The organism is Xanthomonas populi, from assembly GCF_002940065.1.
GTDB classification, from domain to species: domain Bacteria; phylum Pseudomonadota; class Gammaproteobacteria; order Xanthomonadales; family Xanthomonadaceae; genus Xanthomonas; species Xanthomonas populi.
The window spans coordinates 1-55,111 of record NZ_MDEJ01000002.1; the positions used below are offsets into that span (position 1 = coordinate 1).

The 55,111-nt window shown below is 64.0% G+C and carries 51 protein-coding genes, 1 other RNA gene and 3 pseudogenes (1 of these 55 cut by a window edge); 32 read left to right on the forward strand and 23 right to left on the reverse strand.

Features of this window, described 5'->3' with window-relative positions; translation table 11 throughout:
• Positions 1–72: 72 nt before the first annotated feature.
• Positions 73–1,155, forward strand: a pseudogene (locus XpopCFBP1817_RS00455) (ATP-binding protein); the annotation flags it as partial.
• 242 nt (positions 1,156–1,397) lie between these two features.
• On the opposite strand, the gene XpopCFBP1817_RS00465 reads toward XpopCFBP1817_RS00455, so the two are convergent.
• From XpopCFBP1817_RS00465 to XpopCFBP1817_RS00535, 15 genes and pseudogenes are all read right to left on the reverse strand, one after another.
• A non-coding RNA gene (locus XpopCFBP1817_RS00465) (sX9 sRNA) lies at positions 1,398–1,472 on the reverse strand.
• Positions 1,460–2,173, reverse strand: a pseudogene (locus tag XpopCFBP1817_RS00470) (tetratricopeptide repeat protein); the annotation flags it as partial. The gene XpopCFBP1817_RS00465 and the pseudogene XpopCFBP1817_RS00470, both read right to left, overlap by 13 nt.
• Positions 2,173–2,655 carry a cytochrome c-type biogenesis protein gene (locus XpopCFBP1817_RS00475; RefSeq protein ID WP_128415511.1) on the reverse strand — a complete coding sequence of 161 codons (483 nt, stop codon included), beginning with the start codon at positions 2,653–2,655 and terminating at the stop codon, positions 2,173–2,175. The pseudogene XpopCFBP1817_RS00470 and the gene XpopCFBP1817_RS00475, both read right to left, overlap by 1 nt.
• Complete coding sequence (locus XpopCFBP1817_RS00480; RefSeq protein WP_128415512.1) at positions 2,655–3,197, reverse strand: DsbE family thiol:disulfide interchange protein; 543 nt, start codon at positions 3,195–3,197, stop codon at positions 2,655–2,657. The genes XpopCFBP1817_RS00475 and XpopCFBP1817_RS00480 overlap by 1 nt, the downstream gene beginning before the upstream one ends.
• Positions 3,194–5,182 carry a heme lyase CcmF/NrfE family subunit gene (locus tag XpopCFBP1817_RS00485; protein WP_128415513.1) on the reverse strand — a complete coding sequence of 663 codons (1,989 nt, stop codon included), beginning with the start codon at positions 5,180–5,182 and terminating at the stop codon, positions 3,194–3,196. Before XpopCFBP1817_RS00485 ends, XpopCFBP1817_RS00480 begins: the two co-directional genes overlap by 4 nt.
• A 63-nt stretch (positions 5,183–5,245) precedes the next feature.
• The gene (gene ccmE / locus XpopCFBP1817_RS00490; protein WP_128415514.1) at positions 5,246–5,716 is read right to left on the reverse strand and encodes a cytochrome c maturation protein CcmE; all 471 of its coding nucleotides are present in this window, start codon (positions 5,714–5,716) and stop codon (positions 5,246–5,248) included.
• Positions 5,713–5,919 (reverse strand): heme exporter protein CcmD, encoded by a 207-nt coding sequence (ccmD, locus tag XpopCFBP1817_RS00495; RefSeq protein ID WP_128415515.1) that lies wholly within the window; start codon positions 5,917–5,919, stop codon positions 5,713–5,715. Before ccmD ends, ccmE begins: the two co-directional genes overlap by 4 nt.
• Positions 5,916–6,674 (reverse strand): heme ABC transporter permease CcmC, encoded by a 759-nt coding sequence (gene ccmC / locus XpopCFBP1817_RS00500; protein WP_128415516.1) that lies wholly within the window; start codon positions 6,672–6,674, stop codon positions 5,916–5,918. Before ccmC ends, ccmD begins: the two co-directional genes overlap by 4 nt.
• Positions 6,675–6,684: 10 nt before the next feature.
• Positions 6,685–7,935, reverse strand: a complete 1,251-nt coding sequence (locus tag XpopCFBP1817_RS00505; protein ID WP_425479031.1) for a S8 family serine peptidase — start codon at positions 7,933–7,935, stop codon at positions 6,685–6,687.
• Positions 7,936–8,009: 74 nt separating this feature from the next.
• Positions 8,010–8,669: a zf-HC2 domain-containing protein gene (locus tag XpopCFBP1817_RS00510; protein ID WP_128415518.1), complete on the reverse strand. Its 660-nt coding sequence runs from the start codon at positions 8,667–8,669 to the stop codon at positions 8,010–8,012.
• The gene (locus XpopCFBP1817_RS00515; protein ID WP_208619521.1) at positions 8,666–9,259 is read right to left on the reverse strand and encodes a sigma-70 family RNA polymerase sigma factor; all 594 of its coding nucleotides are present in this window, start codon (positions 9,257–9,259) and stop codon (positions 8,666–8,668) included. The genes XpopCFBP1817_RS00510 and XpopCFBP1817_RS00515 overlap by 4 nt, the downstream gene beginning before the upstream one ends.
• 51 nt (positions 9,260–9,310) lie before the next feature.
• Positions 9,311–10,021: a TorF family putative porin gene (locus XpopCFBP1817_RS00520; protein WP_128415519.1), complete on the reverse strand. Its 711-nt coding sequence runs from the start codon at positions 10,019–10,021 to the stop codon at positions 9,311–9,313.
• Positions 10,022–10,360: 339 nt separating this feature from the next.
• Positions 10,361–10,750, reverse strand: a complete 390-nt coding sequence (locus XpopCFBP1817_RS00525) for a c-type cytochrome (RefSeq protein WP_167393767.1) — start codon at positions 10,748–10,750, stop codon at positions 10,361–10,363.
• 23 nt (positions 10,751–10,773) lie between these two features.
• Entirely contained in the window at positions 10,774–12,126 is a 1,353-nt protein-coding gene (locus XpopCFBP1817_RS00530; protein ID WP_128415520.1) for a cytochrome C, read from the reverse strand.
• 71 nt (positions 12,127–12,197) lie between these two features.
• Positions 12,198–12,812 carry a cytochrome b gene (locus XpopCFBP1817_RS00535; RefSeq protein WP_128415521.1) on the reverse strand — a complete coding sequence of 205 codons (615 nt, stop codon included), beginning with the start codon at positions 12,810–12,812 and terminating at the stop codon, positions 12,198–12,200.
• Positions 12,813–13,121: 309 nt separating this feature from the next.
• Here XpopCFBP1817_RS00535 and XpopCFBP1817_RS00540 point away from each other — a divergent pair, with 309 nt between their 5' ends.
• From XpopCFBP1817_RS00540 to XpopCFBP1817_RS00605, 14 genes are all read left to right on the forward strand, one after another.
• Complete coding sequence (locus XpopCFBP1817_RS00540; protein ID WP_128415522.1) at positions 13,122–13,559, forward strand: sugar 3,4-ketoisomerase; 438 nt, start codon at positions 13,122–13,124, stop codon at positions 13,557–13,559.
• Entirely contained in the window at positions 13,556–14,227 is a 672-nt protein-coding gene (locus XpopCFBP1817_RS00545) for an acetyltransferase (RefSeq protein WP_128415523.1), read from the forward strand. Before XpopCFBP1817_RS00540 ends, XpopCFBP1817_RS00545 begins: the two co-directional genes overlap by 4 nt.
• Positions 14,228–14,231: 4 nt before the next feature.
• Entirely contained in the window at positions 14,232–15,185 is a 954-nt protein-coding gene (locus XpopCFBP1817_RS00550; RefSeq protein ID WP_128415524.1) for a glycoside hydrolase family protein, read from the forward strand.
• Positions 15,172–16,104: a GNAT family N-acetyltransferase gene (locus tag XpopCFBP1817_RS00555; RefSeq protein ID WP_128415525.1), complete on the forward strand. Its 933-nt coding sequence runs from the start codon at positions 15,172–15,174 to the stop codon at positions 16,102–16,104. The genes XpopCFBP1817_RS00550 and XpopCFBP1817_RS00555 overlap by 14 nt, the downstream gene beginning before the upstream one ends.
• Positions 16,104–17,216: a DegT/DnrJ/EryC1/StrS family aminotransferase gene (locus XpopCFBP1817_RS00560; protein WP_128415526.1), complete on the forward strand. Its 1,113-nt coding sequence runs from the start codon at positions 16,104–16,106 to the stop codon at positions 17,214–17,216. Before XpopCFBP1817_RS00555 ends, XpopCFBP1817_RS00560 begins: the two co-directional genes overlap by 1 nt.
• Entirely contained in the window at positions 17,213–18,466 is a 1,254-nt protein-coding gene (locus XpopCFBP1817_RS00565) for an O-antigen translocase (protein ID WP_128415527.1), read from the forward strand. The genes XpopCFBP1817_RS00560 and XpopCFBP1817_RS00565 overlap by 4 nt, the downstream gene beginning before the upstream one ends.
• Entirely contained in the window at positions 18,463–19,413 is a 951-nt protein-coding gene (locus XpopCFBP1817_RS00570; RefSeq protein ID WP_128415528.1) for a glycosyltransferase, read from the forward strand. The genes XpopCFBP1817_RS00565 and XpopCFBP1817_RS00570 overlap by 4 nt, the downstream gene beginning before the upstream one ends.
• Positions 19,410–20,543 carry a hypothetical protein gene (locus XpopCFBP1817_RS00575; protein ID WP_128415529.1) on the forward strand — a complete coding sequence of 378 codons (1,134 nt, stop codon included), beginning with the start codon at positions 19,410–19,412 and terminating at the stop codon, positions 20,541–20,543. The genes XpopCFBP1817_RS00570 and XpopCFBP1817_RS00575 overlap by 4 nt, the downstream gene beginning before the upstream one ends.
• Before the next feature lie 45 nt (positions 20,544–20,588).
• Entirely contained in the window at positions 20,589–21,440 is an 852-nt protein-coding gene (locus XpopCFBP1817_RS00580) for a Wzz/FepE/Etk N-terminal domain-containing protein (RefSeq protein ID WP_128415530.1), read from the forward strand.
• Positions 21,441–21,597: 157 nt separating this feature from the next.
• A complete protein-coding gene (locus XpopCFBP1817_RS00585; protein ID WP_128415531.1) occupies positions 21,598–22,440 on the forward strand; it encodes a class I SAM-dependent methyltransferase in 843 nt (280 codons plus the stop codon).
• Between the two features lie 12 nt (positions 22,441–22,452).
• Positions 22,453–23,673, forward strand: a complete 1,221-nt coding sequence (locus XpopCFBP1817_RS00590; protein ID WP_128415532.1) for an amidohydrolase family protein — start codon at positions 22,453–22,455, stop codon at positions 23,671–23,673.
• The gene (locus XpopCFBP1817_RS00595) at positions 23,670–24,368 is read left to right on the forward strand and encodes a class I SAM-dependent methyltransferase (RefSeq protein WP_128415533.1); all 699 of its coding nucleotides are present in this window, start codon (positions 23,670–23,672) and stop codon (positions 24,366–24,368) included. Before XpopCFBP1817_RS00590 ends, XpopCFBP1817_RS00595 begins: the two co-directional genes overlap by 4 nt.
• A gap of 136 nt (positions 24,369–24,504) precedes the next feature.
• Positions 24,505–25,635 (forward strand): glycosyltransferase family 4 protein, encoded by a 1,131-nt coding sequence (locus tag XpopCFBP1817_RS00600; RefSeq protein WP_128415534.1) that lies wholly within the window; start codon positions 24,505–24,507, stop codon positions 25,633–25,635.
• Complete coding sequence (locus XpopCFBP1817_RS00605; protein WP_128415535.1) at positions 25,632–26,744, forward strand: glycosyltransferase family 4 protein; 1,113 nt, start codon at positions 25,632–25,634, stop codon at positions 26,742–26,744. The genes XpopCFBP1817_RS00600 and XpopCFBP1817_RS00605 overlap by 4 nt, the downstream gene beginning before the upstream one ends.
• A 152-nt stretch (positions 26,745–26,896) precedes the next feature.
• On the opposite strand, the gene XpopCFBP1817_RS00610 is transcribed toward XpopCFBP1817_RS00605, so the two are convergent.
• A complete protein-coding gene (locus tag XpopCFBP1817_RS00610) occupies positions 26,897–28,111 on the reverse strand; it encodes a nucleotidyltransferase family protein (RefSeq protein ID WP_128415536.1) in 1,215 nt (404 codons plus the stop codon).
• Positions 28,112–28,168: 57 nt separating this feature from the next.
• On the reverse strand, positions 28,169–29,722 hold the full coding sequence (locus XpopCFBP1817_RS00615; protein WP_128415537.1) for a B12-binding domain-containing radical SAM protein: 1,554 nt from the start codon (positions 29,720–29,722) through the stop codon (positions 28,169–28,171).
• 145 nt (positions 29,723–29,867) lie between these two features.
• Here XpopCFBP1817_RS00615 and XpopCFBP1817_RS00620 point away from each other — a divergent pair, with 145 nt between their 5' ends.
• Complete coding sequence (locus tag XpopCFBP1817_RS00620; protein WP_128415574.1) at positions 29,868–30,929, forward strand: phosphoenolpyruvate carboxykinase (ATP); 1,062 nt, start codon at positions 29,868–29,870, stop codon at positions 30,927–30,929.
• A gap of 84 nt (positions 30,930–31,013) precedes the next feature.
• Positions 31,014–32,738 carry an ATP-binding cassette domain-containing protein gene (locus XpopCFBP1817_RS00625; RefSeq protein WP_128415538.1) on the forward strand — a complete coding sequence of 575 codons (1,725 nt, stop codon included), beginning with the start codon at positions 31,014–31,016 and terminating at the stop codon, positions 32,736–32,738.
• A 32-nt stretch (positions 32,739–32,770) separates the two neighbouring features.
• On the opposite strand, the pseudogene XpopCFBP1817_RS00630 reads toward XpopCFBP1817_RS00625, so the two are convergent.
• A pseudogene (locus XpopCFBP1817_RS00630) lies at positions 32,771–34,193 on the reverse strand (MFS transporter).
• Positions 34,194–34,647: 454 nt separating this feature from the next.
• On the opposite strand from XpopCFBP1817_RS00630, the gene XpopCFBP1817_RS00635 reads away from it, so the two are divergent.
• Positions 34,648–35,649, forward strand: a complete 1,002-nt coding sequence (locus tag XpopCFBP1817_RS00635; protein ID WP_128415539.1) for an LLM class flavin-dependent oxidoreductase — start codon at positions 34,648–34,650, stop codon at positions 35,647–35,649.
• 60 nt (positions 35,650–35,709) lie between these two features.
• Positions 35,710–36,210: a pyridoxamine 5'-phosphate oxidase family protein gene (locus XpopCFBP1817_RS00640; RefSeq protein ID WP_128415540.1), complete on the forward strand. Its 501-nt coding sequence runs from the start codon at positions 35,710–35,712 to the stop codon at positions 36,208–36,210.
• 33 nt (positions 36,211–36,243) lie between these two features.
• On the opposite strand, the gene XpopCFBP1817_RS00645 is transcribed toward XpopCFBP1817_RS00640, so the two are convergent.
• Positions 36,244–36,915 (reverse strand): exopolysaccharide biosynthesis protein, encoded by a 672-nt coding sequence (locus XpopCFBP1817_RS00645; protein ID WP_167393768.1) that lies wholly within the window; start codon positions 36,913–36,915, stop codon positions 36,244–36,246.
• Positions 36,899–38,230, reverse strand: coding sequence for a hemolysin family protein (locus tag XpopCFBP1817_RS00650; protein ID WP_128415541.1), 1,332 nt, complete (start codon positions 38,228–38,230; stop codon positions 36,899–36,901). Before XpopCFBP1817_RS00650 ends, XpopCFBP1817_RS00645 begins: the two co-directional genes overlap by 17 nt.
• Positions 38,231–38,504: 274 nt before the next feature.
• Between XpopCFBP1817_RS00650 and XpopCFBP1817_RS00660 the strand changes: the two genes are divergently transcribed.
• The 3 genes from XpopCFBP1817_RS00660 to XpopCFBP1817_RS00670 all read left to right on the forward strand — a co-directional run bounded on the left by XpopCFBP1817_RS00660 (position 38,505) and on the right by XpopCFBP1817_RS00670 (position 41,141).
• Positions 38,505–39,131 carry a DUF47 domain-containing protein gene (locus tag XpopCFBP1817_RS00660; RefSeq protein ID WP_128415542.1) on the forward strand — a complete coding sequence of 209 codons (627 nt, stop codon included), beginning with the start codon at positions 38,505–38,507 and terminating at the stop codon, positions 39,129–39,131.
• Between the two features lie 9 nt (positions 39,132–39,140).
• Positions 39,141–40,256, forward strand: coding sequence for an inorganic phosphate transporter (locus XpopCFBP1817_RS00665; RefSeq protein WP_128415543.1), 1,116 nt, complete (start codon positions 39,141–39,143; stop codon positions 40,254–40,256).
• Positions 40,257–40,379: 123 nt separating this feature from the next.
• Entirely contained in the window at positions 40,380–41,141 is a 762-nt protein-coding gene (locus tag XpopCFBP1817_RS00670; RefSeq protein ID WP_128415544.1) for a YdcF family protein, read from the forward strand.
• Positions 41,142–41,372: 231 nt separating this feature from the next.
• Here the strand turns inward: XpopCFBP1817_RS00670 and XpopCFBP1817_RS00675 are convergent, their stop codons facing one another.
• Positions 41,373–42,887 (reverse strand): S10 family peptidase, encoded by a 1,515-nt coding sequence (locus XpopCFBP1817_RS00675; RefSeq protein ID WP_128415545.1) that lies wholly within the window; start codon positions 42,885–42,887, stop codon positions 41,373–41,375.
• Positions 42,888–43,186: 299 nt separating this feature from the next.
• On the reverse strand, positions 43,187–45,076 hold the full coding sequence (gene parE, locus XpopCFBP1817_RS00680) for a DNA topoisomerase IV subunit B (protein ID WP_128415546.1): 1,890 nt from the start codon (positions 45,074–45,076) through the stop codon (positions 43,187–43,189).
• Between the two features lie 162 nt (positions 45,077–45,238).
• On the opposite strand from parE, the gene XpopCFBP1817_RS00685 reads away from it, so the two are divergent.
• The 8 genes from XpopCFBP1817_RS00685 (at position 45,239) to truD (ending at position 52,931) form a co-directional block, all read left to right on the forward strand.
• Complete coding sequence (locus XpopCFBP1817_RS00685; RefSeq protein WP_167393769.1) at positions 45,239–45,481, forward strand: hypothetical protein; 243 nt, start codon at positions 45,239–45,241, stop codon at positions 45,479–45,481.
• 175 nt (positions 45,482–45,656) lie between these two features.
• On the forward strand, positions 45,657–47,321 hold the full coding sequence (gene pyrG / locus XpopCFBP1817_RS00690; protein WP_128415547.1) for a CTP synthase: 1,665 nt from the start codon (positions 45,657–45,659) through the stop codon (positions 47,319–47,321).
• Between the two features lie 157 nt (positions 47,322–47,478).
• Positions 47,479–48,309 (forward strand): 3-deoxy-8-phosphooctulonate synthase, encoded by an 831-nt coding sequence (kdsA, locus tag XpopCFBP1817_RS00695; protein ID WP_128415548.1) that lies wholly within the window; start codon positions 47,479–47,481, stop codon positions 48,307–48,309.
• Positions 48,310–48,514: 205 nt separating this feature from the next.
• The gene (gene eno / locus XpopCFBP1817_RS00705; protein ID WP_128415550.1) at positions 48,515–49,807 is read left to right on the forward strand and encodes a phosphopyruvate hydratase; all 1,293 of its coding nucleotides are present in this window, start codon (positions 48,515–48,517) and stop codon (positions 49,805–49,807) included.
• Positions 49,808–49,810: 3 nt separating this feature from the next.
• Positions 49,811–50,167 carry a cell division protein FtsB gene (ftsB, locus tag XpopCFBP1817_RS00710; protein ID WP_128415551.1) on the forward strand — a complete coding sequence of 119 codons (357 nt, stop codon included), beginning with the start codon at positions 49,811–49,813 and terminating at the stop codon, positions 50,165–50,167.
• The gene (gene ispD / locus XpopCFBP1817_RS00715) at positions 50,164–50,937 is read left to right on the forward strand and encodes a 2-C-methyl-D-erythritol 4-phosphate cytidylyltransferase (RefSeq protein ID WP_128415552.1); all 774 of its coding nucleotides are present in this window, start codon (positions 50,164–50,166) and stop codon (positions 50,935–50,937) included. The genes ftsB and ispD overlap by 4 nt, the downstream gene beginning before the upstream one ends.
• Positions 50,938–51,083: 146 nt before the next feature.
• Positions 51,084–51,575 carry a 2-C-methyl-D-erythritol 2,4-cyclodiphosphate synthase gene (gene ispF / locus XpopCFBP1817_RS00720; RefSeq protein WP_128415553.1) on the forward strand — a complete coding sequence of 164 codons (492 nt, stop codon included), beginning with the start codon at positions 51,084–51,086 and terminating at the stop codon, positions 51,573–51,575.
• 252 nt (positions 51,576–51,827) lie between these two features.
• Positions 51,828–52,931: a tRNA pseudouridine(13) synthase TruD gene (truD, locus tag XpopCFBP1817_RS00725; protein ID WP_128415554.1), complete on the forward strand. Its 1,104-nt coding sequence runs from the start codon at positions 51,828–51,830 to the stop codon at positions 52,929–52,931.
• Positions 52,932–53,162: 231 nt separating this feature from the next.
• Here truD and XpopCFBP1817_RS00730 read toward each other — a convergent pair whose 3' ends face one another.
• Positions 53,163–53,702, reverse strand: coding sequence for a Smr/MutS family protein (locus XpopCFBP1817_RS00730; protein WP_167393770.1), 540 nt, complete (start codon positions 53,700–53,702; stop codon positions 53,163–53,165).
• 99 nt (positions 53,703–53,801) lie between these two features.
• Between XpopCFBP1817_RS00730 and surE the strand changes: the two genes are divergently transcribed.
• Both surE and XpopCFBP1817_RS00740 read left to right on the forward strand, forming a co-directional pair.
• Entirely contained in the window at positions 53,802–54,581 is a 780-nt protein-coding gene (gene surE / locus XpopCFBP1817_RS00735) for a 5'/3'-nucleotidase SurE (RefSeq protein WP_128415556.1), read from the forward strand.
• Positions 54,578–55,111 carry the 5' portion of a protein-L-isoaspartate(D-aspartate) O-methyltransferase gene (locus XpopCFBP1817_RS00740; protein WP_128415557.1) on the forward strand. It continues 147 nt past the right edge of the window, so 534 of the gene's 681 nt are visible here — the first part of the coding sequence; its start codon is at positions 54,578–54,580; its stop codon lies off the right edge, out of view. The genes surE and XpopCFBP1817_RS00740 overlap by 4 nt, the downstream gene beginning before the upstream one ends.

Here is a 55,111-nt window from a genome sequence, read left to right on the forward strand (position 1 = left end):
GCGATTACGCACACTGCCCGAACACGTCTACAACCAGATGGTCATGGGCTGAAAAACGTGGGGATACCTCAGATGCTGACTGGCATTTTGTCGGCGCTGGATCTGGCGCGCTTGCGCATCGATCAAGGACGCACCGAAGGGCTGGGCCGCTTTCTGGATGTGGCCTCGGCCTCGGCGTTGCGGGCCGCCTCGCTGACCCAGCGACTACTGGCCTTCTCGCGCCGGCAATCGCTTGAAGCGCGCCATCTGCATCTGAACGATCTGGTGGTGTCGCTGCAGGAGTTGCTGGCGCGCACGCTGGGCGAATCGGTGCGCCTGGAAACCGATCTGCACGCCAACATGCCGCAGGCCTACGTGGACGAAAACCAGTTGGAGAGCGCGCTGCTCAATCTGGCGATCAACGCACGTGATGCCATGCCCGGTGGTGGTCAGTTGCGGATCGCCACGCGCCCTCTGCTGGTCGATGCGCAGCCGCTCGAGCTTGGCCGTGGCGTGAGCCTGGCGCCCGGCAATTATGCGGTGGTATCGGTCACCGACAGCGGCACCGGCATGCCGATGGATGTGTTGGAGCGCGTGTTCGAACCGTTCTACACCACCAAGCCGATCGGCCAGGGCACCGGCTTGGGCATGTCGATGATCTACGGCTTCATGCAGCAGTCCAACGGGCAGGTGTGGGTGGAGTCGGCGTTGGGCGTGGGCACCACGGTCAGCCTGTACCTGCCCGCGGGCGTGCATCTGCAGCCCGCGACGCTGCCGCCGCTGGCCGGTGCGGTGGTCACGGGAAGCGGCCAGCAGGTGCTGGTGGTGGAAGACGACGAACAGGTGCGGTTGCTGGTGACCGAGCTGCTCAACGAATTGGGCTACGAGGCCGATGTGGTGGCCGATGCGGACGCTGCGCTATCGATTCTGGCCTCACGCCGGCGTATCGATCTGCTGGTGACCGACGTTGGTCTGCCCGGGCTCAACGGGCGCCAGCTGGCGGAAATTGCGCGTCAGTCACGGCGCGATCTGCCGGTGATCTTCATGACCGGCTACGCAGAAACCGCACGTGATCGCGGTGAATTTCTGGGTGAAGGCATGAGCATGATCGCCAAGCCTTTTACGCTGGGCGAATTCAGCGGCAAGTTGCACGAGGTGCTGGGGCCTTCGGCTTGATGGCGTTGCACGCTTGACGTTACGTGTACTTGGTCGGTCGAGGGCGCGAGATGCCCTCACCGTTTGCGGGACACGCCGTAAACCCGTCCCTGGGGGCTCGGTGGCGGCATCCATGCCGCCACACGGTCCCGCAATCGGCGAGGACATCGCACCAGAAAGTTTGCGGGTTGCTTTGTTGAAAACCATGCACACCTACCATCTTGACTGGTCCTTGCCCGCCCACCGTCGCGGGACCTTAGAGCGGCTAACAAAACGTAGCGAGCAGTCGTCAGGTGGGTGCGGACGGCGCGCAGGAACCGGCCTAGCGAGCAGCGCGTTTGGCTTGCCGTGCGCTGGCCAACGATTCGGCCACGGCGATTTTTTCGGCGACTGCTTTCTGCATCGCAGAGCCGGTGTCCAGCAAGCTGTGCAGATGGCGCCAGTGTTCGGTGGCGGCGCTGTAGTCCTGCTGCTGGAAGTCGCTGATGCCGAGCAGCCACAGGGCGCGTTGATGATCCGGCTCGCGTGCGATCACCTGTTGCAGGCGCGCGCGCGATGCGGCGTCGATGGCGAAATCGCTGCGAGTGCCCATGTCTGCCGCGATCCAGCCGACGATGGCAGCGCTGTTGTCGGGTGCTATCTTGAGTGCTTGCGCATACGCGTCGCGTGCGTCGGCCGAACGGTTTTCCTGCTCGTGCGTTTTGGCCTGCTGCAGCCAGGCGTCCAGCGTCTGCAGCTGTGCCTGCTCGGCCGGACTGATGGCGGGTGTCTGTGCTTGCGTGCTGCCGGCAGCAGGCGCATCTGGTGTCGTCTGCGCTGCCTGTTGCGCTGGCGTGGCGTACACGTGCGTTGCAATGGCGTCGGGCGTGCCGACCACGCGATACAGGCCGGCAGTGGCGATCGGCAAGCCGATCACCAGCACAATCGGCAACGCATAGCGTGTGCTCCGATGGTGCGTTGGCCGGCGCAGCAGCGGCACCAGCAACAACAGCAGCGCGATCACCACCAACGCCGCGCTTATGAAATAGAAACCGGTCATCACCACTCTTCCTCAGCTTGCGGCGCCACCGGTGTGCCGGCACGCGCACGTTTGCGCACGGTGTGGATCACCACGCCTGCACCGGTGCCCAGCATCAACAGCGGGCCGAACCATAGCAGCCAGGTGCCGCGTTTGACCGGCGGGTCGTACAGTACGAAATCCGAATAGCGCTCGACCATGTACTGTTTGATCTGCGCGTCGCTGTTGCCGGCCTGAATCTGCGCGAACACCTGATGGCGCAGATCGCGCGCGAGCTCGGCATTGGAGTCTGCCAGATTCTCGTTCTGGCACACCAGGCAGCGCAGTTGTGCGGTCAGACGCTGGTAACGCGCTTCTTCGCTGCGGTTCTTGAACGGCAGCGGGTCCACCGCCTGGGCCGCCAGCGGTGGTGCAAGCAGCACGCCGAGCAGCAGCACCAGCAGCAAGCGCAGTTGCCGGCCTGGCATGCGCCAGTGCCAGCGCCATGAGGGGCGAGCCGGCATCACCGCGCGCCCTTGGGCAGCGCGGCGATGGCAGGCAGCAGTGCATCGTTGATGACATCGGGTGTGAGCACGCCGATGTGCTTGTAGCGGATCACGCCTTGGGCATCGATCAGAAACGTTTCCGGCGCGCCGTAGACGCCGAAATCGATCGCGGTCTGGCCGGCCTCGTCTGCGATCACTACGGCATACGGGTTGCCGTATTGTGCGAGCCACGCCGTGGCATCGGCGGGTGCATCTTTATAGTTATAGCCGATCAGCGGCACGCCGAGCCGGTTGGCCTGCGCCATCAATACCGGATGTTCGTGCACGCATTCGGCGCACCAGCTGCCGAACACGTTGAGCACATACGGCTTGCCCAGCAGCTGGTCGCGGCTGACGTGTTGATCGGGCTGATCCAGTCGCGGCAAGGAGAACGCCGGTGCCGGTTTGCCGATCAGGGGCGAGGGCACATCGCGCGGGTTGTGCTGCATCGTCCAGTAGATGCCGAAGCCGAACAGCGCCGCCAGCAACAGGAAAGCCAACAAGGGCAGCAGACGGTTCATGCGTGCGATTCCTGCACAGTGACGATGGCCTCGTGTGCCGGCGAGATGGCTGCTTTGCCAGCGACGACCGGCGCACGAAAACGGCGTGCGCAGGCGCTGACAAAACCGCCCAGCATCATCAGCAGGCCGCCGGCCCAGATCCAGCGAATGAAGGGTTTGTAGTACAGCCGCAGGGTCCAGTCGTCTTCGATGTGCTGGTCGTCCAGCGGCTCGCCGAGTGCGACATACAGATCGCGGGTGATGCCGGGGTCGATCGCCGATTCGGTCTGAATGCGCTCGCTGCTGTACAGGCGTTTTTGCGGATGCAGCAGCGCGACCACCTGGCCATCGCGGCTGACCTGCACGCTGCCTTGTTCGGCCTTCCAGTTCGGCCCATCGATCAATTGCACGCCATCGAAGCGGAATACGTAACCGGCGATCTGCGCGCTTTGTCCCGGCGCCAGGCGCACATCGCGTTCGACCGACAGGCTTTCGGACACCAGCACGCCGGCAACGAACACCGCCACGCCCGCATGCGCGAGCAGCATGCCGGCCATTTCAGCCGGAAAACGGCGCCCGTGCGGCATTTCGCGCCAACGCTTGTGCATGTACAGCGCGGTGCCGGCTGCCACCCACGCAGCGACGCCGATACCGGCAATCGCCTTGAGTTGACCATCGGCAAACAGGCTGCCGACCAACGCACACGCAATCGCTGCGATCCCTGCGCGCGTGCCGATTGCCTGCAACGGCGCCGCCTCGGCCTTGCCCCAGCGCAGGTACGGGCCGAACGGCAGCAGCAGCACCACCGGCAGCATCAGCAGCGGGAACAGCAAGCCGAAGTACGGCGGCCCCACCGAGACCTTGCCCAGGCCGAATGCATCGGCGATCAGCGGGAACAAGGTGCCCAGCAGCACCATCGCGGCGGACACGGTGAGCAACAGATTGCCGATCAAAATCGCGGTCTCGCGCGAGGCTGCGGCGAACGGTTTGCCGCTGGCGATCTTTGGCGCGCGCAGTGCGTACAGCAGTAGCGAGCCGCCGACCACTGCCACCAGGAAAATGAGGATGTACAGGCCACGGCGCGGGTCGGCGGCAAACGCATGCACCGAGGTGAGCACACCCGAACGCACCAGGAAGGTGCCCAGCAACGACAGCGAAAACGCCAGGATCGACAGCAGAATCGTCCACGCGCGCAGGCTGCCGCGTTTTTCGGTGACCGCCTGGGTGTGGATCAGGGCGGTGCCGACCAGCCACGGCATGAAACTGGCGTTTTCCACCGGGTCCCAGAACCACCAGCCGCCCCAGCCCAGTTCTGCATATGCCCACCAGCTGCCGGCGACGATGCCGGCAGTGAGGCAGGCCCAGGCCACGTTGGTCCACGGCCGCGCCCAGCGCACCCAGGCCTGTTCCAGTTCGCCGCCGAGCAATGCCGCCACCGCAAATGCGAACGCCACCGAAAAACCGACATACCCGGTGTACAGCACCGGCGGGTGGAAGGTCATGCCCGGGTCTTGCAGCACCGGATTGAGTTCGTTGCCATCCAACGGAATCGGCGACAGCCGCCCGAACGGATTGGAGGTCAGCAGGATAAAGGCGAGAAAGCCCACCGACACCAGCCCCAGCACCGCCAGCACGCGGGCGGCGAACTGCTGCGGCAGATGCCGGCTGAACGCGGCCAGCAACACCGTCCAGGTCGAAAGGATGGCGATCCACAGCAGCAACGAGCCTTCATGCGCGCCCCACACCGCAGCGACGCGGTAGTACCAGGGCAGGGCGATGTTGGCGTTGTCGGCGACATAGCGCACCGAAAAATCCAGCGACAGCAGCGACCACGCAAGCAGGCCGAACGCCATCCACACGAACACCGCTTGACCGACTGCCGCCGGCCGCGCGACTGCCATCAGGGTGGTATTGCCGCGCCAGGCGCCGATCAGCGGGAAGACGCTCTGGGCAAGCGACAACAGCAGCGCCAGGATCAGTGCGATCTGGCCGAGTTCAGGCGTCATGGGCGAATCGCATCGTGCAACGAAGAAAGATCATGGAAGTGATTGAAAGCGGTGCGCGCAGCATCAACGCGGCGCCGACAGCGACACGGCGGCGGCGGGAATCGGCTTGCCGACATGGCCTTCGGCCATCGCGTCTTTCAGTTCTTTGGGCATATAGGTTTCGTCGTGCTTGGCCAGCACTTCGTTGGCCACAAAGCGCCCGCCCTGCATGCGTCCGTTGGCGATCACCGATTGGTTGTCGCGAAACAGATCCGGAAGAATGCCGGTGTATTGAACCTGCGTTGCGGCGTGCTTGTCGATCACGGTGAAGTTGACTTTCAGGCTATCGGTCGCACGCTGGATCGAGCCGGCCTTGACCATGCCGCCGAGGCGAAATTGCTGATAACTGGCCGCTTCGCCGGCGTGCACCTGGCTGGGCGTGAACAGATAGCTCATGTTCCGTTGCAGCGCCAACACGATCAGCGTCACCGCCAATGCGGCAGCCGCGAGCACGGCGAGTACCAGCCATAGACGTTGCTTGCGAGTGGCATTCATGGCGCGTCCCGCTCCAGTGTGGGAACTGGCTGATCGCGTGCACGCCGCGGTGTTTGCCGCTGCATCTGGCCGCGCAGCTCGCGTGGCAGGCGGCGGCGACGCAACCAGGGCGATGCCAGGTCGGCCAGCAACACCAGCACGAACAATGCGTATGCCGTCCACACGTAGTGGCCGTAACCGCCCATCGCCAGAAAGGTGTTCATGCGGTGCGCTCGGTCAACACGATGCGGCGTGCCCAGTCCTTGCCGCTTTCCAGTGCGAGCAGGTCCACGCGCACGCGGCCGAGCAGGCTGGCAAGGTAATAGAACTTGGTCGCCAGCATCATGGTCAGCAGCGGCCACAGCATGTCGGCGCCCATCTTGGAGGGGCCGAGCAGGCGCACCGTGGAGCCTTGATGCAGCGTGTTCCACCACACCACCGAGTAATGCACGATCGGCAGATTCACCAGGCCCACCAACGCGAGCAAGCCGGCCGCGCGCATCGCCTGGCGGCGATCTTCCACTGCGTGATACAGGCCCAGCACACCCAGATACAAAAACAGCAGTAGCAACTCGGAGGTGAGCCGCGCATCCCAGGTCCACCAGGTGCCCCACATCGGCTTGCCCCATAGCGAGCCGGTGCACAAGGTGATGAAGGTGAAGGCCGCGCCGATCGGCGCCGAGGCCATGGTCGCCACTTCGGCGAGCTTGATCCGCCACACCAGCGCAATGAACGCGGAAACGCCCATCGCCGCGTAGATGAAAAGGCTCATCCAGGCGCTGGGCACGTGGATAAAGATGATGCGGTAGGCGTCGTGCTGCTGATAATCCGGCGGCGCCAATACCAGCCCGCCGTAAGCGGCCACTGCGCCGAGCAGCAATGCCAGACCCAGCGCCCACGGGCGCACGATGCCGGCGACGCGGTAAAACGTGGGCGGCGAGCTGAGTTGATGCAGCCACAAGGGAATCCACTTGGTCATGCCGGTGTCGTCAGTTTGAATGTTTGGCGTGCGAGGCCAGCGCGTCGACCGCTGCGCCGGCGTTGACCTGCAGCTGGCCGTCTGAGATTTTGCTGGTGCGTTGCATCAGCTCGCGCAAGGCTGCGGCGTCCATCGACGGCGACATCGACAACAGCAACGCGGCCATACCGCTGACGTGCGCGGTGGCCATCGACGAGCCGGAAGTGAAGTCGTAGCGGCCGTTCGGCTGGGTGGTGAGGATGTCCTTGCCGGGCGCGCTCAGCACACCGGGCATCGCGGCGGTGGCGCTACTGCTACGCACCACCAGCACGCCGGGCACATCGTTGGGAAAGCCATCCATGCGCCCGTTCGGCGGCATTGCGGCCACCACGATGCGGCCCTGCTGCACCAGATGTAGCAGCATCTTGCTCAGCAGCGGGTCGGCCGGGCCGCCCAGGCTCAGATTGATCACGCGCGCGGAGCTGTTGTTGATCGCCGCCAGCGCCTTGGCCAGGGTGAAGGTATTGCAGCGTGCGGTGGCACCGACGGTCGGTGCATACCAGCACGCCTTGTAAATGCTCAGCATGGCCTTGGGCGCCATGCCGACGATGCCTTGGTGGTTATTGCTGCCGGCAGCAATGATGCCGGCCACTTCGGTGCCGTGCGAATCGCTGCTGGTGGCGATCGCGGTGTCGTCGACCAGATCGTGCACGTCGCGGATGCGCGATTTCAGATCCGGGTGTGCGGTGTCTACGCCGGTGTCGACCACCGCCACCACCACGCCGCGGCCCTGGGTGAAGGTTTGCGCGCTGGCCGCATCGGTGGCGATAAAGCCGCGTTGCATGTCCACATACGGGTCGTTGTAGCCGGACAGCGCCGTGGTCTTTTCCGCTGCATCGGCGGAGAGCACCGAGAAATCCTGTACCGGCTGCACCAGCTCCACGCCTTCGTCGTCGGCCAACGCACTGACCAACGCATCGCGCGACACACCCGGTGGCGGCTGCAGCACGGCGCAATACAGGCCCAGCGAGGTGATCGGCCAGCCGGCCACTTCGCGCAGTTTGTAGCGCTGTTTGATGGCTTCCATGCGCACGGCGGCCTTCTGACCGGCCCCGTAATAGCTGGAGGCATAGCCAATCAGGCTGGAGCCGGCGCGCGCCGGCGGCGCGGCGAGCGGGTTGGCCACCGCCAGCAGGATGTCGCGGCTGCTATCGGGCGTGTGCGCATCTGCCGGCGCTGGCGCGGGGCTGCTGACGACAGCTTGCGCAGCATTCTGTGGCATGTCCTGGGCGTGCCCCGTGGCGTAGGTGCCCAGTCCGATGCAGGCGGCGATCATGCCGATAGCGAAGAAGCGGCTCATGGTGCGGACACGATCTCGGCCAGGCGGATGCGCGGGTTGGCACGCAGCTGCTGCACCGTGTGCTGCGGCTGGGCCGGCTGCTGCGGTCCGGCAGGTACCACGGTGTAGGCACCAATTTCATTGGGGCCGCCGACCACCTGCAACTGCTGCGCATGCAGCAGGCTGTCCCAGTCGGCCACGGTCATCCTGGCGTCCGGCACCACGCGGATGGCGCCTTGCGGTACCGGCAATGCGGTGGCGCTGCTGAGCGTGCGGTAGTCGTGCGAGGGCGCAGGCGAAGCCAGCTTGACGCCCATGACGCCCAGACCGATCGCCTGCACCAGGGCCGCGGCGGCCAATGCGCGCACCGTCCAATTGCCGGAGCGGCGTGCTGCTGCCGGCACCAGCGCGGGCGCAGTCTGCTGTTCTGGCGCATCCAGGCGGCCGAGCAGGCGTAGCAGGCCGGCGTTTGCGTCCAGCTTGACCGCCGACGGCAGTGCAAGCGCTTGCCGCAGGCGATTCTGCTGCGCGAATTCGGCGCTGCACGAGGCGCATCTGGCCACGTGCGCGATCAGCCAGGTGTTCTCTTCCTCGGTGGCACTGTCCTGCAATACCGCCGGCATCAGTTCCCAGGCGTGCGAGCATTCCTTGCCAGGGGCGATGAAAAACGTCTTCATTGCAGGGTCTCCGTGTAGGGGGCGCCGCCGGCCAGGCCGGGCAGCACATTGCGTAATTTGACCCGCGCATGGAACAGCCGGGCTTTAATGGTGCCGACTGGGCACTGCATGATGTCAGCGACTTCTTCAAGCTTGTGGCCGACGCCATAGACCAGTTCGATCACCATGCGCTGGTCCGGCGAGAGCCGTTGCATGCCCTTGTCGAGCCAGTCGCGCAGCTCGCGGTCGTCGTTGTCGTCGGCGCTGGGGGCGTGGTCTTCCACCACGGCGGTGTCGTCGATGGCCTCGCCGTCATGCTGGCGCAGGCATTTGAGCCCGCAGCGATAGGCGATGCCCATGATCCAGGTCGACACCTGCGAATCGCCGCGGAAGTCGCCTGCTTTTTGCCAGGCGATCCAGAAGCAGTCGTTGATGGCTTCTTCGATGATGTCCGGGCGCCGGGTCAGCCGCGACAGGAACCGGCACAGCCGGCCGTGGTAGCTGGTGTACATGCTTGCCAGGGCGGCACGATCGCCCGCGGCCATGCGCCGCAGCAGCACGCGGTCGGTGGCATCACTCAGGGTGTCGGAATCATTCATCGAGGCAGGCACGGCAGAAGACGTATGTCAGTGCCCGCGCGGGGGCAAAAGGTTGCGGGTGGATCAGAACGTGGTGGAGACCGTGCCCAGCCATGGCGTTTCGCCCGGGCCGCCCTGCAGGCGCGGGGTATTGCTGCTGGTGGCGATGCGTTCCAGTTTCAGCGTCCATCGTGCCCGGCTCCACTTCAGGCCCAATTGCCCGTACTGATAGCGGCCGGACGCGGCGGCGCCGTAGGCCATCGCCGGGAAGCGCGAACAACCGGCGCCGATCGACAGGCTGACGTCGTTGCGCAGCGGGATACTGGCGGTGACGTCGATGGCCAGATTCCACGGCGACTGATCGGCACGGGGGAAGTTGAAGGTGGACAGCGACAAGGTGAGCGCGTCGCGGTAGGACCAGGCCAGGCTGGCTTCCTGGCGGTCGAAGGTGCGCGTGGCCTGGTTGGTCGGGTAGCCGTAATACAGCAGGCTGGCCTGCATCTGCCAACGGTCGTCCAGCATCCAGGCGCGTGCGGCCTGGGCGGTGATGGCCACCGGCTTGCTCAGCGAGGGCGATTGCAGCGCGACCGAGGTGGAGACCGACCAGCCGGGCGAGGGCAGCCAGTAGCCGGCTGCCTGCAGCGTGAGCGTGTTGGGCGCAATCGAGATGCCGCGGTCGATCAATTGCGAGGTCAGTGCCACCGCGCCGCCGACATTGTCGGCCATCGCCCCACAGGGGCTGACGACCAGGGCCATCAGCAGGCACTGGCGCAGCGTGTGATTGCGCCGGCGCATGTGCGGGCACGGACAACGCGCGTTGGCGCTGGGCGCTGTGCACTGCCGCCTCGGTAAGCCCGGCATGTCCCACGACTGCCCGCCGCAGGCGTAGTTGCCTGTCGTGCGGAGCGGAACCGAACTGGCGGGCGGACCAGGGGGCAACGGATGAGCGTCTACGGTGAGCGGGGGCGCAATAGTGCCTGATGCGTCGGGCAGACCGCTGCGAGCACGACGGTTCCGTTCATATACGCGAAAGAATCGCGGCTGGCAATGCGGCCTATGCGATCCCCCGGAGGGGTGGGGCAATGCGCTCCGGATGCCGGCCGGCAGCGTGACTGCCGGCCGGCCAGGCAACAATCAGTGCAGGGTATTGAGGTAGGCGATCAGCGCGTCGAGTTCTTTCTGATCCTCCAGGCCTTCGTACTTCATCTTTGTACCCGGCAAGGCCTTGGACGAGGACTGCGACAGATAGGTCTTGAGCTGGGCAGGCGTCCACTGCCACTTGCTGCCCTTGAGCGCATCGGAGTAATTGCTGTAGTCCGCCAGGCTGGCGGCCGGTCGCCCGGCCACGCCGAACATGGACGGGCCTTTCTTGTTTTTGCCCTGAGCGGCGCTGTGGCATTCGGCGCATTCGGTCATGAAAACGCCTTTGCCGTCGGCTGCGCGCGCGGGTGAAGCAAACAGTGCGCCGGCCAGCAGCAGGCCGGCGATCGGTGCGCACAACACGGTGTTGTGGAGTGACTTCATGGGGGTCCTTACACGTGCGGGAATCAGAACGAGACATTGACCGACAGCGCGAAGCTGTCGAGATCGCGCGGGTTGGTGATCGGATTGCCGCCACCGAATACGTTGGTGGTGCTGCCGTTGAACTTGTCGAAGCGGAACCAGGTGGCCGCGAAACGCACGTTGGCGTTGGTGGTGTAGGTGCCTTCCTTACCGAACGGAGTCCAGTACAGCAGAATCAGATTGGCGGTGGTGTCGGGGATGCCATAGGGCTGATAGCGCGCCACATCGAACGAGCCGCTGTTGATCAAGTGCGCGGCGAGCACGCCATAGGTCTGCTTGAACGCGTAGTTCATGCTGATGTTTTGATCGCGCACACTGCCGCGGTCGCGCGGGGACATGCTCGGGTCGGTCGGCAGCAGCGGGCTGCCGTATTTGCGGCGCTCGTAGATGTTGACGTAGGCCAGCGACAGCACGTGTTCGCGGGTGCCCAGGAACTGATAGGTCAGGTCATAGCCAAGATCGGTGAAGTCATCGCTCGGGCCGCCGGTGCGCAGGCGTTGGCGACGGGTGGTCATCGCGGTCAGGCCGGCCGAGAAGAACTGCCGCTTCATGTCCTTCATATAGGCAAAGCGCGCATAGCCGGTGTCGCTGAGCTTGCCCGGGTCGCCGTTGGGATTCCAGCCCAGGTGGTCTTGCGCGTCCGTTGACAGTGCGCTGTAGCTGCCGACTTCGCCGTACCAATTACGGTCGAACAAGCCGTACACGCTGGCACCGATCACGCGGTTGGACAGCGCCGACGAACTCAACATGCTGGCCGAACCGGCATTGGAGACTGGGCTCAGGGTCGATGCATTCGGTAGCACGTGGATCGGATCGGACACGCCGGGGTTGTTGTTGACGCTGACGCCGACCATGGCATCCTTGCCGGCAAGCTGGAACGGCTTGCTGACAAAACGCAGATCGACATCGTCCAGCTGGGTGTTGAAGGTGTCGTTGCCGCCGTTGTTGGAGCGGATCTTGGAGTAACCGCCGATGTGGTCGTTGACCCGGCCGGCCAGATACAGGTCGCCTTCGTTGACGCGTGCGCTGCTGTCGCCGCGGCTGGGATTGCTCCGCGTCCAGGTGACCTGGCCGGAAACCGGAATCTTGGTGCCGTTGCCATCGGTATCGGTGAAGCCGCCGAGTTTGAAGCGCATGCCATATGGCGTGAGCGAGGGGCCGTAGGAGCCGATATGGCAATTCGCGCACGACGAGCCGGTCTGGCGCGCGAACGAGGGAATCGCCTGCGCCTGTGTGCTAGCCAACAGCAACAACGGGCCGGACACGCACAACAAAGACGTCAGGGAGGCAGTACGCGTGGCAGCGGTGCGACGCGGGGCGGGCTGGGGAGTGAGCATGGAAAGTCCTTGTTCGACGGTGCGGGGTTCGGTGCTGCGGGAGCGGGGGAGGGCTGGCAACTCGGGGGAATTCATCGGTTTTTTCTCGGCAGCACGCGATGCAGAACGCCGTCGCGTAGCACCAGGTGATGCCAAAGGGCAGCGCCGATATGCAGGATCACCAAGGCCAGCAAGACCCAAGCGGCATTCAAGTGCCAGGTGCTCAGGGTGTCGGCCAGATCTTCGTCCGGCGCGACCAGATTCGGCAGCGTCAATCCGAACAGGTACACCGGTTTGCCGTAAGCGTTGCTCAGCGACCAGCCGATCAGCGGCAACGCCACCATCAAGCCGTACAACGCGACATGGGTGGCGCCTGCAGCCAGCCGCATCAGCAGCGGCGACGGCGGGCCAGGCGGCAAGTTGCGCAGGCGGATGCGCAAGCCCACGCGCAGGACGAAGAGAAAGAGCACCATCAACCCGAAGTGGCGATGGCCTTCCATCAGCCATTGACGCAATGCGCGCCCTTCCAGTTCGGCGCGTAGCAGAATGAGTGTGGCGGCCATTGCCAGGCACAGCACCGTCAGCCAGTGCAGCACGCGCATCGATTTGGGAAGTGGAACCACCTGCGCAACCAGTGGCGCCTGTTGCGGCAGCGCGGTGGCGCTGTCGGTGGCGGCGGTGTCGGGCGCCTGGGGGGATGAACGCATTTGGTCGGTGTGCTCCGGTGCTGGTCGTTGGTTCTGGCAGTGCGCGGTGCGCTGCCAGGCCTGGCTCCCCACGCCGGCCAATCTGCGGCCAGGTGAGCGTGCACCGATATGTGCGGCGATGTCGGTAAAAGGTTGCATCGCCCTGTGGGCTTTGCGCTGCAATTGAGTGCGCATCTACGTCTGGCGTGCATGCAACTGCGCTTGTGCGCACATCGATTCGCAGCGCTGTGAGGTGGTGCAACCTTTCGCGCATCCCGGTGCACTCAGGCATGTCGCACTACGTGCAGTCAGCGGTTACGCCCCCGAATCATGGCCATCGAACGCATCCAGTTGCACACCCACGGTGACGATCGCGGTCTGCTCATCTCGTTGGAGCAGCAGCGCAATGTGCCGTTCGAAATACGTCGCGTGTATTACCTGTTCGGCACCCGAGATGGCGTGCATCGCGGCCAGCATGCGCATCGCCAGCTTAATCAGCTCGCTGTCGCCCTGCATGGCTCGGTGACGATTCTGCTGGACAAAGGCGACGGCAATAGCCAGGAGGAAGTGGTGCTGGACGACCCCTCGCAAGGCCTGCTGCTCGGCCGCATGGTGTGGCGCGATCTGTATCGCTTCAGCCCCGACTGCGTGTTGATGGTGCTGGCCGACCAGTTCTACGACCCGGCCGATTACATTCTGGATTACGACGAATTTGTGAGCGAAGTGCGCGGCGAACGTCGCCTCGACGCATACAGGCTGGAAGCATGAGCACGCATAAGCCATTGGTGATCATCGGGGACGGCGAGTTTGCGCAGGTCGCCTGCGAGTATTTCCAGCATGACAGCGATTACAGCGTTGTCGCCTTCAGTGTGGAGCGCGACTTCCTGCTGCAGCCCACGCTGGCCGAGCTGCCGGTGGTGGCCTTCGAAGAACTCGAACAGCGCTATCCGCCCGAGCAGTACGAGGTCTTCGTGGCGATTCCAGCCACGCAGCTCAACCGCCTGCGTACGCGTTTTTTTGACGATGTGGTGCGCCGCGGTTATCGCTGCGCCAGTTATGTCAGCTCGCGCGCGTTCGTCTGGCGAAATGCGCAGATCGGCGTCAACTGTTTCATCTTCGAAGGCAACGTCATCCAGCCGTTCACCCGCATCGGCGACAACTGCATCCTGTGGAGCGGCAACCATATCGGCCACCGCACCGTGGTGCAGGACAACGTGTTCATCGCTTCGCATGCGGTGATTTCCGGCTATTGCGAGATCGGGCGCGGCAGCTTCATCGGGGTCAATGCCACGCTCAGCGACAAGGTGCTCATTGCCGCAGACAACATCATTGGCGCCGGCGCGTTGGTCACCCGGCATACCGAAGCGCAGCGCGTGTATGTGGGCTCGCCAGCGCGTGCGGTAGCGGGCAGGTCCAGCTTCGACGTGGAGCTCTAACGGCATGTTTGCCTGGACCAAGCGGGGCCTGGTGTTCGATGTCGCGCGCGATGGTGTAGGCGGCTGGATGCAGCATGCCGCACTGACGCCGACGCCGCACCGCTTGTCTGCGCAGGTGCTGCGCGTCTATGCGTGTTTTCGCGATGCACAGGGCGTGAGCCGGATCGGCTATGTGGACGTGCGCGCCGATGCGCCGACCCAGATCGTGCGTGTCAGCGAGCAGCCGGTGCTGGAGATCGGCCGCGATGGGTGCTTCGACGATAACGGCATGATTCTGGGCGATGTCGTGGCCGGGCCGGATGGCTTGTACATGTTCTATGTCGGCTTTCAGCGTGTGGCCAAGGCCAAGTTCCTTGCTTTCACCGGGCTTGCGGTATCCAGCGATGGTGGCGACAGTTTTCAGCGCCGGCAGGACACGCCGCTGCTGGATCGCGCCCCCGGCCGCAGCACGATTGCCGCGGTGCATTCGGCCCGCTATGAAGATGGCCGTTGGCGATTGTGGTACGCGGTGGGCGACGATTGGGAAATCATCGACGGCCAGCCGTATCCGCGTTATCACATCCGTTACGCGGAAACCGACGATCTGCGCAGCATCCCCACCGATGACGTGGTGTGCCTACGTCCGCGCGATGACGAATACCGCATCGGGCGTCCGCGCGTGTATCGCCTGGGCGATCGCTATCTGATGTATTTCACCCGCGGCGATACGCATGGTGGTTACTTCCCAGGCATTGCATTCAGTGGCGATGGTGTGCAGTGGGAGCGCGATGACAGTCAGTTGGGGCTGCAGCTGTCCGAACACGGTTGGGATGCGCAGACGCTGTGCTACCCGGCGTTGATCCAGCAGCATGATCGCGTGTTGATGTTCTACAACGGCAATGCGATGGGGCAGGCCGGCTTTGGCCTGGCCGACGCCGCGCTGCCGGTGGACCTGCACGGGCGCCATGTTTTCGGTTAGGCCGTATGTTGCTAGCGATGCGCCTGCGTGGGACGCGTTGGTGGCGTCCTCGCGCAATGGCAACCTGTTGCATCGGCGTGGCTATATGGACTATCACGCCGACCGCTTCGTGGATGCGTCGTTGTTGGTCGAGCGCGGTGGCGAGGTGGTGGCGGTGTTCCCGGCAAGCGTGCAAGGCGATTGCGTCAGCAGCCATGCCGGCCTGACTTATGCAGGGTTGCTGTCGTCGATGGCATTGCGCGCTGGCGCCACCTTGCAGGTGTTTGAACAGATTGCTGCGCACTATCGCGCAAGTGATGTGCGCGAGATCGTGTACAAGCCGGTGCCGCACGTGTTTCACGCGTATCCGGCCGAAGAAGATCTGTATGCCTTGCATCGCTTGGGTGCGCAGCTGTACCGGCGCGACCTGTCATCGGTGATCGCGCTGCGCGAGCCGTTCGCGTTCAGTGCCGAGCGTCGGCGTTCGCTGGTCAAGGCGCGCAAAGCCGGTGTGCAGATCCAGCTCGGCACGCAGCTCGATGCCTTTCATGCCTTGCTGACCCAGGTGCTGCAACGGCACGGTGTGGCGCCAACCCATCGGCTGGACGAGCTGCAACTGCTGCAAGGCCGGTTTCCTCAGCAAATTGTGCTGCATGAAGCGCGCGCGCAGGGTCAGCTAGTGGCCGCAGCACTGGTGTTGGATTTCGGTCGCAGCGTGCACACCCAGTACCTGGCGGTGTCCGAGCAGGGTCGCCAGTTGGATGCACTGAGCTTGCTGCTGGCCGAGCTGATCACGCAGGTGTATGCGCAGCGCCATTACTTCAGCTTCGGCATCTCCACCGAGGAGGGCGGGCAGGTGCTCAATGATGGGCTGGTCGAACAAAAGGAGCGCTTCGGCGCGCGTGCCGTGGTGCAGGATTTCTATCGGTGGACCTTGTAATGGATGTGCCGTTTCTGGATTTGCGTGCAGTCAATGCGCGCTACGCGGATGAATTGAAAGTTGCTGCCGCGCGCGTGATCGATACCGGCTGGTATGTGCTCGGGCAGGAGCTGGCTGCATTCGAAGAAGAATTCGCCAGCTACTGCGGCGCCGCGCATGCAGTGGGTGTGGGGAATGGACTGGATGCGTTGTCGCTGATCCTGCGCGGCTATCGCGAGCTGGGCGTGCTGCGCGAGGGCGACGAGATCATCGTGCCCGCCAACACCTTCATTGCGAGCTTTCTGGCAATCAGCCAGAACCAGTTGGTGCTGGTGCCGGTGGAGCCGGATCCGCTGACCTTCAACATGGACCCGGTCAGTGTGGAGAAGGCGATCGGGCCACGCACGCGCGCCATCATGGCAGTGCATCTGTACGGGCAGCTGGCCGACATGGCCGCATTGCAAACGCTTGCCCACCGCTACGGGCTGCTGCTGATCGAAGATGCGGCGCAAGCGCATGGCGCACGTGCACATGGGCGACGTGCCGGTGCCTTCGGCGATGCGGCGGCGTTTAGTTTCTTTCCGACCAAGAACCTGGGCGCACTGGGCGACGGCGGTGCGGTGGTGACCTCGGATCCGCGCCTGGCCGAGCGTGTTCGCGCGCTGCGCAATTATGGCTCGGAAGTGAAATATCACCACACCTGCCAGGGCGTGAATTCGCGGCTGGACGAAATGCAAGCCGCGTTCTTGCGGGTCAAGCTGCGCTATCTGGAGGGCGAGATCGCGCGTCGGCGTGCGGTGGCGCAGCGCTATCTGCAGGGCATCGAGCGTCCGCTGATCACGCTGCCCACTGTGATCTCTGAGGAGCAGCATGTCTGGCATCTGTTCGTGGTGCGCAGCCCGCAGCGCGATGCCTTGCAGGCCCATTTGCTGCGGCTGGGCATCCACACCCAGATCCATTACCCGGTACCGCCACATCGGCAGCCGGCATACACCCCATTGGGCGATGCCTGCCTGCCAGTGAGCGAGCGGTTGCATCGCGAAGTGCTGAGTCTGCCGATGGGTCCCGCACTGGACGACGCGTCGGTGGAGCGCGTGATTGCCGCATGCCAAATGTTCGGCACCACTGCATGAATCTCATGCGCAGCAGCGCGTACACCGGCGTTGCGACGCTGGCCAAGCTGCTGGCTGCGCTGGTGGTGGTCAAGTTGGTGGCGGTGTACGCCGGCCCGCAAGGTGTCGGCCGCTTGGGCCAGTTTCTCAATCTGATGTCGGTGCTGGCGGTATTGGCGGGCGGCGGTATCAGCGCCGGCATCGTCAAGTACGTGGCCGAGTATCGCGACGATTCGGCGGCGCTCGTACGTCTGCTCGGCGCGGCGCTCTGGTACGCGTTCTGCGCCGCCTGCGTGATAGCGGTGCTGGCAGTGGTGTTCAGTGGCGTGATCGCCGAGCGCCTGTTGGGCGATGCGGCGTATCGGCCGCTGATCTGCGTGCTGGCGATCGCGCAGTTGGGCATTGCTTTGGTCAATTACATTCTGGCGGTGATCAACGGTTTTATGGATGTTCGTCGTCTGGCGTTTGTGCAGGTCAGTGGCGCGGTGTTGAGCGTTGCCCTGGTGGCATGGCTATCCAGCCGGGCGCAGCTGCAAGGCGCGTTGCTGGCGCTTGTGTTGGGCCAGGTGCTGTGGTTGCTGGCCGGCGTGCCGGCACTGCGACGCAGCCCGTATTTCCAACGCGAGATGTTGCGCCTGCGCTTCGATGCGCCGATGACGCGCAAGCTCGCCGCATTCTCGGTAATGACGTTGACCGCCACGTTGCTGCCGCAGTTGGTGGCTATTTTGGTACGCGACCATCTGGCGTTGCAGTTCGGATGGCAGCAGGTCGGTTACTGGCAGGCGGTCAGCCGGGTGTCGGATGCGTATCTGTTGTTCTTCACCACCGCCATCAACGTGTATTACCTGCCAAAGCTGGCGTCCTTGCACGAGCGCGCAGCGCTCGGGCGTGAGTTGCGGGCCGCGTATCGCTATGTGATGCCGGCCGTGATCGTGATGGCGTTGGGCGTCTACGCGTGCCGCGATCAGGTCACCTGGCTGCTATTCGATGTGCGATTCGCTGCTGCAGCACCGCTATATGGCCCGCAGTTGTTGGGCGATGTCATCAAGATCGCCGCGTTCGTGCTGTCGTACGTGATGCTGGCCAAGGCCATGACGCGGTTGTTCGTGATTTCCGAATGCGTGTTCGCCGCCAGCTATCTGGCGCTGGTGTATCTGTTCACTGCGCAGTTCGGGCTGGTCGGAGCGATGTATGCCTTTGTCGCCAACTACGTGCTGTATCTGCTGTTCAATCTCGTGGTGGTGCGTCGTTATCTGGTGCTCACGGCATGAGCGATCACACGCAACCCGCCGGACGTGCGAGTTGGCCGTTGGTGTCGGTGTTGATTCCGGCCTTCAACCATGCAGGTTTCGTGCAGCGTTGTCTGGATAGCGTGTTGGAAGACCCGTATCCGTGCAAGGAGATCGTCATTATCGACGACGGCTCCAGCGACGCTACTGGCGAAAAGATCGCGCAGTGGATTGCTACCCATGGACATCGGCTGCCTGTGCAGTTCGTACAACGCGACAATCGCGGCGTGGCGGCCACGCTCAATGAGCTGGCCTTGCGTGCGCATGGCGACTACCTGCGGCTTGGCGCAAGCGATGATTATCTGTTGGCCGGTGGGTTGGATGCGCAGGTGCGTTACCTGCGCGCACATCCGCAAAAAATGGCAGTGATCGGCGATGCCTGCGTGGTCGATCAGCATGGAAAATTGCTATACGGCAGTGCCATGCGCGACCTGCATCGAGTGGATACCGGTGTGTACCGTTCCGAGTCCGGCATCCGCCGTGCGGTGATCCAGCAGTGGGCGGTCAGTGGTGCAGTGGCGTTTCTACGCCGTAGTGCCTTCGATGTGCACACCGGCTGGGACGAATCGCTGCGGATCGAAGACTGGGACTTTTTCCTGCGCCTGGCGGCGCGCAATGCACTGGGTTTCGTCGACGTGCCGGTCTGTGCGTACCGCTTGCATGGTAACAATCTCAGTAAGACCGCGAACGTACGCGCACGGATTGCCAACTTGCGCGAGTCGCGTCAAGTGGCGCTGCGTTGTGCGAAGTCGTTCGATGAGCCCGAGCGCACGTTGCTGCGCGCGCAATCGCGTTATATCGCTGCCAAGGTCGCATTTTTGCAGCGCCGGCCACATGCGGTGATCGGCCACTTGCTCGCCTATGCCTGGTTGTCGTTGCCAGCCAGGTGGCGGCCCAGGCACACACGCAGTGCGGTGGAGCCTTTATGAACACGCTGTTGCGCCGGCCGGCGACTTATCTGGCACTGCCGATGTTGCTCAGCTGTGCGCTGACGCTGCTGACCTACACGCTGCCCGGCGGCTATCCGGACGGTATCGCGCTGCTGGCTGTCGCCGCCGCTGCGACGTTTGTACTGGATGCCGTGCTACGCACCCATCTACCTGCAGTGGAGCGCTTTGGCAACTACCGCTACGCCGGCACCCGCGATGCATTCGTGGTGATGACGTTGGCGGCGGTAGTGACGGTGTTCTGTATCGTGGATGTGGGGTTGTTTCCGATTCCGTTGTTCAGCGACCCATCCTCGTATGCCACCTTGAGCCCGTTGCGCTCGCACGTACGGCACATCTCCAACATGTGCTGGATCCTGCCGCCGATCGCGCTGCTATGCGTGCGCCATCGCGGTCTGCGCGCGGCGATGGTGACGCTGGGGTTTGTGTTCCCGATTGTGGTGATCGACCGCAATCGCATCTTCGCCGGGCTGTTTTCGTTCGTGCTGGTGATGCTGTTGCGCCGCGATCCTGCGCGCCGCTTGCCGTGGAAGACCATCGGCTTGCTGGTGCTGGCCGGTGGCGGGGTGTTTTCCATCCTGGGCGCGTTGCGTTCTGGCTCGCTGGCCACGGTCGCCTTGCCGTTCAGTGCGTTCTACCGCGCGATGCCGCAGGGCGTGCAGTGGCTGCTGCTGTACATCAGTGCCGGGCCGTACAACTTCGGCGCGATCCTGGCCAAGGGCTACGTCAACGCCAGTTTTCTGGTCAATCAATTGGTGCCGTTCAGTGGGTCGATTGCCACCGCCGGCACCAGCATTCCGCTGGATGCGCCCAACATCAATGTGGGCACGGAATTCTTTCCGTTCCTGATGGCCTGCGGCGCGCCGGGCGCGTTGATGGCGCTGCTGGCGTTGTATGCGGGCCTGGTGTGGAGCGTGCGCCTGCTCAACACCTCGTTGTCGATCTTCCATGTGCTGATCTTCCTGCGCATCGCCTATGCCTGCCTGATGGCGCCGTTCGCGCCGCAGGCCTTCACCTGGACCAACTTCGGCTTCATCGCGCTGTGCCTGGTGTTGCACGCCTGCACGGTGTTGTTGCCCAGCCGTCATGGGTCACCTACCGCTGCTGCGTAATTGCGCGGCAGCTTCGTTTTCACCACGTTCCAGAGCCGGTGCACCATGAATCAACACGACGACATCTATCTGATCGATCTCTGGCGCATCCTGCGCCGCCAATGGCGTTGGGCGCTGGCCGCTCTGGTGGTTGTCCTTTGCCTGACGTTTGCCTTCACCCGGCTGGCCAAACCACAGTGGGAGGCCACCGCCTGGATCCAGGTCGGCGAAATCGGCCCAACGCCGGCCGGACGTGACCCCAAGGTCGAGCCGTTCCAGCGCGTGATCGATCGCATGAAGACGCGGCTGTTTCAGGATGCGGTGCTGCGCAAGGCTGGTGTGCCGCTCAAAAGCCGCGCTGCGCAGTTGTATCGCGGCAGCCTCAAGCCGGATCCGGACCCGTACGCGAATCTGATCGGGGTGGTCATTCGCGCCGAATCATCGGAGCAGGCACGCAAGTTGGCGACGACCACCGTGACCGAACTGCAGACGCTGCACGGCGTGACCAATGCAGTGGCGCTTGAGCAGGCACGCACGCGCTTGCAAGGCTTGAATGAAGATCTGCGCGCGGCAGTCAGCAACCGGGCGCAGTTGCAGCAGCAATTGCAGGCCGGGCAGGGTGCCGCAGCGGCCACGCCTGCGCAGGTACTGGCTGGTGTGTTGCTGAGCGACAGCGACACCACCATCCGCGCGTTGAAAGCCGAGCGCGACGATCTCATCGCCCGCCTCACCACGCGATACACCTACCAGACGTCGCTGGCGTGGCCGCTGTATGTGCCCGATCGCCAGGCGTTTCCGAATGCGATCTCGGCCTGGGCTGCTGGTTTGCTCGCTGGCGCCGGGTTGGGCGTGCTTGCGGCGGTGTTACGCGATGCGTGGCGGCGTCGCGCGGTTGCCGTCGGGCATTCTGCCGCCTGATCTCAACGGCAACGGGTTGCAGGTTGGACATCGCTCACCAGACTGCAACCAAAGCCGCTGCGCGTGGCACTCACGGGTCAATCAAGTGATACCGCGTTGGCGATGTCGCGTCTGGAGAGTGTCGTGAGAACAGCTGGACTGGTGGGGGAGGCTGCGCATGTCGGTGGTCAATGAGCATGCGGCGCGTGGTGGCACTGTGGCCCCGGAGCGGTTGCTTGAGACGCAACGTGCGTTCGATAGCGTCGCCCCGGACTACGACGGCCCGCGCGGCAATAACGCGCTGATCCAGCGCATGCGTACCACGCTGTGGGACACGGTCGCGGCCGAGCTGCCGGTTGGGTCGCGGTTGGTGGATCTTGGCTGCGGCACTGGTCTGGATGCCGGCGAATTCGCACGCCGCGGTTACAGCGTGCTGGCCACCGACTGGTCGCCGGCGATGGTCGAACGCACCCGCCATCGGGCCGCCACGCAGGGCCTGGAGGAACGGTTGACCGCCGCGCACCTGGGCATCCAGCAGCTCGATCAGCTGGAGGGCACTTTCGACGGCATGTACTCCAACTTCGGCCCACTCAATTGTGCGCCGGATCTGCCTGCGGTGGCCACCGAATGCGCGCGTCTGCTGCGCGCCGATGGCTGCCTGGTGTTTTCGGTGATCGGGCGCATCTGCCCTTGGGAAATCGGCCATTACACGGTGCGCGGGCGCTTCAAGCGCGCAGCGGTGCGGGCTGCGCGCGGGGTCACGGCGGTGGGCATGAACGGCCACACCATCTGGACCTGGTACCACCTGCCACGCGAGTTCTACCGCGCCTTCAGCAAGCAATTCGTACTGGACAGCTATCGCGCCTTGAGCCTGTTCTTGCCGCCGCCGTACTTGGTGGAGTTCTGCGAGCGCTATCGGCGTCTGTCCGCAAAATTGGGCTGGTGCGACGACCGTTTGGGCGGGCTGCCGCTGCTGCGCGACATGGGCGACCACTTCCTGATCGTGATGCGCAAGCGCTGAGTGGAGATGCCGATGTCCATGGCCGATGTCTGTTTGCAGGGCGCGCGCTCGATCACCTTGACAGGCCCCTCGCGCGCCGCAGTGATGGTGCGCGCGGGCCGCTTCGGCGGCACGCTCGGCACCGGCAGCTTGCGTTTGGATTTGCAGGCCCATGTGCTGGCGCCGGGCTTGATCAACGCGCACGATCATCTGCAGGTCAACTGCGTGCCGCCGCTGCCGCAAGGCGCACCGTTCCCCAACAGCTACGCGTGGATCGAGGCGTTTCAGGCGCATTTTCAGCATCCCGATGTGGCTGCCGCATTGCGCGTGCCCAAGGCGGTGCGCTTGCGTCACGGCGGCTTTAAGAATCTGCTCGCCGGCGTCACCTGCGTGGCGCAGCACGACCCTTGGCACGCCACGTTGGACGAGGCCAATTTTCCGGTCGGCCTGCTGCGTGAATTCGGCTGGAGCTACGCGGTGGGCTGGACCGGCTATGGCCCACCGGTACAAGGCAGTTTTGCCGCCACCGCGCCCGAGCATCCCTGGATGATCCATCTGGCCGAAGGCACCGATGCGGTGGCGGCTGCCGAACTGGACGAACTGGATCGGCTCGGCTGCCTGGCCTCCAATAGCGTGCTGATCCACGGCGTGGGCATGGGCGAAGCCGACATCGAACGGGTGATCGCACGCGGTGCGGCGGTGGTGTGGTGTCCTTCAAGCAATCTTGCGCTGCTAGGCCGCACGCTCGATCCATGGCGCTTGTGCATGGCCGGGCGGCTGGCACTGGGCAGCGATTCGCGCATCAGCGGTGCGCGCGACCTGCTGGAAGAACTGCGTAGTGCCGCCGGCAGCGGGCTCGCACCGGATCTGTTGCTTGGCATGGTCACCCATCAATCCGCGTGCATCCTGCGCATGAAAGCACGCGGCTGCATCGCCCCAGGCGCTAACGCAGACCTGGTGATCGTGCGCGATCGCGGTGGCGATCCTTCTACCAGCGTTGTCGGTTGCGAACGTAGCGACCTGCGCGCGGTGATACGCGATGGCGCCCCGCGCATTGCCGACCCGGATTTCGCACAATGGTTTGAGGCGGCCGGCATCCAGACCGTGCCTGTGCTGCTGGACGGTCGCCCCAAACTGCTCGACGCCACGCTGGCCGATCCGGCAGTGCTGGCACTGGAACCCGGTCTGCAGCGCGTGCCGCAGGCAGCGCACGCGCCATTTATTGCGATGGCAGCCAATGGTGCTGTGTCGTGACTGCAGTGCCAACGCTCGAACCGGGGGCAGCGTATGCGTTGTGGGCACAGGCGTATCCGCCGCACGCGCACAACCCGGTGATGCTGGCCGAAGAACGCGCCATGCTCGCGTTGATGCCCGGCGCGTTGCATGGACAACGTGTGTTGGACGCCGGCTGCGGCAGTGGTCGCTACATGCTGCATGCATTACAGCGGGGTGCGCTGCATGTCACCGGTGTGGATCTGTCGCCGCAGATGCTGCAACGTGCCGGCACCGAGCTCTCCCGCGATTGGCCGTCGGCACGCGTGCGTCTGCAACATGGCAGTCTCGACGCATTGCCCTTGCCTGCTGCAGTCGCCGATCTCAGCGTCTGCGCCCTGGTGGTCGGGCATCTGCAGCAGCTCTGGCCTGCGCTGCAAGAACTGCATCGGGTCACCCGCGTTGGCGGGATCGTGCTGTGCAGCGACGTGCATCCGATCGGCCATGCACTGGGCTGGCGCCGCGATTTCAAGGCCGACGGCCAGCAGTACGCAGTGCGGCATACGCAGCATCTCTACAGTCAGTGGCATGCGGCATGCGCGTCGCTGGGCCTGGCGATCGAAACGGTCGCCGAACCGATGTTGGACCCGGCCGATATTCCGCCCGGTGCACGTTTCGATCAGGCCGCGTTGCAGGTACCGGTTGCGTTGGTGCTGCGGCTGCGGCGCATCGCGTGAGTGATGCGGTGTTCCTTGCGATGCGTGATTGCAGCACGTATGCGGCTTGCAAGCGCTGCAGCCTGAGCGCCGTGCGCTGCGCGAAAGAGTGCGCTACCGGCATTGCAAAAGCTGCATGCCAGTCGATGTCCGCCTCATGACCCTGCATGTGGCGCAACTCAATCTGGTACCAACGCCCGAAGGCATCAGCGTAGAACAGGTCTTCGCACAATGGCCTTCGCTGGCCGACATCGCCGAGGCGGTGGCCAGCGCAGGATCCCGTGTGACGGTGATCCAGGCCTGCGCACTGAACACTCGGCTCACACGCCAGGGCGTGGACTACCAGTTCGTCGATCTGGACGCGCGTGGCAGCAAACAGCGCGCTCGCAGTCTCGCGGCAATGCTGCGGCAGATCGACGTCGATGTGATCCACGTGCACGGCCTGGAATTTGCCGGCGATGCGCGGCGGCTTGCGCGCCTGCTGCCGCAGATTCCAATCCTGTTGCAGGACCATGCCAACCGTCCGCCACGCTGGTGGCGCCGGATCGTGTGGCGGGCGCGCTACGCAGCAGCTGCCGGCATCGCGTTCACCTCGCTGGAACTGGCGCAGCCGTTTCTGCGCGCGCGCTTGTTCAGATCAAAAACGCAGCTGTTTGCGATTCCCGAATCCAGCAGCCGCTTCTCACCAGGCGATCGCCTGCAGGCACGCGAGCACACCCGTCTGCATGGCGACCCGTGTGTGTTGTGGGTCGGCCATCTGAGCGCGGCCAAGGATCCGCTGTGCGTGTTCGATGCCATCGCTATGGCGGCACGCGTGCTGCCGGGGCTGCGGCTGTGGTGCGTGTTCGACCAGGCACCGTTGATGGAACAGGTACAACAGCGCCTGCGCGACGATCCGTCGCTGGCGCGCTGCGTGCAGCTGCTGGGCAAGGTCGCGCATGCACGCGTGGAAACACTGCTGCGTGCGTCGGATCTGTTCGTCTCCGCCAGCCATGCGGAAAGTTGCGGTTATGCCGCAGTGGAAGCCTACGCCTGCGGCACCTTGCCGCTATTGACCGATATTCCTGCTTTCCGCGCGCTCAGCGATGCCAGTGCGGTCGGCGCGTTATGGCCGGTAGGCGATGCCTCGGCCTTGGCGGAATTGTTGTTGCGCGTCTCCCGCCAGCGATCCACTCGCACGCAGGTGCGTGCGCATTTCGATGCACGGTTATCCTTCGCCGCAGTGGGGCAACGCTGGGCAACCGCCTACACCCAATTACTGGCCGCCGCGCCGGGGCGCACACCATGAAACTGGCCTTGGTCGTACCGGGCGGCGTGGACCGCAGCGGCGAAGTGCGTGTGATCCCGGTGTTTTTGACTCTGATCGAATGGCTGGCGCGCAATCACCAGGTGCATGTCTTTGTGCTGCATCAAGAGCCGATGCCGGGCACCTGGAGCTTGCGCGGCGCCACCGTGCATAACATTGGCGCACAGCGCACCCGTCTGCGCGCAATCACTGCCATTTGTGACGAACATCGGCGTGCACCGTTCGACGTCATTCAAGCGGTTTTTTCCGGCGACTGCAGCTTGATCGCCGTGGCGGCTGCAAAACGATTACGATGTCCAAGCGTGGTGCATATCGCCGGTGGCGAGCTGGTCGCCTTGCATGCCATCGGCTACGGCGGCCGGCGTCGGTGGCGTGGGCGTCTGCGCGAAGCGGTGATCCTGCGCCTGGCCGATTGCGTCACTGCCGCCAGCGCGCCCGTCGTCGATTCGCTGCAAGCACTCGGCATCCGCGCGCAGCGCGTGCCGTTGGGTGTGGATCTGCGCGTCTGGCCGCCCGCTGCGCCACGCGCGCGCACTGGCGCAATCGCACGTTTATTGCACGTGGCCAGCCTCAACCCGGTCAAGGACCAGACCACCTTGCTGCAGGCGATGGCGGCGCTCCAACGCGCCGATGTCGCTTTCACCCTTGACATGGTCGGCGTCGATACCCTGGATGGCGCCATGCATCGCCTGGTGCAACAGCTGGGCCTGAGCGAGCAGGTACGTTTCTTGGGTTTCAAGACCCAGCGTGAGTTGCGCCCGATCATGCAATCGGCCGATCTGCTGGTACTGTCCTCCCTGCACGAGGCTGGGCCATTGGTGCTGCTGGAAGCTGCAGTCGCAGGTGTTCCAACTGTCGGTACGGCCGTCGGGCATCTGGTCGAGTGGGCACCGATCTGCGCATTGGCAGTGCCGCCGGGCGACTGGGCCGGGCTGGCAGAAGCCGTTCGTCAGGTGCTGGCCGACGACGAGCTGCGCTTGCGCCTGGCCTGGGCGGCGCAGTGTCGTGCGGTACGTGAAGACGCGGCATTGACCACGCGTCTGTTCGAAACGATCTACCTGCAATTGTGCGAGCAGCGACCGCTGCGCTGAGTGTGCGTGCACGGAGTAGGACAGAGGCTGCTTACATCAACTACGCGCGATCGCGTCTTGACTCAACCGATACCGCTACAAGACCTCGCTACGCAAATCGCAACAGTGCTCACTTGGAAAGTATCAGCACGTTGCGCAAACCACGTGCAGCCTCACACCGGCTGCAAATATCCGTCCAACGCCGCACGCACCACATACAGCATGTCGGTGCGTGGCACCGGTCGAGTCAGGCGTGTCATCAATCGGCGCGCCTGGGTCTGCCGCACCCATGGCTGTCCCTGAAGCCACAACTGGGTCTGCAACATCTCCGCGCGTTCCTTGCGGCTCTCAGCCGAGGGCGCAACGCGATTATGCAAATACTGCCGCGCCTCGCTCAGCGAACGTGACCATTCGATGCCGGGCAGCGCCGGCAACCACAGGTTGGAGCACGAAGCCGTGGTCAGGGTTTGGCGGGCAGCACGCATGCGCAACAATCGCGGGCAGTCGGCCTGCAGGCGCGCCATCACTGCCGGCGGCACCACACTGCGGTAGTAGCGTTGCAACAGCAGTAGCGGCGGCAATGCCCACCACGGCGACACGTTCGGGTCTTTCCACAATTGGTCCCAATCGCGCTGCCCCATGCGTGTGGCAAGCAACGCAAGATCGTGCAGATGCATCAGCCGGATGCTGCGATGGCAGATGCCACCGGCCGCATGCAGCAACATGTGACACATCAACGCTCCGATGGACGGGTAAGGATTCAAGCCCGGCTGCTGACGCTCTGGCAGGATGCGTGCGGTGATCTCCACGCTGCTCACCGGCAAGCGTTCCTGGATACGCGTATGCAGCTCGATAGTGATCGGCGCATCGCGATGCTCGCCCAACCCCGCGACCGCTTCGCCGTGCATCGGCTTGAACACCTGATGCTTCCATTGTTCGAAAGAGGCCACGTAACCGAGTTCGCACAGCAGTGCCGCTGCAGCTGGTGCGTCCCCCGGCTGTACGAGCAGATCGATATCGGCCATCGGGCGGTCGCCGGGCAGATACACGCCAAGCCGATGCAGTGCGGTGCCTTTGAGGCCGACCAACGCGATGCCTGCATCGCGCGCCGCCGCATCGATGCGCGTGAGCAGCAGCGCGATGCGCCGATGCAGATCTTCGACATGGCGGCGTTGCTCGCTGAGAAACGTGGTCCATTCCGGGTTCTGCCACAGCGAGCGACGCTGCAGCAGCGGCGACACGCCATGCGCTGCTGCCGCTGCTGCCGCCAGCTGCCATTGCAACCGATCCCATTGCGGCACCAGCTCTCCCGGCTGTGCCAATTCCTGGGCCAGCCGTTCGGTGGCCGTGCGCAGGCCGTGCTTGATGGTGCGAAGGGAAGGCTGCATGCGGGTGTGATCCGGTAAGGCGAGGTGATGTTTGGAGAGGCTGCGAGGTATTGCGCGCTAGCCGACCAACACGCTCGCCAACTGCCGCGGTTGACGTGCTGCAACGCTGACCAGCGGTTCGGTGCGATGCTGTCGTTCCGATGCGATCAGTGCGGACCAACGCGCTTCCAGCCGCTCCGATGCCTGCGCGAACGCATCGGCCGTCATCGTGGTGCGTGCCTGTTGCAGATCGACTTGCGTATGCAGCAGATCGCGCACGCTGCGATAGAACTCGGAATCGTAAGCACCATGGAACATCATCGCCAGGTCGTCGCTGTCCTGCCAATGCGTCTTGCCGCCCAACTGGTTTTTCACTTCTTCGTAAAACTTGGTGCCGGGCAGGGGATATGACACGCTGACCCCGATGATGTCCGGGTTGGCCTGCGTTACCAGCGCGCGCGTGGCTAGGATGTCCTCTAGCTCTTCGCCCAGATAACCCAGTTGAATGAAGAAACCCACGCGAATGCCGCGCGCACCCAAGCGCTGACGTGCGGCGATCACCTCGCCGACCTGCGTGCCCTTGGTCATCTTGTCCAGGATGCGCTGGCTGCCGCTTTCTGCACCCAGCCAGGCCTCTGCGCAGCCGGCGCGCGCCAGCGCTGCGGCCATGCGCTCGCTGGCCAGATCGGCGCGGGTCTGGATGGTGAAGGGAATCGCACCATCGGCATCGGTCAAGCGCTGTGCAAAGGCTTCCACCCAATCGATATGGAAGCCGAAGATGTCGTCGGCCATCCAGATGTGATCGGCCTGGAAGCTGCGCTTGAGATTGATCATTTCGGCAGCCACGTCTTCCGCCTCGCGGCGCTTGTAGTGATTGCCCCAGATCGGTTTGGCGCACCAGTTGCAACGGAACGGGCAACCGCGCGAGGCCGCCATGTTCAAGCTGAAATAGCCGTGCCGTTGCTGCCAGAAGCGCTGATAGCGCGGCATGTCGACCAGGTCCCACGCAGGCAGGCCGCTCAGGCGTGCGTCCGGCGGTTGTGCGCCACGGTGGACGTGTGCCTCGGTAGAGTGACTGGTGGCGATACGTGCAATGCCCGCGAGCCAGGCCTCTGTCTCGATGGTTGGATCTGCTTCAGCGCGCGCCACCAGTTCCAGCAGTGGCGCGATGCCTTCGCCGACCAGTACCGCGTGCGCACCAGCAGCCAGAAACGCATCCGGGTTGTCGGAGGCATCCGATCCGGCCACCAGCACGCGACAGCCTGCCGCGCGGGCCTGCCCAATCATCTGGCAGGCAGCTTCGCGCATGCGGCTCAGGCACATTTTGGTGAGGAAGTTGAAGTTGTCTTCGTAGAAGACCACCAGGTCCGGATGCGCCTCGCGCAACGCGCCGGTGTAGTCCTGCACATCGTCGGCAAGCATCGCGTCGAACAGGCTCAAGGCATGGCCACGCTCGCGCAGTAACGCCGCTATCTGCAGCGTTGCCAACGGCGGATACGGCTTGCCGCGTTCCCACTGCTTTGGGTCGTAACGCAGAAAATACGAATGACTGACCTGGATCTTTAGCATCTGCACAAGGCTCTCGTTCTGTCGCCAGGTGCGCGCAGCGGCAGCGCGCGCAAACACCGGCATTCGGCTCGGCAGTAGGTGCGCACGCAGGTGCATTTGGTTGCGGGGCTGCGATGCGCACTGTGCGAAGCGTTGTGCATGTGCCGCGATGCAACCTTTGGCTAGCCGAACGACACACACCGGCAGATCGATGCAATGGATGGAAGGAATGCCGCACTCGGCCGCGTTGGCGCAACTCCTGCCAGTGAGCGATACAGCACGCTCGGCGGCGCCCAGCAATGCGATATCGGCGGCAGACCCGTTCGGCGAGCGCAGCGTGCGTCGTTTGGTTGTGCGCCGGCAGATTCTCGGCGCGCTGTTTCATTTCCAGAGCGAGAGCGAAGCACTACTGGCGTTGGTGGATGCCGCTTATGCAGGCCTGCCGGCGCATCGCTTGCCGGGTGCGCCGGAATTCCACATCACGCTGGATCTGATGTCGCGTGGCCAGGCGCCGTCGAGCGCAGAGCCGCCGCCGGTGCGCACGCATGCAAGCGGTGGCTTGCTGTGCGGCGTCATGGATGCCTGCAACTATCTGATGCTGTCGGTGCCCGAGCGCTGCGCCATGCTGGTGGTCTCCGAGGACATGCTCGCGCACGCTTATCACGTGCGTTATGAGCTGATCGAATTTGCAGTATTTCTGCTTGCTGCGCGTGGGATGGGATTGGTGCCGCTGCACGGTGCCTGTGTGGGCCGGCGCGGACGCAGCGTGCTGTTGCTCGGCGCCAGCGGTGCGGGCAAGTCGACGCTGGCATTGCATAGTTTGCTACATGGCCTGGACTTCATCGCCGAAGACGGCGTGTTCGTTGCGCCGGAGAGTCTGCTGACCACCGGCGTTGCCAACTTTCTGCATCTGCGCTCCGACGCGCTTGGCCTGGTCGATGCAGACACCCGCGCGTGGATCAGCGCATCGCCGACCATCCGCCGCCGCAGCGGTTTGGAAAAGTTCGAAATCGATATCCGCCATGGCCGTGCACGGCTTGCGCGCACGCCTTTGCAGCTGTGCGCAGTGGTGATGCTGTCCAGCACACCGGCCAGCACATCGGCGCAGTGTCTGGTGCCAACGCCCGTCGAGCACATTGCCGATCGTCTGGCGCACGATCAGCCGTATGCTGCGGGCCAACCGGCATGGCAGCGTTTTGTCGAACAGGTGCAGCGCATCGGCATGTTCACGCTGCGGCGTGGCGCGTATCCGCAGGCATCGGTGGATGCACTGCTGCAGCTGCTGCGATGAGGGCGCAGATGCCGGTGCGTCGTGGCGTGACCCGTGCGGCCAGCATCGTGCCGAAGCCGGTCTTGCACGACCTGCGTCACTGAGATGCAGACCTACGTCTCCCGCGACCGCATACGCGCCGCGTTGCGCAATTTCGTCAGCACGCTGGTGCCTGCTGACCTGCCAACCATCGCGCTCTATGTCGCGTTGTCGTTGGCGGCTGCATTGGCCGGCAGCCTCGTTGCGGTGTGCCTGGTGCCCTTGGTGCAACCCGGTCACAGCGTGCGCCTGGCCGGCTATCGGCTGGCATTGCCTGATGGTTTGCCGCTGCAAGTGGCGTTGTTTGCAGGCATCAGCCTGGTGTTTGCCGCACTGCGATGGCATAGCGCACGGCTGGCCGCACGGCTGACCAGTCGCTATGCGATCGGGTTACGGCGGCGCGTGCATGCCGCGTTGATCGATGCACCGCTGCCAGCCTTGTCGGGCGCCAGTTCGGCAGAAATCGCCAACGTACTCACCTACAACATCGAAATCGCCACACAAGGCTTCAGCGCGGTGCTGCAACTGTTGGTGGCCGGCATCACTGCGCTGGTGAGCATCTGCATTGCCGTGCTGATCGCACCCGCACTATTGACGGCGATGCCGTTGCTGCTCGCTTTGGCATGGATGGGACTGCGCATCTCCAGCAGCGATGCGCAGGCACGCATCAGCCGCGACTACGTGGCCGACATGACGCAGCTGTTCTGGTTGAGCGAAGACTTCCCGCGTCGCCTGCGGCATGTGCGCTCGTTTCAGCGCGAAGACGTCGAAACCTGCCATTACGAGCGCATTTCCATACGGCTGGGGCAGGGCTATGCGCACCAGCAGGAGTTGGTAGCGGGCAGCAGACTGGTGCTGGAACTCACTGCGGTGGCCGCAATCGCCGGCATTCTGATGCTGGCCAATCTCTGGCAGGGCGCCGATCGTGCCGCACTGATCACCGTCAGCCTGCTGCTCGGGCGCTTGATGCCGTATTTGGTCACCACGCGGCAAAGCGTCCAGCAACTGCGCTCGGCCTGGCCGGCGCTGCAGTTGTGGCGGCGCTATGTGGAACTGGGTACGACGCGTACGCAAGCGTCGGCCGAAACGGCAGCGCCCTTGCCGACAGCATTGCATCTCCAACACATCGGCTTGGCAGCGCCGCTACCCAGGCTCGATCTTGATCCGATGATTCTGCTGCCGGGCGAAATGACCCTGGTCGTCGGGCCGTCCGGCATCGGCAAGAGCAGTCTGATGGATGTGCTCTCCGGGCAGACGCCGCCATCGCAGTTCACCGCGCATATGGCCGGGCGTCGGCTGGATTTTGCCGCGTATCGCGCATTGGTTAGGCATAGCGCCTACATCGGCCAAGGCGTGCGGCCGTGGCAGCGCACCGTGCGCGATTGTCTGAACTGGGCGCTGCCCGGCACAGCGGATGCACGCATGTGGGACGTTTTGGGCGATGTCGGTTTGAGCGAACGTTTACAGCGCGATGGGCAAGGTTTAGAGACGCGAATCAACGGCCAGGACGGGCGCCTTTCCGGTGGCGAATCGCAGCTCCTGCTGTTGGCGCAGGTGTTGTTGCGCAAACCGACCTTGGCGGTGCTGGACGAAGCCACCAGCGCGCTGGATGCGTATGCCGAACATCAGGTGTTGTGCATGCTGCGGCAGCGCTTGCCGCAGACCGTGTTGGTGGTGGTTTCGCATCGCACCAGCCTTGCTGCGGTTGCCGACCGCACGGTCGCATTAGGCATTGTGCTTGCTGAGCAGGCAGCTGTCCACGCCGATGCAGTTACAAGCTCAGGCGCGTAATCTCACCTGGCTTATTCGCGTCGCCGCCACGATTAACCTGCAATTTCTTCCAGCGCACGATTGCGCGTACGCGGTCCGAACAACGCAATCACGCTAGCCACGATCGACATGCTGATCACGATAAATGCCAGTACGCCATGGCTGCCGACCTGGGCAAGCAACCAACCGATCAGTACGCTGCTCACGGCGGTGGAAAGACGGTTGAAGGAATAACAGAAACCCACCGCCCGCGCGCGCAACCCGGTGGGGAACAGCTCGGCCTGGTAGCCGTGGTAAGCGAAGCTCATCCAGGCATTGCAGAACGCGATCATCGCCCCGCATAACACCATGCCGATCGCCTGATGCTGCAGCGCGAACAGTACACCAAACAGCATTGCGCCCAAAGCTGATGCAGTGATCTGCCATTTGTTTTCCCAGCGCTGCGCAAAGCGCAGCAACAGCAGCGGCGCCAACGGGTAGGCCAGCGAGATTGCAAAGGAATAGCCCAGGCTCTTGGTCACACCGGTGCCTTGCGCCGAGATCAGTGCCGGCAGCCAATTGCCGAAGCCGAAGAAGCCGATCGCCTGAAAAATATGAAACACCACCAGCATGCCGATGCGCCCGCGATACGGCGCACGCCACAACAGCGATGCCTGCGCCTGGAGCGATGCCTGCGTCTGGCTTGCCGGCAACGGCGAGACGACGTCCGGCGCAGCCAAGGGCGCGCCCAGATCGCGTTCGCAGCGTGTTTCCAGTTGGGTCAGCACTGCGTCCGCTTCGGCATAACGTCCTTGCGCCGCCAACCAACGCGCCGATTCCGGCAAACGGCTGCGCAGCCACCAGATCGCCAATGCAAACACGCCACTCAGCAACACCACCCAGCGCCAGCCGCTCACGCCCAACGGTGCATACGGCACCAGCATCCAGGCGGTCAGCGCCACCGCCGGCACTGCCAGAAACTGCACGAAGAACGCAAAGGCGAACGCGGCGCTGCGCATATGCCGTGGCACCAATTCGGACAGATACGTGTCGATCGTGACCAGCTCGATGCCCAAACCAATGCCGACGACAAAGCGCAGCACGATGACGCCGGTCGCAGTGCTTTGCAGGCCCATCGCCACGGTCGCGGCGGTGTACCAGATCAAGGCGAAGGTGAACACCGGCCGGCGCCCAAAACGATCGGAAAACGGACTCAACAATGCGGCGCCGACGAACAAGCCTAGAAACGTCGCCGCCGCAAACGCGGCCTGGTCGGACATGCCAAACACGCCATCTTCACCGCTGGCGAAAATGCCATCGCGGATCAGCCCGGGGGCTGATGTAGGCGGTCTGAAACAGATCGTACAACTCGAAAAACCCACCCAACGCCAACAAGCCAACCAATCGCCACAGCGTGGCGCTGGCCGGCAGCCGATCGATACGCGCGGCGATCTGTGCAGCGCCGGAAGCAGGGTTAAGCGGAGCGGTCGTAGCCATTCGTCGTGCAGGGGCAGCCAGGGCGGCTTCTATCGCAGCCAGGGCGGCTTCTATCATAGTCAGCAGCTAGATCACGCAGCACCAGTGCTTCGTAGCCAGGCAAATGCATTCGCGTACGAATCACTTAGCGCAACGCAACAACAGCCGCCGCGCACCGTCGTTAATCCCCTCTCCCCCCGGGAGAGGGTTGGGGTCAGGGTCCCTGTGCCGATCACCGTGCCACTACCAAGTCCCTTGTCTCGAATGCGGCCCCAGCAAAGCCTTGCATCCCAACACAACGGAAGCCTCTGATTCGGTTGTGCCAGGCTTGCCGATTGCAAAAAATCCATCCGCAAATCCCCTCGCTGTTCGACCACTGGAATGCTGTAATCCCCTCAGCACTACCTCGGCAGGTAGCAATGCCGCCCAGTCAGCCCCATCTCTTGCACATCATTCATTACCCCGGAGTCATCCGATGACGCCCATTTCCGTGCTCGATCTGGCGCCGGTCTGCGAAGGCAGCGACACCACCCAGGCCTTTGCCAACATGCTTGATCTGGCTCAGCACGCCGAGCATTGGGGCTATCAGCGCTACTGGCTGGCCGAGCACCACAACATGCCGGGCATTGCCAGCGCCGCCACTGCGGTGCTGATTGGTCACGTCGCCGGCGGCACCAAGACCATCCGCGTCGGCGCCGGCGGCATCATGCTGCCCAACCATGCGCCGCTGCAGGTGGCCGAACAGTTCGGCACGCTAGCGTCGCTGTACCCACAACGCATCGACCTGGGCCTGGGCCGCGCCCCCGGCACCGACCAGCCCACCGCGCGCGCCTTGCGCCGTTATTTCGACAGTGCCGATCACTTCCCTCAGGACGTGGCCGAGCTGCTGCGCTACTTCGCGCCGGCCGTGCCGGGGCAACTGGTGCAGGCCGCACCGGGCGCCGGGTTGGAGGTGCCGGTGTGGTTGCTGGGCTCCAGCCTGTTCAGTGCACGGCTGGCTGCAGCAATGGGCTTGTCGTTCGCGTTTGCCTCGCACTTCGCGCCCGATGCGATGGACGAAGCCGTCGCGATCTACCGCCGCGAATTCCGCCCGTCCGCGCACTTGGCCAAGCCGCACGTGATGCTGGCCCTGAATGTGGTGGCAGCCGAGACGCAAGCGCAGGCGCGCCGCGTGTTCACCACCCAGCAGCAGAGTTTCGTGAACCTGCGTCGCGGCAGGCCGGGCAAGATTCCCGCGCCGATCGACGATATCGACACCTTCTGGCAACCGCAGGAACGTGCCGGCGTGGAGCGCGCCTTGGCCTGCACCGTGCTGGGCGATGTTGACCAGATCGCACAAGGCGTGGCCGAGTTCATCGACCGCCACACACCGGACGAGCTGTTGTTCACCGCCAACATCTACGACCACGCGGCGCGGTTACGCTCGTTCGAAATCGCTGCCATCGCCTGCCGCGAGCTGGACGTGACCACTGCGTGATTCACGTCGCTTTGCGCGGCGATCCGCTCAGATGCGTGCACCTCCATTGGGAAGACCAGCATGCAACTTCAGGAACGCAGCGAGAGCATCAAGCAGTTGGCAGAATTGATCCGCGGCGTGGACATTGCGATGTTTACGACCGTCTCGGCAGACGGCAAGTTGGTCAGCCGGCCGCTGGGCACGCAGGAGGTGGAATTCGATGGCGACCTATGGTTCGCCACTGCTGCCGACAGCCCGAAAGTGGCGGAAATCGCCGCAGATCCGCGTTTCAACGTGGCCTATGCATCGGCCTCTAAAAACAGCTATGTATCGGTGGCTGGCACCGCACGCGTGCTCAACGACCACGCCAAGATCGAGCAGCTGTGGTCGCCGACAATGCAGGTATTTTTCCCGGGCGGCAAGGACGATGCGCGTCTGCGTCTGATCCATGTGCGTGCCGAATCGGCCGAGTACTGGGACGGCCCGAGCGGGCTGCTCGGCAAGGCGCTGTATTTTGTGATGACCGCCGTGACCGATGATCCGGGTAGCTTGTCCGACAACCGCGTGGTCGATCTCAAGTAACGGCGGTCGATCAGGTGTGCCGCTCGTCGCGCATCAGCGCCAGGCGACCGGCCACCAATCGCGCACCAGATCCAACAGCTGGTCAGAAGTGACGCCGAACACCGCCACTGACACCAGCGCCGCCGCCCAGCCCACCAGCAGCAATGCGCCATCGCGCTCGAGCAGGGCCAGCGCAAACAACAGCAGAATCAGCCCGAAGATGTAGTTGGTGAACGGGATCGGCAACGTCAGCAAAATACCGACCAGCACCAGCAGCACGCCGGTGACGACCTGCGCAGGCAAACGATCCAGCATGCCGTGCAAACGCGGCTTGAGCAGCCGATCCAAACGCTGCAGCGTCGGTGCAAGCCGCGCAACGAAACGCTGACTGGTCCTGCGTCGCGGCCCGCGCTCGCCGATGAAGCGCGGCACCCACGGTTTACGCAGGCAGCACATCATCTGCACGCCGATCAGCACCGTCAGCGGCCCGCTGATGCCACCGGCCACACCGGGAATCGGAATGAAGGACGGCAGGATCGCCAGAAACAGAAACACGCCGAATGCGCTCTGCTGCAGATCGGCCAGGATCTCGCGCACACGCAACACATGATTCGGGTCGCCCTCGCTGAAGGTCGCCAGCAAGCTGCGGATGCCTTCGTTGCGATACCGCATCTGCGCATCAACCGATGCCTCGGATGGCGGTGCGCCGTTATCCGACGATGTCATCACTGTCCTCATCGCCGATGCGGCTCAGCAGCAGCTTGTCCACACGCGCCCCATCCAGATCGACGATCTCGATGCGCCAGCCGGCCCAATCGAAGAACTCGCCCGCCTGCGGAATGCGCCCGAAGTAGTAGATGCATAGACCGGCGAGGGTGTGGTAGTCGGCTTCGGGCAGCTCGGCGCCCAGCACTTCGCGCAATTCTTCCACCGGCAGCGAACCGTCGATCAACAGCGAGCCGTCGCCGCGCGTGATCACCAGCGCATCTTCGTCGGTGTTTTCCACCGCCTGCAGACGGCCGACCACCGCGCCCATCAGGTCGCTGATGGTCACCAGCCCGCGGATTTCGCCGTATTCGTCGACCACCAGCGCCATCGACTGCTGTTCTTCGCGAAAGATCTCCAGCAGCTTCATCGCATGCGTGGATTCGGACACGAACAAGGTGTCGCGCAGTGCCTGGAACAAGTGCGCGCCGTGTCCATCAATACGCGTGACCAGCGATTTGACCTCCAGCACCCCGGCAATGTCCTGGTCGCTGCCGCGATACACCGGGTAGCGCGAAAATTCGTGCTCGCGCATCACCTGCAGAGTGCGTTCCCCATCGGCATTGGCATCCAGCCAGGCAATGCGGTTGCGCGGTGTCATCAGGCTGTCGGCGGTGCGGTCGCCCAGTCGCATCACGCGATTCATCATGTCGCGCTCGTGCGCGTCGATCACGCCGGCCTCGTGGCTTTCGGCCACCAGCATGCGGATCTCCTCTTCGGTCACTGACGCCGATGCGTCCTTGCCCATGCCCAACATGCGCAGCACCAACCGGGTCGAGCGCGCCAGCACCCACACGCCCGGCGCAGCGATCTTGGCCAGCCACGCCATCGGCACCGCCACCACGCCGGCAATGTCTTCGGAATTGCGCAGCGCCAGCCGCTTGGGTACCAGTTCGCCGAAGATCAGCGTTAGGAAGGTGATCAAGGCCACCGCCAGCGTGCTGCCGATCACCGCCGAATAGGGTTTGGGTTCGCCGATCAGCGCGAAGCTGGCCGACAGCGCAGGGAACACCCGCTGCAGCCAGACGCCAATGGCCTCGCCGATGGCTTCACCCCCGAACAGGCCGGTCAGAATGCCGATTGAGGTAATGCCGATCTGCACCGTGGACAAAAAGTTTTCCGGGCTTTCGGCCAATGCCAGGGCCCGCGCGGCGCGCTTGCTGGAGCCGGCCATCTGCTTCAGGCGGCTCTTGCGCGAGGTCATCAGGGACATCTCCGACATGGCGAAGAAGCCGTTCAACAAAATCAGCGCGATCACGATCAAAAACTCAACCACGGGCGTCTTCCCCGGTCAGTGAAGGGGAGGGCGGGCGAGCACTGGGTTGGCCGGCGCGCGACAAGGCGGGGCGGCAACGGGGGGGTAGGTGGTCGTCTTCCATAGGGTGCGCCCGACGGCGCGGTGGCATGTTAGCAAACCGCAGGGTGGTTTGAGCTGGGAAATGCCGATGTGAAGGCCGCTTCCGCCGCCGAGATACCCTGACAGGTCATGAAACGGTCATAATTCGCGCTTGGCGTCCGTCTCTCCGTCGACGGCAGGAAGTTGTCCACCCATGTTCTCGTTGCAGACCATCTTCGGTTCCGGCAAGCAGTTCTATTCGCTTCTGAACGAAGGGGCGCAGGCCGCTTACGACAGCACCAAGGCCTTGCACGCCATGATGCGCACGTCCGACCGCCAACCCGCGCTGGACGCCTTCAAGCTGGCCCGCCTGCGCGAGCGCGCCGCCTTGGACAAGATCGGCCAGGCGCTGGTGGACAGCTTCATGACCCCGATCGAGCGCGAAGACATCGAAGCGCTGGGTTCGGCGCTGTACAAGATTCCCAAGCAGATCGAAAAGTTCGCCGACCGCTATTCGCTGGCGACCAAGCATCTGGAACACATCGACTTCGCGCCGCGCGCGGCGATGCTGGAACAGGCCGCCGCCGTCGTGGTGGAAATGGTCAACGACCTTCCGCATATGAATATCGATCGCATGACTGCGCTCAACGACAAGCTGCGCATGCTGGAAAACGAGGCTGATCGGTTGATGCTGGAGCTGTATCGCGACATCTATTCCGGTCGCCTGGACACGCTGCAGATGTTCCTGCTCAAGGAATTCTTCGAGATTCTGGAAAAGGCCATCGACCGTTGCCGCGAGGCAGGGGTGGTGGTGTACCAGATCGTGCTGAAGAACAGTTGAGGTCGCCGCGTGCTTACCTTAGTTCTGGTGGTGATCTTCGCTGCCCTGGTGTTCGAGTTCATCAACGGCTTTCACGACACCGCCAACTCCATCGCCACCAAGGTGTTGTCGCCGGGTTGGGCGGTGATGCTGGCAGCCGGCATGAATCTCATCGGCGCGCTCACCGGCACCGCGGTGGCGTTGACAATTGCCTCCGGCCTGCTCAACACCAACGTGGTCGAGGTCACCCCGCAGGTGATTCTGTGCGCGCTGCTGGGCGGCATCATCTGGAACCTGATCACTTGGTGGAAGGGCCTGCCGTCGTCGTCCTCGCACGCCTTGATCGGTGGCCTATGCGGTGCCGGCCTGGCTGCAGCGCATAACGACTGGGACGCGTTGATCTGGTCTGAGAACATCGGCAACTGGGCCAAGAACAAGGGCCTGTTGTGGAAGGTGTTCGTGCCGATGATCACCTCGCCGATTGCCGGCTTCCTGCTCGGGATCGTGGTGATGTTGTTGCTGTGGGCGATCATCGCCGGCATGGCCAAACTGGGCGGGCCGATCGGGCGGCTGGCGCGGCCGCGCTGGGTCAACGCCTTCTTCGGCAAGGCGCAGATCGCCTCTGCTGCCTACATGGGCTATGCGCACGGTCACAACGACGCGCAAAAGACCATGGGCACCATTGCCATGACCCTGATCGGGGCGCAGTCGGCCGGTGCACTGGACGATCTACCAGGCTGGTTGAGCTTCCTGCATCCGGGCACCGGCATCGCGGCCGGCGACGGTATCCCGATGTGGATCGTGCTGACTTGCGCGGTGGTGATGGCCGCCGGTACCGCCTCGGGTGGCTGGAAGATCATCAAGACGCTCGGCCACAAGATGGTCAAGCTACATCCCATCCATGGCTTTGCCGCAGAAACCAGCTCGGCCACCGTGCTCACCGTGGCCGCGCATTTCGGCATGCCGGTGTCGACCACGCACAGCATTTCCACCGCCATCATGGGCGTGGGCTTTGCCAAGAATCCGCGCTCGTTGCGGCTGGGCGTGATCGAGCGCATCGTCTGGGCCTGGATTCTGACCATCCCGGCCGCCGGCGGCGTGGCGTATTTGATCCTGCGCTGTTTCGACTGGTTTAGCTGGACCTGAGCGTTGTCGCGCTGCGGTCACCTCGGTGGGCGATGATGCGGCGCTATTTGCGGGTCGTTCCATGACAGGTCATCCCGTTCGATACCGATGTTCTAACGCGTTCTGCCTGAGGAAAACGCGCCGATGATGCTTGCGCTGGTGTGCGTGCTGTTCTTGTTGTCCTGGCTGATCGGCCGCCGGCGTTGGCTGCGTCGCGCACGGCTGCTGGCGGCGGCAACGCTGGCGTTGCTGCTGCTGATCGGCTGCGGCCCATTGCCAACCTGGATGCTGCACGGGTTGCAGCAGACCGGCGTCAACGATTTCAACGACTGGCGCTCGCGCAACATGATCGTGTTGCTTGGCGCGGGCACGGTGCGTCCGGATGGCCCGGATGCCACCGCCGAAGCGAACGTGTTTGCTTACGGCCGCATCGTCGAGTCAGCGCGGCTGTATCGGCAATGCCGCGCGCATGGCGGTGACTGCAAGATCGAGATCAGTGGCGGCGACGCGCGCGGGCTAGGCTTGTCCGAGGAGGTGGTGTATCGGCAGGTGTTGATCAGGCTGGGCATCGATCAGGCCGATCTGATCATGGAGCCGTCCAGCATGAACACCTGGCAGAACGCGCAGTTCAGCCAGCCGTTGCTGCGCAAATACCGCGCCGACCGGGTCGTGCTGGTGTCGTCGGCCACCCATCTGCGGCGTGCCGAACTGTATTTCCGGCATTTCGGCATCGAGGCCACGCCGGTGCGCTCGGATTGGTTGACCGCCTCCTGGGCCTGGTTGCCGCAGAGCTACAACTTCACCGTTGCCGATGTCGCCTTGCACGAATACCTGGGCATCGCGCGCTACCGTGTCTACGAGTGGTTGGGCTGGAACGTCAAGGCCACCCAGCCCGGAGCGTTGTGAGTGGGGATGGGGGATTGGGAGTAGCCGGCGCGCGTCTTGGCATGCGCGGCTGCAACCGCGCCTGGTGCAGCTTCCAATCTGGCAGAGGCAAGGACAGATGCGCGACGAACACATGCGCGGTGGCCGTAAGGCTGAAGGGCTCTGCCCGTTCGCTCCGCAACCACACGCGAAACTCGCTCGCAGCTGGCGTGAGCCATCGCCAGCCGCGTCTGCGGCCGGCGATGGCTGCGCTCAGCGTGTTTCGTACATCGTCTTGACGTCGTTGCGGAACGCCGCCTGGCTGTCGGCGCGGTTATAGAACATGTGGCCACCCGGATACTCGCGCACCTGCACGCGCTTGGGGTCGTTACCCATCGCCGGCATCTGGTCCACCGTCAGCACCGAACCCATGAACGGGCAGGAGAGATCGTTCCAGCCATGCGCGATCAGCACGCGCAGTTTCGGGTCGATCGCCACCGACTGGCGCAGCTGCGTCACCGCACCCTTGCGCAGTTCGTCGTTCCAGTCCCATAGCGTGTTGACGTCGTAGTTGAGCGCCTGATAACGCGCATCGACCTTCCAGCCGACCACGCGAGTGACGAAATCCACCATTGCCGTGGTGGTCGGCGCGATGATGCTGTCCAGCAGTGGGTCGTTGGCGCGTTGCTCGGGGTCGTTGGGGAACGGGTCGAACGCGGTCACGTTGGAATCGTAGCGGCTGCCCAATTCGCCCTTGTCGCGGAACACCTCGCGCAAATACGCCTGCGTCTCCAGACGTCCGCCTGAGCGCCGTACATAGGCCGGATCCAGCCCGGTCATGCGGATGACCTGTTGCAGCATCGCTTCAGTCGCCTGCGGGTCGGTGCGTCCCTTCATCAGCGCCACCGCATAGTCGCCGCGCGTGTAATCGATCACCTGACGCATCGCCGTGTCGCTGAGCTGGCCCTGGCGTTCCAAATGCGCGGCGGCGATCGAGGGCAGCGTCATCATCCAGGCCAGTGGCGAGACATCGCTGTTGTCGTCCAGGGTCGGATTGAGATACGGCGACACCAGCACCACGCCGTTCATCGCCACGCCTAATCTGGTCTGCAGGTACTGGGTAATGCGCGGGCCGCGGAAGCCGCCGTAACTTTCGCCCACCAGATACTTTCGCGCCTGCAGGCGACGATTCTTGAGCAGCCAGTCGTAGACCACACGCGAGAGATATTCCACGTCGGCCTGCGGGTTGTAGAACTGTTTTTTGGCTTCGTCGTCGCCGATCAGGGCACGGCTGAAGCCGGTGCCGACCGGGTCGATGAACACCAGATCGGTGAAGTCCAGCCAGGTGCCCGGGTTGTCGCGCAACGGCGCCGGTGCCGAGGCGCTATCGCCTTCTGCGCCAAAACCCACCACCTTGGGCCCGATCGCGCCCATGTTCAGATACACAGACGACGCGCCTGGCACGCCATTCAACGCGAAGGTCACCGGACGCTCCTTGCCATCGACGGTGTAGGCGGTGAACACCACCTCGCCGGTGGTCTTGCCTTGCGCATCGCGCACCGGCAGCGTGCCCACCGTCGCGGTATAGCTCAGCGTGCGCCCGGCCACACGCGTGCTCTGACGCACGCTGGCATCGGCCGGCAACGGCGCAGGCTTTGACGCTGCCGCATCGTGCTTTGCGTCGCTTTGGGCGTCGTTTTTACTATCGTTCTTATCTGGCGCAGCGGCCAGCGCCGTCCCGCTAAGCAGGACACACGCCAGCAGGCCGGCACGGAGAAAAGAGGGCATGAGCATCGACGTCGGTGCGGGGGAGCGACGATGCTAAGCCACGGCAGAGTCCGCTGGATGTGCATAAAGGCATGCGTGTCGTGTTGGCCGATGCAGCATGCGAGGAAGGTTCATGCGGTCCGGTGAAAAGTAAGCGTCGACCGAAAAAGAAAACCGATAGCCCTTCCTTGTCCCGTCGGGAGAAGGCGCCGCGCAGGGTCGGATGCGGGGATGGGCGAAGCCTCGCATCATCCATTACACAGTGGCTTCGCCCGTCCCCTCTCCGGCTGGGAGAGGGGCTTTTAAAGCTTCCGGTGTCTTCAGACTTCCAGCGAAGCCAAATCGCCCTTGCTCTCAAGCCACTGCTTGCGATCGCCCGCGCGCTTCTTTGCCAGCAACATGTCCATCAACGAACGCGTCTGCTCTCCGTCGTCGATGGTGAGCTGCACCAGTCGGCGCGTGTCCGGGTGAATGGTCGATTCGCGCAGCTGTTGCGGATTCATCTCGCCCAGGCCCTTGAAGCGGGTGACGCTGACCTGGCCCTTGATCTTCTCGCGCGCGATCTTGTCCAGCAGCGTGGTCTTTTCTTCCTCGTCCAGCGCGTAGAACACCTGCTTGCCCACGTCCACACGGAACAGCGGCGGCATTGCCACGAACACATGGCCGGCGGCCACCAATGCCGGGAAATGCCTGAGAAACAGCGCAGTCAACAAGGTCGCGATATGCAAACCATCGGAGTCGGCGTCGGCCAGGATGGTGACCTTGCCGTAGCGCAGCCCGCTGATGTCGTCCTTGCCCGGGTCGCAGCCGATCGCGATCGCCAGGTTGTGCACTTCTTCGGAGGCCAGCACGCTGCCCGAGGCCACTTCCCAGGTGTTGAGGATCTTGCCGCGCAGCGGCAGGATCGCCTGAAAATCCTTGTCGCGCGCCTGCTTGGCCGAGCCGCCGGCCGAGTCGCCTTCGACCAGGAACAATTCGGTACGCGACAGGTCCTGGCTGATGCAGTCGGCCAGCTTGCCGGGCAGCGCGGGGCCCTGGGTGACCTTCTTGCGGACGATCTGCTTCTCGGTCTTCAACCGCGCACTGGCACGGTCGATGGCGATCTGCGCGATCTTCTCGCCGATGTCCACGTTCTGGTTTAGGTACAGGCTGAAGGCATCGTGCGCGGCGCCTTCGATTAAGCCGGCGGCCTGGCGCGAGGACAAACGCTCCTTGGTCTGCCCGGAGAACTGCGGGTCGGTCATCTTCAGGCTGAGCACGAAGGTGACCCGGTCCCACACATCTTCCGGCGCCAGCTTGACCCCGCGCGGCAGCAGATTGCGGAAGTCGCAGAACTCGCGCAGCGCATCGGTCAGGCCCGAGCGCAGGCCGTTGACGTGGGTGCCGTGCTGCGCGGTCGGAATCAGGTTGACGTAGCTTTCCTGTACGAGCTCGCCTTCCGGCACCCAGGCCGCGGCCCAGTCGACGATCTCGGTGTCTTTCTTCAGGCTGCCTGCGAACAGGTCGGCCGGCAGCATCTCGTGCTCGGCCATTTCGCCTTTCAGATAGTCGCGCAGGCCATTTTCGAAGTACCAGCTGTCCTGCTCGCCGGTGGCCTCGTCATGCAACTTGACGGTCAGCCCGGGGCACAACACCGCCTTGGCGCGCAGCAGATGGCGCAGCGAGCGCACGTTGAACTTGGGCGTGTCGAAGTACTTCGGGTCGGCCCAGAAACGCAGCCGCGTGCCGGTGTTCTTCTTGCCCACGGTGCCGACCACTTCCAGCTTGGAGGCGGCGATGCCGTCGCGAAACTCCATGCGGTGCTCGCTGCCTTCGCGCTTGATGAACAGCTCGACCTTGGTCGACAGCGCGTTGACCACGCTCACGCCCACGCCGTGCAAACCGCCGGAGAAGGTGTAATTGCGGTTGTTGAATTTGCCGCCGGCATGCAGGCGGGTCAGGATCAACTCCACACCGGGAATCTTCTCTTCCGGATGCAGGTCCACCGGCATGCCGCGGCCGTCGTCGGACACCTCGCAGCTGCCATCCTTGAGCAAGGTCACTTCGACCTGCTTGGCGTGACCGGCCAGCGCCTCGTCGACCGAGTTATCGATCACTTCCTGCGCCAGATGGTTCGGGCGCGCAGTGTCGGTGTACATGCCAGGACGGCGTTTGACCGGGTCCAGGCCCGACAGCACTTCAATATCGGCGGCGTTATAACGGGTGTTCATGCATCTCGTTGGCACGTGAAACGAAGCCCAAGTGTGGGGGCTGAGCCAACTTTTTGCACGCGACAGGCGTTCAGTGCGCGGCCGGGTGGCACTGGCTACCCTGGCGTTGGATTCGGAACCAAACGTCCTCACCTGAGGATGTCACCGAAACCGGAGGACACCATGAAGTTCAAGCACATTCTCATGCTCACCCTGGGTGCGGCCGCAGTGGCGGCGCTTCCTGCCCTGGCCCAGACGGCCCCACAGCGGACCGAACATGGCGCCACCGCGCAGAAGGCCGAAGACGCCAAGGCCAAGACCGAAGCCGAGCGCAAGGCCGAGCGCCGCGCTGCCGCTGCCGCGCAAAAGCCCAAGGGCGAAGTTGCCGCGCCCGAGGAAGAGGAAGAGAGGAAGCCCGCGCGCTGATCACGCTGCACAGTGGCGACGCGTTACACAGACGCCCCGGCTTCGGCTGGGGCGTCTGCATTTGCGGCCCACACGGCCTACGGTTGTCACTGCGTGATCGCAACCGCGTCACGCAACCCTTGGGCATTCGCCCGTCACCCGCTAAACTAGGGATTTCTGGGAGGCTTCAAGCCCCATGACCCCCCTGATTTTTGTGACAGGCGGCGTAGTGTCCTCGTTGGGTAAGGGCATTGCGGCGGCTTCGCTTGCGTCCATTCTTGAAGCGCGTGGCCTGAAGGTCACGATGATGAAACTGGACCCTTACATCAACGTCGATCCAGGCACGATGAGCCCGTTCCAGCATGGCGAGGTTTACGTCACCGACGACGGTGCCGAGACCGACCTGGATCTGGGCCACTACGAACGCTACGTGCGCACGCGTCTTTCCCGCAAAAACTCCGTCACCACCGGCCGGATTTACGAGAACGTGATCCGCAAGGAGCGTCGCGGCGATTATCTGGGCGCCACCGTGCAGGTGATTCCGCATATCACCGACGAGATCCGTCGTTGCATCGACGAGGCCACCGCTGGTTTCGATGTGGCATTGATCGAGATCGGCGGCACCGTCGGCGACATCGAGTCGCTGCCGTTTCTGGAGGCGATCCGCCAGGTGCGTACCGAGCGCGGTGCCGAAAAAGCCATGTTCATGCATCTCACCCTGGTGCCGTACATCGCCGCCGCCGGTGAATTGAAAACCAAGCCGACCCAGCATTCGGTCAAGGAACTGCGCTCGATCGGCATCCAGCCGGACGTGCTGCTGTGCCGTTCCGAGCAGGCGGTGCCTGATTCGGAACGTCGCAAGATCGCGTTGTTCACCAATGTTTCCGAGCGCGCGGTGATCAGCTGTCCGGATATCGACGTGCTGTATGGCATGCCGCTGGAACTGCGCCGCCAGGGGCTGGACGAGCTGGTCATCGATCAGTTCAAGCTGCGCGACAAGGTGGCTGTGGCCGATCTGTCCGAGTGGGCGGCCGTGGTGGATGCGGTCAAGCATCCGCTGGACGAAGTCACCATTGCGGTGGTCGGCAAGTACGTCGATCACCAGGACGCCTACAAGTCGGTGGCCGAAGCGCTGCGACACGGCGGCTTGCGTCAGCGCACCAAGGTCAACTTGAAGTGGCTGGAAGCGCAGGATCTGGAAGACAGCGACATGGCCGCGCTGCAGGACATCGATGGCATTCTGGTGCCGGGCGGTTTCGGCGACCGTGGCTTCGAAGGCAAGGTGCAGACCTGCAAATACGCGCGTGAGCACAAGGTGCCGTACTTCGGTATCTGCTACGGCATGCAGGCCGCGGTGGTGGACTATGCCCGCCACGTCGCCCATCTGGATGCGGCCAATAGCACCGAAAACGATCGCCAGTCGCCGCATCCGGTGATCGGCCTGATCACCGAATGGCGCTCCGCCACCGGCGAAGTCGAAAAGCGCGACGAAAAGTCGGATCTGGGCGGCACCATGCGGCTGGGTCTGCAGGAGCAGCGGTTGAAGCCCGGCACGCTGGCGCGCGAGGTGTACGGCAAGGATGTGGTCGCCGAGCGCCATCGCCACCGCTACGAGTTCAACAACCGCTACCGCACCCAACTGGAAGACGCCGGCCTGGTGATTTCCGGCAAGTCGATGGACGACACGCTGGTGGAGATGGTGGAACTGCCGCGCGAGACGCACCCGTGGTTCCTGGCCTGCCAGGCGCATCCGGAATTCCTCTCCACGCCGCGCGATGGGCACCCGCTGTTTATCGGCTTCGTGCGCGCCGCGCGCGAGAAGAAGGCGGGCGGGAAGTTGTTGAAGGAAGCGCGTGCGTGAGCCGTTCCTTCTCCCGCCGGGAGAAGGTGCCCTCAAGGGGCGTATGAGGGTACGGGCGAAGCCTCATGCACTCAAGTTCTTCAACTACTACGTGCTGGCCGTACCCTCACCCCAACCCCTCTCCCGTTGGGTGAGGCTTTAATCAATAGGTGACCTGATGAAACTGTGTGACTTTGAAGTTGGCCTGGATCAGCCGTTGTTCCTGATCGCCGGCCCCTGCGTGATCGAATCGATGCAGCTGCAGCTCGACGTGGCCGGCAAGCTCAAGGAGATCACCGGCAAGCTGGGGATCAACTTCATCTTCAAGTCGAGCTTCGACAAGGCCAACCGCACCTCCGGCACCAGCTTCCGCGGCCCGGGCCTGGAAGAAGGCCTGAAGGTGCTGGCTGCAGTCAAGCAGCAGATCGGCGTGCCGGTGCTCACCGACGTGCACGAATACACCCCGATGAACGAAGTCGCCGCCGTCGTCGACGTGCTGCAGACCCCTGCCTTTCTGGTACGCCAGACCGATTTCATCAAGAATGTCTGCGCCGCCGGTAAGCCGGTCAACATCAAGAAGGGCCAGTTCCTGGCGCCGTGGGACATGAAGCCGGTGGTCGAAAAGGCCAAGTCGACCGGCAACGAGCAGATCATGGTCTGCGAGCGTGGCGCCTTGTTTGGCTACAACAATCTAGTCAGCGACATGCGCTCGCTGAGCGTGATGCGCGACACCGGGTGCCCGGTGGTGTTCGATGCCACCCATTCGGTGCAGCTGCCGGGCGGGCAGGGCAGCAGTTCCGGTGGCCAGCGCGAATTCGTGCCGGTGCTGGCGCGCGCTGCGGTGGCGGTGGGCATTTCCGGCCTGTTCGCCGAAACCCATCCGGATCCGTCCAAGGCCTTGTCGGACGGCCCCAACGCCTGGCCGCTGGACCGCATGGAAGAACTGCTCGAGACCCTGATGGAACTGGACGCGGTGACCAAGAAGCACGGTTTCGCGCGCTTCGCATGAGTTCCAGCCCAGTGGCGGCGCTCCACATGCGCCGCCACTGGCGGCAGTGGCCGTGGGGGTGGATTGCGCTGGGGCTGAGGCATCGCTGTGCCGGTTTGCGTGGGTCCGCTCAAGGCGATTTGGCAACGTGCCGGTGCGCGGCGATAATCCTGCAGCTTGTTTCCGGTGTACTTCCCCCCCCCTTAACTGGTAACCCCTCGTTCCTATGACCACTATCGCCAAGATCCTCGCCCGCGAAATCCTCGACTCCCGCGGCAATCCCACGCTGGAGGCCGAAGTCACGCTGGACGACGGCGCGTTTGGCCGCGCTGCCGTGCCCTCGGGCGCCTCGACCGGCACCAAGGAAGCGGTGGAACTGCGCGATGGCGACAAGACCCGCTACCTGGGCAAGGGCGTGCTGCACGCGGTGAAGAACGTCAACGGCACCATCGCCGAGACGCTGAAAGGCTTCGATGCGGCCGACCAGCAGGGTCTGGACCGTCGCCTGATCGATCTGGACGGCACCGAGAACAAGGGTCGCCTGGGCGCCAACGCGCTGCTGGGCGTTTCGCTGGCCGCCGCACACGCGGTCGCCGCCTCGCGCAAGCAGCCGCTGTGGCAGTACCTGTCCACCATTACCGAATCGGATGTGTCGCTGCCGGTGCCGATGATGAACATCATCAACGGCGGCGCGCATGCCGACAACAACGTCGACTTTCAGGAATTCATGGTGCTGCCAGTCGGCTTCACCTCGTTCTCCGAAGCACTGCGTGCCGGAACCGAAATCTTCCACGCGCTCAAGTCGGTGCTCAAGGGCCACGGCCTGAGCACGGCAGTGGGCGATGAAGGCGGCTTTGCGCCGGACTTCCGCAGCAATATCGAAGCGCTGGACACCATCCTCGAAGCGATCGGCAAGGCCGGCTACACCGCCGGCGAAGACATCCTGCTGGGGCTGGACGTGGCCTCCAGCGAGTTCTACGACAACGGCAAATACAACCTGGTCGGCGAGAACAAGCGCCTGACCAGCGAGCAGTTCGTCGACTTCCTGGCCGACTGGGTTGCGCAGTACCCGATCATCAGCATCGAAGACGGCCTGGCTGAAGACGACTGGGCCGGCTGGAAGCTGCTGACCGACCGTGTCGGCAAGAGGGTGCAGCTGGTCGGCGACGATCTGTTCGTCACCAACCCGAAGATCTTCAAGCAGGGCATCGACTCGGGCACCGCCAACGCGATCCTGATCAAGGTCAACCAGATCGGTACGCTGACCGAAACACTGGAAGCCATCGCGATGGCGCATGCGGCCAACTACGCCTCCATCGTCTCGCACCGTTCGGGCGAAACCGAAGACACAACCATCGCCGACATCGCCGTGGCCACCACCGCCACGCAGATCAAGACCGGTTCGCTGTGCCGTAGCGACCGCGTTGCCAAGTACAACCAGTTGCTGCGCATCGAGCAGGCGCTGGGTTCCGGCGCGCGTTACGCCGGCCGCGACGCGTTCGTTTCGATCAAGCGATAAGTCGTGCGCAACTGGCGCTGGCTACTGCTGGTGCTGGCGGTGCTGCTGGCTTGGCTGCAGTACCGCTTCTGGTTCGGGCCTGGGAATTCCGGCGAAGTGATGATGCTGGAAGCCCAGGTCGCGCATCAGGCACAGGACAACGAAGGTCTGCGCCAACGCAACCAGGCGTTGGCAGCAGAGGTGAAGGATTTGAAGGACGGCGAGGCGGCAATCGAAGAACGCGCGCGTAGCGAGCTGGGCATGATCAAACCGGGCGAGACGTTCTATCGCGTGGTCGAAGATGCACCATCGCTGCCGCCCGCAGTGGCCGCGCCGTCGGCCGAGCCCGTCGAGCCTGCCGCACCGGCGGAAAAGCCATGACTGGCTCGATCTGGGCGATCGTGCCGGCCGCTGGGCGCGGCACGCGGTTTGGTGGGCAGATTCCCAAACAATATCTGCAGGCTGCCGGCCAGCCATTGATGGCCTACACCTTGGCGGCGCTTGCCGCGCATCCGGCGGTGGCCGGCATCGTGGTGGCACTCGCCCCCGACGATGCCGACTGGCCGGGCTGGACGGCGGTGCAGTCCAAGCCGGTGTTGACCTGCGTGGGAGGCGTGACCCGCGCCGCATCGGTGCTGGCTGGATTGCTGGCCTTGCCCGAGAGCGTGCGTGCCGATGACTTTGTACTTGTGCACGACGCCGCACGTCCCAACTTGGCGCTGGCCGATCTGGAACGCCTGCTGGAAATCGGCCGCGGCGACCCGGTCGGCGCCATCCTGGCCGCACCAGTGCGCGACACCCTCAAGCGTGCTGGCGACGATGGGGGCATCGATGCCACCGAACCGCGCGAGCGGCTATGGCGCGCCCTGACCCCGCAGCTGTTTCGTCGCCATCAACTGATCCGTGGTCTCACCGAAGCGTCGGCGGCCAGTGTGGACGTGACCGACGAGGCGATGGCGATGGAACGGCTGGGATTGCGCCCGTTGCTGGTGGAAGGTGCCGAAGACAACTTCAAGGTGACCACGCCCGTAGATCTGGCACGCTTTGAGTTCGAACTCGCACGACGTGGCGTTGCCGTGGATGCCGAATCGGTGGCCACACGCAGCGATGCTGTGTTTGCTGGTGCCAATCACGACGTCAACACGCTTTAGAGCGGCTGTCGAACGATTGCCAGGCCGGTGCGCAGAACCGGCTGTGTAGGCCACTCGTACACTGTGGTTTCTTTACAACGTCCATGCCGACCTAGACGACTGCTCGCTCCATGTTGTTGGGCACTCTCACTCACCACGGATTTCCCATGTCTTTCACTTTTCGAATCGGTCAGGGCTACGACGTGCATGCGTTCTGTGTGGGCGACCACTTGATGCTGGGCGGGGTGCGCCTGGCGCATAGCCACGGCGTGCTCGCGCACAGCGACGGCGATGTGGTGTTGCACGCGCTGTGCGATGCGATGCTGGGCGCCTTGGCGCTGGGCGATATCGGCCAGCACTTTCCGCCGTCCGACCAGCGCTGGAAGGACGCCGACAGCGCGCAGTTTCTGCAGCATTGCGATTCGTTGCTGCGCGAGCGTGGCTGGCGCGTCGGCAATGCCGATGTCACGGTGATCTGCGAGCGCCCCAAGATCGGCCCGCATGCGCTGGCAATGCGTGAGCGCATCGCCGGTCTGCTGGCGATCGAGCTCGATGCGGTCAGCGTCAAGGCCACTACCAGCGAACAACTCGGCTTCACGGGCCGCAGCGAAGGCATCGCTGCGCAGGCTGCGGTCTTGCTCGGCAAGATCGCAGCGTAACCGCGGCTAACAAATCGACTGCGCTCACCGCCGGTCGGGCGCGGCCGGTGCTCGGTACAGTGAGTATCACGCGCACCCTGCGGTTCTGAGCGTGCTGTCCACACGCACCTGACCACTGCTGGCAAGGTTTGTTAGCCGCTCTAAATCGCAGTCACGCACGCCTGGCTCGCCTTGGCGTTGCAATGCGACACCACCGCGCCGAGACACTCGGCACACAGCGCACGCGATGTCGGCGCGAAGGTCAACCACAGCATGAGCGACACCTCTCTCCTGCCGCGCGCGCATGGCGCTGCGGTCCTTCGCGCGGCAATGCGCAGCACGCCCGAAGATTTTCAAGTCGATGAGGTGCCGGCATTCGAAGCCTCCGGCGAAGGCGAGCACCTGTTGCTCAGCGTGCGCAAGCGTGGCCAGAACACCGCGTACATCGCCAAGAAACTCGCGCTGTGGGCGGGTATTGCGGAAATGGGTGTCAGCTACGCCGGCTTGAAGGATCGCCACGCAGTGACCACGCAGCGCTTCAGCGTGCATCTGCCCAAACGCATCGCGCCGGACATCGCCATGCTCGACGACGACGAAATGCAGGTCATCAACAGCACCTGGCACAACCGCAAGCTGCAACGCGGCGCGTTGCACGGCAATCGCTTCGTGTTGACGCTGCGCCAGGTGCAGGGCAAACGCGACGCGATCGAGCAACGCTTGCAGGCAATCGCCGCACGCGGCATTCCCAACTGGTTCGGCGAACAACGCTTCGGCCGCGATGGCGGCAACGTGGCATCGGCGCTGGCGATGTTCGGCTACACGCAGGATGCCGACGGTGCGTTGGTGCCAGCACCGAAGCGGCGTCTGCGCAACGATCAACGCTCGATGCTGCTGTCGGCGGCGCGCTCGGCACTGTTCAATCGCGTGCTCACCGCACGCGTGGAGCAGGGCAGTTGGGATGTCGCGTTGGAGGGCGAGGCCTGGATGTTGGATGGTTCACGCAGCGTGTTCGGCCCCGAGCCGTGGAGCGATGCGCTGGCAGAGCGACTGGCGCGTTTCGATATCCATCCCAGTGGTCCGTTGTGGGGCGTGGGTGAGCTGCGCTCGACCGACCGAGCTGCGGCAGTGGAGCGGGGCGCGTTGGCCGATCCGCAGTCCGAGGCGTTGCGGATCGGTCTGGAAGCCGCTGGCTTGAAGCAAGAGCGCCGCGCCTTGCGTTTGCGCCCACAAGGATTGGACCATCGCTGGCCGGATGCAGAAACCTTGCAGGTCGAATTCGCATTGCCGCCGGGCTGCTACGCCACTGCGGTGGTGTGGGAGTTGGGCGAGGTGATCGATGCAGGTCGTTTCACCGCCAGCGTGCGTTCTGACGCGTAAGCCTGTTCGGTCGCTGGCGGCCGCACGGCATGGCGCCAACGATGATCTCGAAGTGCCGATCCACGCGCAGGAGCGGCTTCGGCCGCGATGGGGATCTTCAATAGATGTTTCCTGGCGAACGCGTCACCTCTCGTAGGAGCGGCCCTGACCGAGAGAGGCATCACCAAGACGCGTCACTTTGCGCAAGCGTGTCTCACAGGCCTGGTCTTCGTCGTTCGTCGCGCAATCAGCCTAACGCCGCGCCAACAACACCAACAACGCGCCCGTCCCGCCTTGCATCGCCGGCGCCGAATGAAACGCCAGCACATCGTTGCGCTGGCGCAACAGGCGGTCCATCAGATTTTTCAACACCGGCGCGCCATTGTCGGACTGCAGACCCTTGCCATGGATAATGCGCACGCAGCCATGTTCGTGCGCATGCGCATCAAGCAGAAACTGCCGTAGCAAGGATTCGGCCTGCGCGGCGGTGGCGCCATGCAGATCCAGTTCGTCCTGGATCGAGAACTGGCCGCGCTTGAGTCGCTGAAACAAGCGGGTGGGAAGATTTTCGCGACAGTAACTGACGGTGTCGCCCGCTTCCAGCGGCGCGTTGTCGCGCAGCAGGCGCGCAAATTCGGTATGCGCTTGCGCCTCGTCGCGCTCGGCCATGCGCGCGCGCGGCTTGGGGCGCGGTTTGACGTTGGCCGGTGGTGCGACTTCACGAATCGGCTTGACCGCGCCGATCGCTGCGCGGAACAACGCGCCGTCGTCTTCGTCTTCAGGATGCGACATGGTCACAGCGTAACGTGCCCAACCTCAGGTGCAAGCGAAGATCAAGCGCGAAGGGTACGGGCGCATCCGGTATCATGACCCGGTTTTCCGAGGAGTCTCATGCGCGTACTGGTTAGCAACGACGACGGTGTTGACGCCCCCGGCATCCAGATCCTGGCCGAGGCGCTGCGGCGTGCCGGTCATGAAGTGATGGTGGTCGCCCCCGACCGCGACCGCTCCGGCGCCAGCAATTCGCTGACGCTGGATGTGCCGATCCGCACCCGCCGCATCGACGCGCAGACCTGCGCAGTCGCCGGTACGCCCACCGAGTGCGTGCATCTGGCGCTGACCGGCATGCTCGATTACGACCCGGACATCGTGGTCTCCGGCATCAAAAACTCGGCCAATCTGGGCGATGACGTGCTCTATTCGGGCACCGTGTCTGCCGCGATGGAAGGCCGCTTCCTCGGCCTGCCTGCGGTGGCAGTCTCGTTGGTGACGCAAAACCACGAAGCGCATCACTATGAAACCGCCGCGCGTGCAGCGGTGGAGATCGTGGCGCGCCTGAAGTCCGATCCCTTGCCCGCCGACACCATCCTCAATGTCAACGTGCCGGATCTGGCCTGGTCGGATGTGCTCGGTTTCGAAGTCACCCGGCTCGGTAACCGCCACCGTTCCGAGCCCTGCGTGCCGCAACGCGATCCGCGCGGCCGCACTGTTTACTGGATTGGCCCTGCCGGACCGGAGCAGGACGCCGGCGCCGGCACCGATTTCCACGCCGTGCGTACCGGGCATATCTCGATCACCCCGATCCATGTCGACCTCACCCGCTATCAGGCGCTGGACACCGTGGCCGGTTGGGTTGGTGGCCTGACCGCCGCACTGGACGCACCGGCATGACGCCGAGGCTGCGCCTGCTGCAACCGGAGTCGGTCGGGATCGGCATGACCTCGCAGCGCGTGCGCGACCGGCTGGTCGAGCGGTTGCGCGAGGCGGGCATCCAGGACGAAGCCACGCTCAACGCGGTGCGCACCGTGCCGCGCCATCTGTTCATCGACGAAGCGTTGGCCTCGCGCGCCTATGAAGACACCGCATTGCCGATCGGCCACGGCCAGACCATCTCGCAGCCCTGGGTGGTCGCGCGCATGACCGAGGCGGTGCTGCAGGTTGCGCCGACAAAAGTGCTCGAAGTGGGCACCGGCTCCGGCTACCAGGGCGCCATCTTGGCCGCGCTGGGCTTGGAGGTTTACACCGTCGAGCGCATCGGCGACCTGCTGCGGCAGGCGCGCAAGCGCTTCCGGCATCTGGGCATGAACGTGCGCAGCAAGCATGACGACGGCCGCATCGGTTGGCCCGAGCATGGCCCGTACGATGCCATCGTGGTGACGGCTGCCGCCCCGGCGCTGGTCGATGCGTTGGTCGATCAATTG

Excerpts from the sequence above, each read along its gene's own strand:
- XpopCFBP1817_RS00600 (WP_128415534.1), top strand. The coding sequence starts at position 24,505 with ATGACCCTGCATGTGGCGCAACTCAATCTGGTACCAACGCCCGAAGGC.
- eno (WP_128415550.1), top strand. The coding sequence starts at position 48,515 with ATGACCACTATCGCCAAGATCCTCGCCCGCGAAATCCTCGACTCCCGC.
- XpopCFBP1817_RS00730 (WP_167393770.1), bottom strand. The coding sequence starts at position 53,702 with ATGTCGCATCCTGAAGACGAAGACGACGGCGCGTTGTTCCGCGCAGCG.
- XpopCFBP1817_RS00580 (WP_128415530.1), top strand. The coding sequence starts at position 20,589 with ATGAATCAACACGACGACATCTATCTGATCGATCTCTGGCGCATCCTG.
- surE (WP_128415556.1), top strand. The coding sequence starts at position 53,802 with ATGCGCGTACTGGTTAGCAACGACGACGGTGTTGACGCCCCCGGCATC.
- XpopCFBP1817_RS00550 (WP_128415524.1), top strand. The coding sequence starts at position 14,232 with ATGTTTGCCTGGACCAAGCGGGGCCTGGTGTTCGATGTCGCGCGCGAT.
- XpopCFBP1817_RS00645 (WP_167393768.1), bottom strand. The coding sequence starts at position 36,915 with ATGACATCGTCGGATAACGGCGCACCGCCATCCGAGGCATCGGTTGAT.
- XpopCFBP1817_RS00640 (WP_128415540.1), top strand. The coding sequence starts at position 35,710 with ATGCAACTTCAGGAACGCAGCGAGAGCATCAAGCAGTTGGCAGAATTG.
- XpopCFBP1817_RS00520 (WP_128415519.1), bottom strand. The coding sequence starts at position 10,021 with ATGCGCCGGCGCAATCACACGCTGCGCCAGTGCCTGCTGATGGCCCTG.
- XpopCFBP1817_RS00685 (WP_167393769.1), top strand. The coding sequence starts at position 45,239 with ATGAAGTTCAAGCACATTCTCATGCTCACCCTGGGTGCGGCCGCAGTG.
- XpopCFBP1817_RS00635 (WP_128415539.1), top strand. The coding sequence starts at position 34,648 with ATGACGCCCATTTCCGTGCTCGATCTGGCGCCGGTCTGCGAAGGCAGC.
- XpopCFBP1817_RS00610 (WP_128415536.1), bottom strand. The coding sequence starts at position 28,111 with ATGCAGCCTTCCCTTCGCACCATCAAGCACGGCCTGCGCACGGCCACC.
- XpopCFBP1817_RS00565 (WP_128415527.1), top strand. The coding sequence starts at position 17,213 with ATGAATCTCATGCGCAGCAGCGCGTACACCGGCGTTGCGACGCTGGCC.
- XpopCFBP1817_RS00540 (WP_128415522.1), top strand. The coding sequence starts at position 13,122 with ATGGCCATCGAACGCATCCAGTTGCACACCCACGGTGACGATCGCGGT.
- XpopCFBP1817_RS00485 (WP_128415513.1), bottom strand. The coding sequence starts at position 5,182 with ATGACGCCTGAACTCGGCCAGATCGCACTGATCCTGGCGCTGCTGTTG.
- XpopCFBP1817_RS00615 (WP_128415537.1), bottom strand. The coding sequence starts at position 29,722 with ATGCCGGTGTTTGCGCGCGCTGCCGCTGCGCGCACCTGGCGACAGAAC.
- XpopCFBP1817_RS00670 (WP_128415544.1), top strand. The coding sequence starts at position 40,380 with ATGATGCTTGCGCTGGTGTGCGTGCTGTTCTTGTTGTCCTGGCTGATC.
- XpopCFBP1817_RS00475 (WP_128415511.1), bottom strand. The coding sequence starts at position 2,655 with ATGCCGGCTCGCCCCTCATGGCGCTGGCACTGGCGCATGCCAGGCCGG.
- XpopCFBP1817_RS00675 (WP_128415545.1), bottom strand. The coding sequence starts at position 42,887 with ATGCCCTCTTTTCTCCGTGCCGGCCTGCTGGCGTGTGTCCTGCTTAGC.
- XpopCFBP1817_RS00525 (WP_167393767.1), bottom strand. The coding sequence starts at position 10,750 with ATGAAGTCACTCCACAACACCGTGTTGTGCGCACCGATCGCCGGCCTG.
- XpopCFBP1817_RS00660 (WP_128415542.1), top strand. The coding sequence starts at position 38,505 with ATGTTCTCGTTGCAGACCATCTTCGGTTCCGGCAAGCAGTTCTATTCG.
- XpopCFBP1817_RS00555 (WP_128415525.1), top strand. The coding sequence starts at position 15,172 with ATGTTTTCGGTTAGGCCGTATGTTGCTAGCGATGCGCCTGCGTGGGAC.
- XpopCFBP1817_RS00605 (WP_128415535.1), top strand. The coding sequence starts at position 25,632 with ATGAAACTGGCCTTGGTCGTACCGGGCGGCGTGGACCGCAGCGGCGAA.
- XpopCFBP1817_RS00620 (WP_128415574.1), top strand. The coding sequence starts at position 29,868 with ATGCCGCACTCGGCCGCGTTGGCGCAACTCCTGCCAGTGAGCGATACA.
- ccmE (WP_128415514.1), bottom strand. The coding sequence starts at position 5,716 with ATGAATGCCACTCGCAAGCAACGTCTATGGCTGGTACTCGCCGTGCTC.
- XpopCFBP1817_RS00585 (WP_128415531.1), top strand. The coding sequence starts at position 21,598 with ATGTCGGTGGTCAATGAGCATGCGGCGCGTGGTGGCACTGTGGCCCCG.
- parE (WP_128415546.1), bottom strand. The coding sequence starts at position 45,076 with ATGAACACCCGTTATAACGCCGCCGATATTGAAGTGCTGTCGGGCCTG.
- XpopCFBP1817_RS00625 (WP_128415538.1), top strand. The coding sequence starts at position 31,014 with ATGCAGACCTACGTCTCCCGCGACCGCATACGCGCCGCGTTGCGCAAT.
- ispD (WP_128415552.1), top strand. The coding sequence starts at position 50,164 with ATGACTGGCTCGATCTGGGCGATCGTGCCGGCCGCTGGGCGCGGCACG.
- ccmC (WP_128415516.1), bottom strand. The coding sequence starts at position 6,674 with ATGACCAAGTGGATTCCCTTGTGGCTGCATCAACTCAGCTCGCCGCCC.
- XpopCFBP1817_RS00535 (WP_128415521.1), bottom strand. The coding sequence starts at position 12,812 with ATGCGTTCATCCCCCCAGGCGCCCGACACCGCCGCCACCGACAGCGCC.
- truD (WP_128415554.1), top strand. The coding sequence starts at position 51,828 with ATGAGCGACACCTCTCTCCTGCCGCGCGCGCATGGCGCTGCGGTCCTT.
- XpopCFBP1817_RS00505 (WP_425479031.1), bottom strand. The coding sequence starts at position 7,935 with ATGCCACAGAATGCTGCGCAAGCTGTCGTCAGCAGCCCCGCGCCAGCG.
- XpopCFBP1817_RS00560 (WP_128415526.1), top strand. The coding sequence starts at position 16,104 with ATGGATGTGCCGTTTCTGGATTTGCGTGCAGTCAATGCGCGCTACGCG.
- pyrG (WP_128415547.1), top strand. The coding sequence starts at position 45,657 with ATGACCCCCCTGATTTTTGTGACAGGCGGCGTAGTGTCCTCGTTGGGT.
- XpopCFBP1817_RS00590 (WP_128415532.1), top strand. The coding sequence starts at position 22,453 with ATGTCCATGGCCGATGTCTGTTTGCAGGGCGCGCGCTCGATCACCTTG.
- XpopCFBP1817_RS00480 (WP_128415512.1), bottom strand. The coding sequence starts at position 3,197 with ATGAACCGTCTGCTGCCCTTGTTGGCTTTCCTGTTGCTGGCGGCGCTG.
- XpopCFBP1817_RS00570 (WP_128415528.1), top strand. The coding sequence starts at position 18,463 with ATGAGCGATCACACGCAACCCGCCGGACGTGCGAGTTGGCCGTTGGTG.
- ccmD (WP_128415515.1), bottom strand. The coding sequence starts at position 5,919 with ATGAACACCTTTCTGGCGATGGGCGGTTACGGCCACTACGTGTGGACG.
- XpopCFBP1817_RS00530 (WP_128415520.1), bottom strand. The coding sequence starts at position 12,126 with ATGCTCACTCCCCAGCCCGCCCCGCGTCGCACCGCTGCCACGCGTACT.
- ispF (WP_128415553.1), top strand. The coding sequence starts at position 51,084 with ATGTCTTTCACTTTTCGAATCGGTCAGGGCTACGACGTGCATGCGTTC.
- XpopCFBP1817_RS00510 (WP_128415518.1), bottom strand. The coding sequence starts at position 8,669 with ATGAAGACGTTTTTCATCGCCCCTGGCAAGGAATGCTCGCACGCCTGG.
- XpopCFBP1817_RS00575 (WP_128415529.1), top strand. The coding sequence starts at position 19,410 with ATGAACACGCTGTTGCGCCGGCCGGCGACTTATCTGGCACTGCCGATG.
- XpopCFBP1817_RS00545 (WP_128415523.1), top strand. The coding sequence starts at position 13,556 with ATGAGCACGCATAAGCCATTGGTGATCATCGGGGACGGCGAGTTTGCG.
- kdsA (WP_128415548.1), top strand. The coding sequence starts at position 47,479 with ATGAAACTGTGTGACTTTGAAGTTGGCCTGGATCAGCCGTTGTTCCTG.